The organism is Sinorhizobium sp. B11 (assembly GCA_039725955.1).
Lineage (GTDB): Bacteria > Pseudomonadota > Alphaproteobacteria > Rhizobiales > Rhizobiaceae > Rhizobium.
The window spans coordinates 57,672-114,336 of record CP091034.1 but is presented as its reverse complement, the minus strand read 5'-3'; the positions used below and the strand labels follow the sequence as shown (position 1 = coordinate 114,336).

The following is a 56,665-nucleotide window of genomic DNA, read 5'->3' as shown; positions in this document are numbered from 1 at the left end:
TCGCTAATGCGGATGTGCTTCCCGAAGCAATCGAGCGCGTAGATTCGCTTGGCGCCTTCACCTTCCATGGCGACAAATACCAACAGCAGACCTGGACCTTCACCAGCGGCAAGGGCTCCTACGGCGCACGACTATATCTCTGCTCGGCGAACAATGTCGTTTTGCGAGACCGGCTCGCGTTTCGGGACTATCTACGCTCGCACGCGGAGCGCGCGAACGCCTATGCCGCCCTTAAGATGAAACTCATGGGCGAGGCCAATGACGACTGGGATTATTATACTGGCGGCAAGCGTAACTTCGTGCTCGAGACGCTGCGGCTGGCCTCCGAAGAAGGATAGCCAGCCGCGCTCCGATTATTCGTTGTCGCCGCGGCCCGAGACGATCTCGCGTTTACCGACATGGTTTGCCGGACCGACCAGCCCTTCCTTCTCCATGCGCTCGACGAGCGAAGCTGCTCTGTTGTAGCCGATGCCGAGGCGGCGCTGGATATAGGAGGTCGAGCACTTCTTGTCGCGCAGGACGACCTTGACGGCCTGCTGGTAAAGCTCGTCGCCATCCTCGGCACCCATGGCGCTCTTGTCGAAGACGGCGCCGTCCTCTTCGTCCTCGGCTTCTTCATCCTCGCCGGCCGTGACCGTATCGAGATATTCCGGCCGACCTTGCGTCTTCAGGTGTGCCACGACCTTCTCGACTTCGGCATCGGAAACGAAGGGACCATGGACACGGGAGATGCGGCCGCCACCCTGCATATGCAGCATGTCGCCCTGGCCGAGCAGCTGTTCGGCACCCTGTTCGCCAAGGATCGTGCGGCTGTCGATCTTCGAGGTCACCTGGAAGGAGATGCGGGTCGGGAAATTCGCCTTGATCGTGCCGGTGATGACATCAACCGAAGGACGCTGCGTCGCCATGATGAGATGGATGCCGGCAGCACGCGCCATCTGCGCAAGCCGCTGGATCGCGCCTTCGATCTCCTTGCCGGCAACCATCATCAGGTCGGCCATTTCGTCGACGATGACGACGATGTAGGGCATCGGTGCAAGGTCCAGCTCCTGCTGTTCCTCGATCGGCGCACCGGTCTGCCGGTCGAAGCCGACCTGGACCATGATATGGATGGTCTCGCCCTTCTCACGGGCCAGGGAGACGCGCCCATTATAACCGTCGATATTGCGCACGCCGAGACGCGACATCTTGCGATAGCGCTCCTCCATCTCGCGCACCGCCCATTTCAATGCCATGACGGCCTTCTTCGGATCGGTGACGACGGGCGTTAGCAGATGCGGAATGCCGTCATAGACGGAGAGTTCCAGCATCTTGGGATCGACCATGATGAGGCGGCACTGTTCCGGCGTCATGCGGTAGAGCAGCGACAGGATCATCGTGTTGATGGCGACTGACTTGCCGGAGCCGGTGGTGCCGGCAACGAGCAGATGCGGCATCTTCGCGAGTTCGGCGATCACGGGTTCGCCGCCGATCGTCTTGCCGAGGCCGAGCGCCAGCTTGTAGCCGCTCTTGTCGAAATCGTCGCTCTCGATCATCTCGCGGAAATAGACGGTTTCGCGCGTCGCATTCGGCAGTTCGATGCCGATGACGTTGCGGCCGGGAACGACAGCAACACGGGCAGACAGTGCCGACATGGAGCGGGCGATATCATCGGCAAGGCCGATGACGCGGGATGATTTTACGCCGGGCGCCGGCTCGAATTCATAGAGGGTGACGACCGGACCGGGGCGGACATGGATGATCTCGCCCTTGATGCCGAAATCCTCCAGCACGCTCTCCAGGAGGCCGGCATTCTGTTCCAGCGTTTCCTGCGACATGATCTCGCCGAGCCGCTCCGGCGGCTCCTGCAACAGGGCACGCGGCGGGAATTCGTAGCCCGATGCATCAACCTTCTCGACGATCATGCGGGCAGAGCGAACCGGGGATAGTGCAGGTGCGGTGATCTCGACACGCGATGCGGGCGGTGCTTCTGCCGGTGCCTGGTTCGACTGGACCACAGGCGCCTGTATTTCCGGGGTCTGAACTATCGGACCTTGGGCGACGGGAGCTGGAGCGACCGGAGCCGGAGCAACGCGCACTGCCGGAGGACGCGCGGGGCGGGCCGGCGCTGACGTTACGGGCAGCGTTGCGCGCGGCGCCACCGGCGCCGGATTATGTCGGCCTGGGCGCCATTCCATGATGCGGAAGCGCGAGGTGATCGATTCTGGTTCAACCTGCTGCAACGCGATGACCGGAGTACGCGACGGACCGGCATCGGTCTCCTCGAAGGCCATGACCTCCCAGAAGGCGAAATCCGAGATGGAGGAAAGTTCTGTCGCTGCGCGTAGCGTCGTTTCGACGGGAACTGCTGCAACGGGCTGCAGCTGAGGTTCCGGCTGCGGCGCGACTGGTTCAGCCATTTCGGGCAGGTAAATATCGAAGGGTACGTTCACCGCGATCGGCGCGCGCATCTGCGGTGCCGCCAAGGGCTGCGGCACTGCTACGGCCTGCGGGGCAGGCACAACAATTTCCTCGCGGACAGGCTTCTCCGGCGCGTGGCGCTTGCTGATCAGCGTTTCCGGGGTGCGGGTGAAGCGGACATTCGGGGCGAGCGAGAAATTGCTCTGCCAGAGCGGCGGAATCGGCTTTTCGCCTTCATATGCCACAGTGGCTTCTTCCACGTGATGGTCAGCTTCAAGTCCCGAAGAAAACTCTTCGGCGTCCGTCAAATTGGTTCTGGGAAAACGCATGCGACAGCTACTCACTCACGTCTGGTAATTTCTGACATCCTTCCGGATAGAAAATGAAGGTTAATAAGTTCCTTCCAGCAGTCCCGTTGCGGGACGGCTAAAAAGATTAAACATCATCAATTTCATAGGCTTGATGAGAAAGGAAAAATCTTTGGCCGAATGAGACAAGCGTCCTAAAGCACGCCGCGATCTTCCAGATTCGCTTGCCGCGCTTCAAGCCTTTGTTTTCGCATGTCGTTATCGCAAAACCGCCGCGCATTTTTGCGCGGCATGCCTTAGTGCGCTTCGTCCCAATTGGTCGCGGAGCGAGCGTCGACCCGAAGCGGTACGCGCATTTCCAGCGCCGGCGAGGTGGCGTTTTCCATGACCGAAACGATGATCGGCGTCGCCTTTTCGACCTCTTCGTCTTCGACCTCGAAGATCAATTCATCGTGCACCTGCAAGAGCATGCGCACCCTATCGGCAAGGCCGGCCTCGGCGAGCGCCGGCTCGATCTTGATCATGGCGCGGCGAATGACATCGGCGGCCGAGCCCTGGATCGGCGCGTTGATGGCGGCCCGTTCGTTGAAGGCGCGGACCGAAGGATTGGACGAGCGAATCTCCGGATAGTTGATTCGGCGGCCGAAGATCGTCTCGACGTATCCCTTGTCGCGGGCCATCTGCTTGCGGCTTTCCATGTAGTCGCGGATGCCGGGAAAGCGCTCGAAATATTTCTTGATGTAGTCGCCGGCCTCCGAGCGCTCGATGGAAAGCTGGTTGGCGAGGCCGAAGGCGGAGATGCCGTAGATGATGCCGAAGTTGATGGCCTTGGCGCGGCGACGCACCTCGCTCGGCATGCCCTCGACGGGCACGCCGAACATTTCGGAGGCGGTCATGGCGTGGATGTCGATGCCGTCCTCGAAAGCGCGCACGAGCTGGGGAATTTCGGCGACATGGGCCAGCACGCGCAGCTCGATCTGGCTGTAGTCGGCCGAGATCAGCTTGTGGCCGGGCGACGAAATGAAGGCGGTGCGAATCTTGCGGCCTTCGGCGGTACGCACCGGAATGTTCTGAAGGTTCGGCTCCGAAGAGGAAAGGCGGCCTGTCGTCGTCGACGCCAGCGAATAGGAGGTGTGCACCCGCTTCGTTTCCGGATGGATGTAACCCGGAAGCGCGTCCGTGTAGGTCGATTTCAGCTTGGTGAGCTGGCGCCAGTCGACGATCTTGCGTGGCAGATCGAAGCCCGCTGCCGCAAGGTCCTCCAGCACGCTCGCCGAGGTCGACCACTGGCCGGTCTTGGTCTTGGTTCCGCCGGCAAGTCCCATCTTGCCGAACAGGATGTCGCCGAGCTGCTTGGGGGAGCCGATATTGAACCTCTCACCAGCAAGCTGATAGATTTCATCCTCGTACCTGGCTGCACCCTGAGCCAGTTCGCCCGAGAGGCGCGACAGGATCTGGCGGTCGACGGTGATCCCCCGTTCTTCCATGCGCGCAAGAACGGGTACGAGCGGACGTTCCAGGCGCTCATAGACGCGTGTCAGCTGGGTGGCGGCAAGGCGCGGCTTCAGCACCATCCACAGGCGCAACGTCACTTCGGCATCTTCGGCTGCATAGTGTGTCGCGCGCTCGATATCGACGAGGTCGAAGGTGACGTTCGACTTGCCGGAGCCAGCGACGTCCTTGTAGGCGATCGGTGTGTGACCGAGGAATTTTTCAGACAGCGGGTCCATGCCGTGCGCGCCGGTGCCGGCGTCGAGCACGTAGGATATCAGCATCGTGTCGTCGAAACTCTTGGTCTCGACGCCATAACGTTTCATCAGCAGGTAGTCGTATTTCAGATTCTGAGCGACCTTGAGGATCGATTCATCCTCCAGCAGCGCCTTCAGCCGCGACAGCGCATCGCGCATCGGGATCTGGTTGTCGGCGAGACCGCCGCCGAGAAGGTCGCCAACGCCCGTCTTGTGACCGATAGGCACATAGGCGGCGCGAATGCGTATGCCTGTCGGATCGGCGGTGTTATCGGCAATCGCCAGGGAGAAGCCAACGAGTTCGGCCTGCATGGCGTCGAGCGAAGTCGTTTCCGTATCGAAGGCAACGAGTCCGGTATCGCGCGCAGCGGCGATCCATTGGTCGAGAGTCGCGAGGTCGCGGATCGTCACATAGGAAGAATGATCGAACGGAAGGGTCGCGAACGCCTCGGCGCGCGCCTTGGCAAGATCGGCAGGCGCAAACGTGCCTTCGACCGCAGTCTTCGCCTTTGCGCGCGGTGGAACGGCCACCGCTTCGCCATTCACTTTGGGTACCGCGCCCGCGACAGGTTCCGGCTCGGCTGAATCGAGGTCCGGCCCATGCGCATCCGCACCCCATTCGACCTTTACGAAGGCCGGGTCGATCTCGCTGGCGTCGCAATTGCAGAACTCCGCAACACGGCGCGTCAGCGTGGTGAATTCCATGGTTTTCAGGAAACCGATCAGCTTGGGGCCGTTCTGCGGTTCCAGGACGAGCGCGTCGAGATCGAGCTCCAACGGTACGTCGGTGCGCAGGCGCACGAGTTCGCGGGACAGCTTCGCCTTGTCGATGTTTTCGAGAATGGTCAGGCGGCGCTTTTCCTGCTTGATCTCACGGGCACGCTCGAGAAGCGTATCGAGATCGCCATATTCGGCGAGAAGCTGGGCTGCCGTCTTCGGGCCGATGCCGGGGATGCCGGGAACATTGTCGACGGAATCGCCGGTCATCGCCTGCAGGTCGATCATCTTTTCCGGCGGCACACCCCATTTCTCGATCACATCGGGGATGCTGATCTGCTTGTCCTTCATGCTGTCGTACATGTGGACATTCGGGGTGACGAGCTGCATCAGGTCCTTGTCGGAGGAGACGATCGTCACGTCGGCGCCGACCGCTTCAGCCTGGCGGGCATAGGTCGCGATAATATCGTCGGCCTCGAAACCTTCCGTCTCGATGCAGGGCAGATTGAAGGCACGTGTCGCCTCGCGGATCAGGCCGAACTGAGGCACCAGCTCTTCGGGCGGCGCCGAACGGTTCGCCTTATAGGCGTCATAGAGATCCTTGCGGAAGGTCTTCGACGAGTAGTCGAAAATGACGGCGAGGTGGGTGGGCGTGGCAGCCACATCGGTACCGCGTGCATCCCTCAGCAGCTTCCAGAGCATGTTGCAAAAACCGGAGACAGCGCCGACCGGCAGGCCGTCGGATTTGCGCGTCAGAGGAGGCAGTGCATGAAAGGCCCGGAAGATGAAACCCGAACCGTCGATAAGGAAGAGATGATCGCCTTTTTTCATGGCAGCATGGATAGCGCGGCGGCCCTTCAAGGTCCATATAAACTTGGTTGCGCAAAAAGATTCCGCCTCACCAAACTGTTACTAATTTGTAATAGGTGGTTTTTTCTCTTTCCCTTGAAAAACCACATTCTCCATCACAAATCAAAGTCACCGGCGTTTGATCGCGCCGCGGGTCTGATAGCCGGCTTGTCCCCCGCCCGCGTCAGGCTTGGACAAAGGCCTCATCCCCCTCTCCGGGCCTTTGTCCTCACTTTCAAGCCGCCATGGCCTTCCTCCAGGCCTTGGCGGCTTTGTTTTTTGTGCAATTCGCTGCAGCACTCAAAATTTGAGAACTTCGTTCCTATTTTTTGATGGATCGTATGCGATTTGTTGCATTGTCTACCGAGCGATTTTGAGCCTAACTTACAATCATGGGATTTAATCGAATGGATTCCGGCGCCTACCTTGCCAGCCAGCTGGCGAAGGGTTTTGCCCGCTCGCTGCATCAGCGCGCGGCAGGGCTCGGTTTTTCTCCCGGACAGTTCCCTATCCTTCTGGAGCTTTGGGCCGAGGACGGGCTGACGCAGAAACAGCTTCTGGAGCGCGTCGATATCGAACAGGCGACGATGGCCAACACGCTCTCACGCATGGTGCGAGACGGGTTGATCGAGCGGCGTCCGCATCCTACCGACAAACGCGCGCAGCTAATCTTTCTGACAGAAAAAGCCAGGGCGATGGAGGCGCAAGCCATCGACACAGCGCGCGAGGCTGACCTTGCGCTGTTCAAGGGTTTTCGGGTCTTCGAACGAGAGCTGATGCTCGAATATATCCGGCGGCTGATCCAGAACGCCAAGGCGCTCTGACTTCACTCTGCCGCCGCGCGGTCGCGCTTTGCTTGCGTCACCTCTGCTTCGGTATTTGCCGAAAGGAAGTTTTCGCGAGCGGCGAGCTTGATACTCGGCTCGATATCCGGCTTCCCGAGCAAGAGCCCCTGCAACTGGGTACAGCCTTCTTCCACGACGATCTGACGTTGCATCTCTGTTTCGACGCCTTCGGTGACAACAGGCATGCCAAGACTATGCCCCAGCCCGATGATGGCGCGGACGATCGAGCGAGCGCCGGCATCATGCTCCAGTATGCCGGTGAAGCTGCGGTCGACCTTGATCTTGTCGAAGGGGAAGGAACGCAGGTTGGAGAGCGAGGAGAAGCCAGTGCCGAAATCGTCCATGACGATGCGCACACCGAGGTCGCGCAGGCGCTGAAGCGTGTTCATGACCCGGTTGCGATCGCGTATGAGCGCCACTTCGGTGATCTCCAGTTCCAGGCGTTCCGGCGCGAGGTCCGCCTCCTTGAGAATCTCAGCCACCCGCTGGCAAAGATTGGGCAACAGAAACTGAACCGGGGAGACATTGACGGCGATCGATAGCGGCTGCGGCCAGCGGGCGGCCTCCATGCAGGCTTCGCGCAGGATCCATTCGCCGAGCTGGACGATCGAGCCGCTTTCCTCGGCGATCGGAATGAAGATATCCGGCTCGCTCATGCCGTGGCCCGGCCGGTTCCAGCGCATCAAGGCTTCATAACCGTTGATCTCACCGCTGCGCGCATCGAGGATTGGCTGATAGCTTACATGGAGCTGATTGCGGGTGATGGCGTGGCGAAGCTCGTGTTCGATCTGGCGACGGGCACGTACCGACTCGTCCATTTCCGCGTCGAAGAAGCAGGCTGCGCCGCGCCCGGCATGTTTGATGCGATAAAGAGCTGTATCGGCGTTGTTGCAAAGCTCTTCGGCCGAGTCTCCATCCGCCGGATAGATCGCGATGCCGATGCTCGCGCCGACGGCCGTCGGATCGCGGGCAGTATCCATCTCGGCCGCGAATTCGTCGATGATACGTCGCGCAAGGCGATGGGCCGCGTCGGGTTGCAGCTTGCTCGGCTGGACGATGGCGAATTCGTCGCCGCCAAGTCGCGCGATCGTGTCATCCTTATCAACGCAGCGTTTGAGGATCGTGGCGACCTTGCGCAGGATGCGATCACCTTCGGCGTGACCGAAAATATCGTTGACGGCCTTGAAGCGGTCGAGATCGATACAGAAGACGGCGACCTGCGTCCGCTTGCATTCGGCGACCTGCAGAGCCTGGCGAATGCGCGTATCGAAAAGCGAACGGTTCGGCAGGTCCGTCAGAACATCATGATGGGCGAGATGCTCGATCATCTCTTCGGCGCGCTTACGTTCGGTCAGATCGCGGACGACGAGAACGTCGCAATGGCGTCCGCGATAGACGATCCGCCGCATGACAACCTCGACGGGGATTTCCCTCTCATCCTTGGCGATCAGCAGCATTTCTTCATGCTCGCTCTCCCGCTCAGCATGAATGAGAGCCAGCACGGACGAGGGAATGTTGCCCGTGAGTTCGGAGAGCTTCCAGCCTGAGAGGGCCAGGAAGCGTTCATTGGTGTCGATGATCTTGCCTTCCCGTAGAATGACCAGTCCTTCCTGCGAGACATTGGCGAGGCCGCGAAGATCAGTGAGATGGCTTTCCAGGAAGACCGCGCCGAAGGCCATGAGGATGAGACCGGTGGCGACAGCCATCACGATTACGGCAAGCACCTGGGGCTGAAGCGTCATCGCCGGCACCTCGCGCGTCGGGTCCGACACCAGTGCAATGCTGCTCATCGAGATGAAATGCAGCGTGCAGATCGCCAGCACGAAGGCGCCGGAGGATGCGGCAAAGCGCTTCATGCCTTTCAGCTTGAAGAAGGCGAGGAAGGCAATGGTTGCCAGAGCCGCGCAGGAGCAGAAAGCGACGACCGACATAAAGGCATCATAGACGACGATGGCCTGGGCCTCGATCGCCTGCATGCCAGTCATATGCATGGCCATGATGCCAAGCGCCATCAGCACACCGCCGAAAGCGAAAGAATAGCTCCGGCCCTCCGACGCGATCAGGATGGCTACCCAGGCGCCGAAAATCGACAGGAATACAGAGAGAAACGTGAGACCCAGATCGTAGCTGATCGGCATGCCGCCGTCATAGGCGAGCATGGCGATGAAATGCGTAGCCCATACGCCGACACCGCAGGCAAAGGCTGACGTGGCGATCCACAGCTTGCGCTGTCCGGCGTCGCATTCCTGGGCACGGAAGAGAAGGAGCATTGTCGTCAGGCTGCCGACGAGACAGACAATTGCGGCGGCAATGACCAGTCGCCAGTCGTGGTTGTCTCTGATGCAGGCAATAACTGAGAACATTCGCCACCTCGAAAATCCACCTCGGCGCGAGATTATTTAGAACATGCTAAATAACTGTAAATTGCATTAGCGATGCCTACTTCAGCCTTTCGGCATTTGGCGCCAACAAAAAAACTTGAAAATTTGACGCTCGAAACGGCAGCCGATTGGGTCTATCGTCCGGCCGAATTTCAGAAGGAGTCGGAAATGACCGAACTAAATCCTATCCTTGCGCGTGCGGACCAGAATCTCGATTCAAGCCTCGAAAAGCTGTTCGAGCTCTTGCGCATCAAGTCGATCTCGACCGATCCGGCCTACAAGGCTGAATGCCGCAAGGCAGCCGAATGGCTGATCGCCTATCTCAAGACGCTTGGCTTTGACGCCTCGGTTCGCGACACGCCCGGCCACCCGATGGTGGTCGCCCATCACGAGGGTGCCTCTGCCGATGCGCCCCACGTCCTGTTCTACGGTCACTATGACGTGCAACCGGTCGATCCGATCGAGCTCTGGGAAAACGACCCTTTCGATCCCGCCGTCAAAGATGCCGGCAACGGCCGCAAGATCCTGACCGGCCGCGGCACCTCCGATGACAAGGGCCAGCTGATGACCTTCGTGGAGGCCTGCCGCGCCTACAAGGAGATCAACGGCGCCCTTCCCTGCCGCGTCACCATTCTTTTCGAGGGCGAAGAAGAGTCCGGATCGCCGTCGCTGAAGCCGTTCCTCGAAGCCAATGCCGCCGAACTCAAGGCCGATTACGCCCTCGTCTGCGACACCAGCATGTGGGATCGCGATACCCCGGCAATCGCAGCTGCGCTTCGCGGCCTCGTCGGTGAAGAAATCGTGGTGACAGCCGCCGACCGCGACCTGCATTCCGGCCTGTTCGGCGGTGCCGCGGCCAATCCGATCCATATTCTTGTGGAGGCGCTTGCCGGCCTGCATGACGAAACCGGTCGTATTACACTTCAAGGTTTCTACGACGGTGTGGAGGAAACGCCTGCCAACATCAAGGCATCCTGGGAGGCGCTCGGCAAGTCGGCGGAAAACTTCCTCGGCGAAGTCGGCCTCTCCATTCCCTCAGGCGAAAAGGGCCGCTCGGTCCTGGAACTCACCTGGGCGCGACCGACGGCCGAAGTCAACGGCATCTGGGGTGGCTATACCGGTGAAGGCTTCAAGACCGTCATTGCTGCGAAGGCATCGGCAAAAGTCTCTTTCCGGCTCGTCGGCACGCAGGATCCGGCAGCGATCCGTGAGAGCTTCCGCAACTACGTTCGTTCGAAGATCCCCGCCGACTGCTCGGTCGAGTTCCACCCGCATGGCGCCTCCCCGGCCATTCATCTTTCCTATGACTCGCCTGTTCTGACCAAGGCGCGCAATGCGCTTTCCGACGAATGGCCGAAGCCCGCCATCGTCATCGGCATGGGCGGCTCTATCCCGATCGTCGGCGATTTTCAGAAAATGCTCGGCATGGAATCCCTTCTCGTGGGCTTCGGGCTTTCCGACGACCGTATCCATTCGCCGAACGAAAAGTACGATCTGGCCTCCTACCACAAGGGTATCCGTTCCTGGGTGCGCATCCTTGCCGCACTGAAGGCTTGAAACAAAAAAGGCGTGCCTGCGATCTTCGCGGCACGCCATCCGAAATCTGCAAACAAAAAGGCCGGGCAAACCGGCCTTCCGTTATCCGCCTCATCTCAGTGCCAGTACATCCGTGGTCAAAGGAGAAGCGGACAAAGCACAGCCAGACTGATCTCGAAAGGTTTACGGCCGGTAAACGGCTGATCCAACCAGATCGCGGAAATGATGCAACAGATGATGCGCACGACATTTCCGGGCTGCAATTTCTGAAACATTATATCGGAAGCCGCCTTTCACATTTCAAGGCCCATGGAAAACCTTGATTCCCGTTCAAGCTGCGTTCATTCCGCCTCTCTCATAAGCCTTTGAAAGAAAACAGAAATCCGTGCTGCGTCACCTATGCCGCAGACGCTCTATCTTTGATTTTCCGGGTAAACGTGCATCCCGATGCGGGTCGCCCGTCGTTTATTGCGAGGAGTAAAAGGTGAAGGTGAAACATATTCTTCTGAAAATCGCGGCAGGCGGTCTGTTGCTGCTGGCGCCTGCAATTGCCGAGGCCGCTCAGGGCGTTTCGACTACGCGCTACCGCGATCGCGGTCCCCATCGCCCCTGAAATAAAAAGGACCCGACGCATCTGGTGATACGCCGGGCCTGATATCGATCGGCACGTGTTGAGGGGAGACGGCCGATCTTGGCGGGACGTGAGGGGTTTGTCCCGCTCATCATACAACAGCGGGCAAGCCTATTGGTTCCCTCACCAGCCGGAAGATATGTGGCGCTGTGTCGCGAGCAGGTCGCGCATCTGCGCATAGGCGCCGAGCAGCATCTTCAGCCGGCTCTCGTCCATCCTGTCGAGACTGTGATGCTGCGCAAAAGCATGCTCCAGACTTCGCGCGGGCGTGCCTCATCCATTCTGACGGGATCAATCGTCATGTTCTGCCTGGATATTGCGCATTGCGCTTCTTCGGTGCGCGGAAGTCGCGGCGATATATGTCGGTTTTGGGGCGGTCACATGAACGGCAGCCATGGGAGGAAGTCATGGCTGGCTGACGGAGAAAATGCAGGCAGAGGGTGCACTTGTCCACATTGATGTTGTTCTTAACAGCCCGTTAATTCGCCGCATTTACAGTTCACTCGGATAAAACCGTTGCCTGGGGGCGCGGTCTTACAGCAAGGGTTCAGCCGCTCCACGATGGTAGCCAGACGTAGATCAGATGACAGGATCGAACCGTCCTTCAACGGCCGTGGCGGTCGTGAGGAAGACGACGAATTCGCGCTCGATGCCGACGATCGCATCGACGGGCGGCATGGCTCCAGACGTACGTCGAAATCGCCCGCTTCCCGGCGCGCACCGGCAAAGCGCCGTTCCGAGCCGCGCGAACGGGACGGCGGCGGGCTGTTCGCGTTCCTGCGCAGGGTCGTCTACTGGTGTATCGTGCTTGGTATCTGGGCCGGCATCGGTGTTGCCGGGCTCGTTTTCTATTACGGTTCGCGCATGCCAAGCGCCAGCACCTGGGCCATCCCGGAGCGGCCACCGAACGTCAAGATCACCGCGGTGGACGGCAGTGCGATCGCCAACCGCGGTGCGACCGGCGGCGAGGAGCTCTCCCTGGAGAACATGTCTCCCTACATTCCGGAGGCGATCATCGCGATCGAAGACCGGCGCTTCTATTCGCATTTCGGCGTCGATCCGTTCGGGCTGGCGCGCGCCTTCGTCAACAATGCGACCGGCCAGCCGATCCAGGGCGGCTCGACGCTAACGCAGCAGCTTGCCAAGAACCTGTTCCTCTCGCCCGAGCGGACGCTGGAGCGCAAGGTGCAGGAGGTGCTGCTCTCCTTCTGGCTGGAGCAGAAATACACCAAGGACCAGATCCTTGCGATGTATCTGAACCGCGTCTATTTCGGCTCGAATGCCTACGGCGTGGAAGCGGCAGCGCGGCGCTATTTCAACAAGTCGGCGCGCGATGTGAACCTCGGCGAGGCCGCCCTGCTTGCGGGCCTTGTGAAGGCGCCGTCGCGCCTCTCGCCGGCCCGTGATCCGGAGGCCGCCAATGCCCGTGCGCAGGTCGTGCTGCAGGCGATGCGCGACCAGGGCTATATCAGTGCCGACGAAATCAAGACGGCGATGTCGCAGACGCCGGCTTCTGCCCGCAGCTACTGGTCGGGCGCCGGACAATATGCCGCCGATATGGTGATGGACGAACTGCAGGGGCTGGTCGGCGACGTGAAGGAAGACGTCATCGTCGACACGACGATCGACAAGAATCTCGAAAAGAAGGCCGAACAGTCGCTGGTCGACGTGCTCGACAAGGAAGGCGGCAAGTTCGATGCATCACAGGCCGCCCTCGTCTCGATCGACGGTACGGGCGCGATCCGGGCGCTCGTCGGCGGCAGGGATTATGCGACGAGCCAGTTCAACCGCGCCGTCAAGGCCAAGCGCCAGCCGGGCTCTTCCTTCAAGCCATTTGTTTATGCGGCCGCGCTTGAAAAAGGCCTGACGCCAGACTCCGTCTTCAACGATGCGCCGATCCGTATCGGCAATTGGACGCCGGAGAATTACGAGAAGAAATACAATGGCGAAGTGACGCTCAGGACAGCACTTGCCAAGTCGCTGAATACGGTGGCGGCGCAGCTCGTGATGTATGACGGGCCGGATCAGGTGATCAAGCTTGCCCACCGTCTCGGCATCCAATCGGATCTGCAGCCCAACGCATCGATCGCGCTCGGTACTTCGGAAGTCTCTCTGATGGAGCTGACGGCCTCCTATGCCGCCTTCATGAATGGTGGCTACAAGGCAACGCCGCACGTGATCCGCCGGGTAACCACGACCGACGGCAAGGTGCTCTACGAGAACACCTACGACAATCCGCCGCGCGTGCTTTCCGAGCAGATCGTCGCGGAAATGAACATGATGATGATGGGCGTCATCAATGGCGGCACAGGCTCGAGCGCCAAGCTTCCCGGTTGGCAGGCTGCCGGCAAGACCGGCACGACGCAGAATTCGCGTGACGCGCTGTTCGTCGGTTTCACCAGCAACCTGACGACAGGCGTCTGGTTCGGCAATGACGACGGCACGCCGATGAAGAAGGTGACCGGCGGCGGGCTTCCCGCCAAGGCCTGGAAGGAATTCATGGTCGCCGCGCATAAGGGCCTTTCGCCAGCGCCGCTCTTCGGCATGGGCCAGACATTCTCTGATCCTGCCGCCGATCCCGGCAACGGCCAGCCGATGGCGCAGGCGCAGCCGGCACCCGAGCAGCCGTCGACAGTCGGCAGCATCATTTCCGGTGTTTTCGGCGGAAATGCCGATGTGAACCGCTATCCGCCGGCGCCCGGACAGCCGCAGGCAGCGATGCCCGTCAACGGCGGGCCGGTGCCGCCTGCCGATGTTGCCGGCGGAGGTTACGACGACATGGTGCCGCCCGGTGATGTGGGCGGACCGCAAGCAACGTCAGGGGCGCAGCCGCGACGCACGACCCTGCTCGATCTCATCATGGGACAGTAGGAGCCGGAGACAGTATTGCGACGGAAATGGATGCCTTGCGGGAGCACGTCCCGCGCAAGGCTCGGCGTGCAAGATTTGCACGGTTTGAAGGTGCAAAGCAGACCCTTTTCCGGCTACTGTAAAAATTGAATGCAACACATTCGTTTTGCTGGATTCCGGGCCATTTCTCGCCTTGCAGTCCAGAAAACCGCTCCTTATATACGCCGCATCACCGCAATCACGATTGCGTAATCTTAGTAGACCCATCCCGTAAGGGGCTGTCAGGGAAATGCCTTACCGGGGTTCCGACAGCTTGCTTCAAGGAGAGAATGACATGGCAAAAGTAATTGGTATCGACCTTGGAACGACAAATTCCTGCGTCGCGGTCATGGACGGCAAGGACGCAAAGGTCATCGAGAACGCGGAAGGTGCGCGTACGACCCCTTCCATGGTGGCATTTTCCGATGACGGCGAACGCCTCGTCGGCCAGCCAGCCAAGCGCCAGGCGGTCACCAACCCCACGAATACCCTCTTCGCCGTAAAGCGCCTCATCGGCCGCCGTTACGAAGATCCGACCGTCGAGAAGGACAAGCACCTCGTTCCCTTCACGATCGTCAAGGGCGACAATGGCGACGCCTGGGTCGAAGCCAACGGCAAGGGCTACTCGCCCGCACAGATTTCCGCGATGATCCTTCAGAAGATGAAGGAAACCGCCGAATCCTACCTCGGTGAAAAGGTCGAAAAGGCCGTCATCACCGTTCCCGCATATTTCAACGACGCGCAGCGCCAGGCAACCAAGGATGCCGGCAAGATCGCTGGTCTTGAAGTGCTCCGCATCATCAACGAGCCGACAGCTGCCGCTCTCGCCTATGGCCTCGACAAGAAGGACGGCAAGACGATCGCCGTTTACGACCTTGGCGGCGGCACCTTCGATATCTCGATCCTCGAGATTGGCGATGGCGTCTTCGAAGTGAAGTCCACCAACGGCGACACGTTCCTCGGCGGTGAAGACTTCGACATGCGTCTCGTCGAATATCTCGTTGCCGAGTTCAAGAAGGACAATGGCATCGACCTGAAGAACGACAAGCTTGCCCTGCAGCGCCTCAAGGAAGCTGCCGAAAAGGCAAAGATCGAGCTGTCTTCTTCGCAGCAGACCGAAATCAACCTGCCGTTCATCACGGCTGATGCTTCCGGCCCGAAGCACCTGACGCTGAAGCTGACCCGCGCCAAGCTCGAAAGCCTGGTCGACGATCTCGTTCAGCGCACGATCGCTCCGTGCAAGGCAGCCCTCAAGGATGCCGGCGTCACCGCTGCCGAAATCGACGAAGTCGTTCTCGTCGGCGGCATGAGCCGCATGCCGAAGGTACAGGAAGTCGTCAAGCAGCTGTTCGGCAAGGAACCGCACAAGGGCGTCAACCCGGATGAAGTCGTTGCTCTCGGCGCCGCCATCCAGGCCGGCGTTCTGCAGGGCGACGTCAAGGACGTTCTGCTTCTCGACGTTACCCCGCTGTCTCTCGGCATCGAAACTCTCGGTGGCGTCTTCACCCGTCTGATCGAACGCAACACGACGATCCCGACGAAGAAGAGCCAGACCTTCTCGACCGCCGACGACAATCAGCAGGCAGTCACCATCCGCGTCTCGCAGGGCGAGCGTGAAATGGCTGCCGACAACAAGCTGCTCGGCCAGTTCGACCTCGTTGGCCTGCCGCCGGCACCGCGTGGCGTTCCGCAGATCGAAGTCACTTTCGACATTGACGCGAACGGCATCGTGCAGGTTTCGGCCAAGGACAAGGGCACCGGTAAGGAACAGCAGATCCGCATCCAGGCTTCCGGCGGTCTTTCCGACGCCGACATCGAAAAGATGGTCAAGGATGCCGAATCGCATGCCGCCGAAGACAAGAAGCGCCGCGAAGGTGTGGAAGCAAAGAACCAGGCCGAAAGCCTTGTTCATTCCACGGAGAAGTCGCTCAAGGATTACGGCGACAAGGTTTCCGAAGCCGATCGCACTGCAATCTCCGATGCGATTGCCGCGCTGAAGTCCGCGACCGAAGCGACCGATGCCGACGCCGAAGACATCAAGGCCAAGACCCAGACCCTCATGGAAGTTTCCATGAAGCTCGGCCAGGCTATCTATGAAGCCCAGCAGGCTGAAGGCGGCACGGCCGACGCTTCGGCAGGTGATGACAATGTCGTCGACGCCGACTACGAAGAAGTCAAGGACGACGACCGCAAGAAGTCCGCTTAATCCGGGCTGCGGCCTACGCTAGACGATAGACATCCGGCTGCTCACCATGGCAGCCGGAAATCCATTTCCGGGGCTTAAATTGGCAAAAGCGGACTTTTACGAAACTCTGGGTGTAGCCAAGACGGCGGATGAGAAAGAGCTGAAAAGCGCCTTCCGCAAGCTGGCAATGAAATACCATCCGGACAAGAACCCGGATGACAAAGACGCCGAACGCAAGTTCAAGGAAATCAACGAAGCCTATGAAACGCTGAAGGACCCGCAGAAGCGCGCGGCCTACGATCGTTACGGCCATGCGGCCTTCGAGCACGGCGGTATGGGCGGTCCCGGTGGCTTCGGTGGCGGCGCCGGATTTGCCGGTGGCGGCTTCTCCGATATCTTCGAGGACATTTTCGGCGAGATGATGGGCGGCGGCCGCGGACGGCAGCGCTCTTCGGGTGGTCGCGAACGCGGCGCCGACCTTCGCTACAACATGGAAATTTCGCTGGAAGAGGCATTCTCCGGCAAGACGGCGCAGATTCGCGTTCCGACCTCGATAACCTGTGACGTCTGCTCCGGTTCCGGCGCCAAGCCAGGTACACAGCCGAAGACCTGCGGCACCTGCCAGGGCTCGGGCCGCGTACGCGCAGCGCAGGGCTTCTTCTCGGTGGAACGCACCTGTCCGACCTGTCACGGCCGCGGCCAGATCATTCCCGATCCGTGCCCGAAATGCCACGGCCAGGGCCGGGTGACCGAAGAACGCTCGCTCTCGGTCAACATTCCCTCGGGTATCGAGGATGGCACCCGCATTCGCCTGCAGGGCGAGGGCGAGGCTGGCATGCGCGGTGGTCCGGCAGGCGATCTCTATATCTTCCTGTCGGTGAAGCCGCATGAGTTCTACCAGCGCGACGGGGCCGATCTCTATTGCGCCGTGCCGATCTCCATGACGACGGCAGCGCTCGGCGGCACCTTCGATGTGGCCACGCTCGACGGCACCAAGTCGCGCGTCACCGTTCCCGAGGGCACGCAGGCCGGCAAACAGTTCCGCCTGAAGGGCAAGGGCATGCCGGTGCTGCGTTCCAGCCAGACGGGCGATCTCTACATCCAGATCCAGATCGAGACGCCGCAGAAGCTTTCCAAGCGCCAGCGCGAGCTTCTGCAGGAATTCGAGCAGCTCTCCTCCAAGGAGAACAATCCGGAGTCGACCGGCTTCTTTGCCCGGATGAAGGAATTCTTCGAGGGCTAAGCTCGATATCCCCCAAGGTTACAAAAGCCGGAGGTTCCGCCTCCGGCTTTTTTCATGCGCGCTCCAATTCAAAACACCTGTTTCAAGTCGGGACGCGCGTCTGTGCGCAGATGTCTTGCGTTAACGCACAGATCCGATCGCGCTTGCAAGTTCCTGAAATCCATACTGTCTTTGGCCCCGCAGTCCGGGACTAACAGAGGGTATTTCCATGTCGGCAATGAACTTTTCAACCTGCCTGTCCGAAGATGTCGATGCACTGGCAGGCGCGCTCTATTCGTGGTGCGCCGAACGCAACATCAAACTTCGCAGCCAGCAAGGCCTTTCGATCGCCAGCATCGCGATCGACCTTTATCATGCCGGCCATCAGACGCAGGACGCCCTGCTCGTCGCGCTGCACGAGCGCGAGCTTCACTGAATTTCCCTCAAATTCAAGGATAGGCGCTGGAGCCGTCAAGCGGCGTTTTCGGCTGCCTGACCGCATATAAGGTTGAGGATCGTCTTGAGCGCCTGCTTGCCCGCAGTCGAGCTCAACCTGTCATAGCTGATCGCCAGTTCATAGGCTTCGGGGCTCAGTTCAACGCGGTTGGCAAACTGGGAAATTCCCGTACCCTCGAAAAGCTCGGAAATATCAACACCAAGAAAGACCGCTATCTGATGCAGCTTGCTGGCGGAGACGCGGTTGGTCCCCTTTTCGTATTTCTGGATCTGCTGGAATGTAAGGCCAAGCGCTTCGCCCAGTTCCAGTTGGGAAACACGTCGGCGGGCGCGAAGCTGTCTCACGTTGCGGCCGACAATGATATCAATCGGATCTGGCACTGCTGCACTCTTTCCCGGTAAACCCTTCATTTACCATATAGCGTCAGCTGAATATCTCAACCCGGAAGTTGCAAATTTCAACCGACTTTTTTTGGGCATTAGGCCACGAAACAACTATCTCTTCCGCCGATTCTACAACTTCTACTTCTCATTTGATGACTTAACGGCGATGTCGCGAAAAGTTGAACACCCTGTAGTTGACTTCATTGCATGGGACGATAGTTAGTCGCGCCGGGACCCTTATGTACGAGTCAGACAAGAGGCTTCGAGTACTGCATGACATCCGCTCCCACCGGGAAATCTGATGCCGACAGTATCGTCATCGATATGCGCCGCCAGAAACTGACGATGATCCTCGATTCATTGAAATCGCTCCGCGGCTCGATCGAAGATCGGCCGGATCTCGTTTATTGGATCGAAAGGGCAATCGCAGAGGCCGAAGCACAGCTCGAAGAGCCGGCCCCGCGCAGCCATTGACGGCTGGGACAGCTCTCAGCCTTGATATCCCTGGCGCTTCGGCTTAGAGCCTTGCCTTGTCAGATTGAATCATTCTGACGAGGAAAGGCTCCAACTGTCAGCCTTGATGATTCCGGATATTCGATGCCGCACAAGGTTGCCCTTTCCCGTTTGAAGCTGACCGACTTTCGCAATTATTCGTCGGCCTCGCTTGCGCTCGACGCTCGGCATGTCGTGTTGACCGGCGACAACGGTGCGGGCAAGACCAACCTGATGGAGGCGGTCTCGTTCCTGTCACCGGGGCGCGGTCTGCGCCGAGCCGCCTATGGCGATATCACCCGCGTTGGCGCTACGGGCGGATTTTCGATCTTTGCAGAGCTCGATGGCATGGAGGGTAACGTCGAGATCGGTACCGGAATTGATGCCAGCGACGAGACGACGGCGCGACGGCTGCGCATCAACGGAACGACGGCAAAAACAGTCGACGAGCTGACCGATCATTTGCGCGTGCTCTGGCTGACACCGGCGATGGACGGGCTCTTTACCGGCGGCTCGTCCGACCGCAGGCGGTTCCTCGACAGGCTGGTACTGTCGCTCGATCCCGAGCATGGCAGGCGGGCGAGCGACTTCGAGCGCGCCATGCGCAGCCGCAACAAGCTGCTGGACGAAGGCCGTTTCGATCCATCCTGGCTTTCCGGTATTGAGGAGCAGATGGCCAGCCTCGGCATAGCCATGGCGCTCGCCCGGCAGGAAATGCTCGGCCTGCTGACGCGACTCGTCGAGGAAAGCCGGGAAATCTCGCCCTTCCCATCGGCATCGCTGCAGCTTTCGGGCTTCATGGACGGTCAATTCTCCCGGCCCTCGGTCGATCTGGAAGATGAGTATGCGGCAACGCTCGCCGCGAACCGGTACCGCGATGCCGGCGCTGGTCGCACGCTGGAGGGGCCGCATCGCGCCGATCTCATCGTGCATCATCGGGAGAAGCAGATGGAAGCGGCACGCTGTTCCACCGGCGAGCAGAAAGCCCTGCTGGTGGGCCTTGTGCTTGCCCATGCACGGCTCGTCGGCAACCTTACCGGCCATGCGCCGGTTCTGCTCCTGGATGAGATCGCCGCCCATCTCGACGAGGGACGCCGTGCCGCGCTGTTCGATCTCATAGACGGGCTTGGCGGCCAGGCCTTCATGACGGGAACGGACCGTCAGATGTTTGCAGCACTTGGCGAGCGGGCACAGTTTTTCACGGTTGCGGATGGAAGGGTTTTCGAATGAGCGATAGCGCTTCTCCCGGCGGTTCGCGGCGTGATAACATCACGCCCATGGAACCTCTCAGCCCCGACGAAATCGCACGCTATCATCGCCATATCCTGCTGCCGGAAATCGGAGGCGCGGGCCAGCAGAAGCTGAAGGCCGCACGGGTGCTTGTCATCGGTGCGGGAGGGCTCGGGGCACCGATCCTGCAATATCTGGCCGCTGCAGGCGTCGGCACGCTCGGCATTGCCGATGACGACCGTGTTTCGCTTTCCAACCTGCAGCGACAGGTGATCCACGATTCCGGCACGATCGGCGAAATGAAGACGGAAAGCGCTGCCATCGCGATCGCGCGGCTAAACCCGCATATCAAAGTCGTCCGTTTCACCGAGCGCCTTTCCGCCGAAACGGCGCGCCTGCACCTTTCCGGCTTCGATCTCCTGATCGACGGCTCTGATAATTTCGATACGCGCTATATGGCGGCCGATGCAGCGGAAAACGCGCGAATCCCGCTTGTGACAGGTGCGGTTGGCCGATTCGACGGATCGCTGACGGTGCTGAAACCCTATGAGGCGGCCGAAGGCGGCACCCAGAACCCTGGATATCGTGATCTCTTTCCCGAAGCACCGCCGGCCGGATTGATCCCCGCCTGTGCGGAGGCCGGTATCATTGGCGCACTGACGGGCGTGATCGGCACGCTGATGGCCATGGAGGCGATCAAGCTGATTACGGGCGCAGGCGAACCGTTAGTCGGTCGCCTGCTGCTCTACGACGCGTTGTCTGCCCGTTTCGATACGATCCGCTACAAACGTCGGCGCGCGAGGCAGAACAGGACCGCATGACGCCGTTTCGTGTCGATGAGAGCTTTGTGCGCTGGAACGAGTTGCTCGATCTCATTCTCGCGTCCTTCGCCTATATGGAGGGCCGCATCGATCCGCCCTCCTCCGCAAGCCGCCTGACGGTGGAATCCCTGGTGGAAAAGGCAAGGGCAGAAATCGCTTATGCCGTGGAGCAGGCCGGGCAACTCGTCGGCTGCATTTTCCTGCGGCCCGAGGCAGATTGCCTCTATGTCGGAAAACTCGCGGTCCTGCCATCCGCGCAAGGCAAGGGCATCGGACGGCGCCTGCTCGATACAGCCGAAGGGACGGCACTCGATCTGGGCCTTCCGGCATTGAGGCTCGAGACTCGGATAGAGCTCGTCGGCAATCACACGACCTTCGCTGCCTGGGGCTTTGAAAAGACCGCAGAGAAATCTCATCCGGGTTTTACACGGGTGACGTTTATCGAAATGAAGAAAGCGCTCGCCGGCTGACTAGCCGGCCAGGGATGCGAGCGCTCCGGCCGTCATCGGCCCGGCAGCACCCGATTCGGCGGACGATGGCCATCGATGAAGGCGCGAATGTTGATGATGACCTTGTCGCCCATCTCCGCACGTCCCTCGATCGTTGCCGAGCTCATATGCGGCAGCAATACGACCTTGCCCTCATTGGCAAGCTTCACCAGCTTCGGGTTGACCATGGGCTCGTTCTCGAAGACATCGAGCCCGGCGCCGGCGATCTTCCCCTCCCGCAGGCATTTGATGAGCGCCGCCTCGTCGACCACGTCACCGCGGGCTGTATTGACGAGATAGGCGGTCGGCTGCAGCAGCGCCAGGCGGCGAGCCGACAGGAGATGGAAGGTCGCGGGGGTCGAGGGGCAGTTCACCGAGACGATGTCGACGCGGGCGAGCATCTGGTCGAGGCTTTCCCAATAGGTCGCTTCCAATTCGTCTTCAGTCGCAGGATTGACGCGCTTGCGGTTGTGATAGTGGATCGACAGGCCGAAAGCCTTGGCGCGGCGCGCAACGGCCGTGCCTATACGGCCCATGCCGACGATGCCGATACGCTTTCCGTGAATACGCCGGCCGAGCATCCAGGTGGGGGACCAGCCAGCCCATTCACCGGGCCGGTCCGTCAGCACGCGCGCACCCTCGCCGATCCGCCGCGGCACGGCGAGGATCAGCGCCATTGTCATGTCGGCAGTGTCTTCGGTCAGCACATTCGGCGTGTTGGTGACGGTGATGCCACGGCGCGCGGCCGCTTCGATGTCGATGTGATCGGTGCCGTTCGAAAAGCTGGCGATCAGCTTCATCTGCGGCCCGGCCTGATCGATGAGGGCTGCGTCGATCCGATCCGTCACGGTCGGCACGAGCACGTCGCAGGTTTTGACGGCTTCGACGAGTTCGGGAACGGATCGCGGCGTATCGTCGATATTCAACTCGGCATCGAAAAGCTCGCGCATGCGGGTTTCGACGACATCAGGCAGCTTGCGGGTTATGTAGACCTTCGGTTTTTTCTTCGTCGTCATGGCGGCTTGCTGTGCCTTGTTCAGAGGTCTTTAACCAAGTTGGGCGATCATTTCCCCGTTCCGGGCATTTTCTACCAGACCCGCACGCGAAGACAAACAAAACTCGCGAGGCGACCGGGGAATCCCGGAAGACGAGCAGGCAGGGCCTGATTCGAATTCGAGCCAACGGAAGCTTCCATGCGTCGCACAGTTATGAAGTCCTGCCTCGCCCTGGCGGTTGCCTTTGCCGTATCGGCAGGCACCATCGAATTTGCGCAAGCCCAGGCGGCCAAGGGGCCGAGCGGCCTGCCGCTGCCGCGCTTCGTGACGCTGAAGTCCAAGCGCGTCAACCTGCGGATCGGCCCGGGAACGGACTACGCCGTTTCGTGGCTCTATCTGAAATCGGGGCTGCCCGTCGAAATCGTCCAGGAGTATGACAACTGGCGCCGTATCCGCGATGCCGACGGTACCGAGGGCTGGGTCAATCAGTCGCTGCTGTCAGGCCAGCGCGCCGCTATTGCCGCGCCGTGGATGAAGGGCAAGGGCAAAGGCGTCTATGTCAATCTCCGCCGTGAAGCACAGCCGTCTTCCAGCATCGTCGCCAAGCTGGAGCCCGGCGTGATGATCACGATCGGCGAGTGCAGCGGAGAGTGGTGTTTCGCAAAGACCGACGGCGCCGAAGGTTGGGTGGCGCAGTCGGAAATCTGGGGCGCCTATCCGGGCGAGGCCTTTAAATAAGGCCCGCCTCCTTTGCGGCTTCGGACAGGGACTTCATCGGCCGCGGGCCGATCTGCTGAATGACGATGCCGGCGGCAAGGCAGCCGAGCTTGCCGCAATCTTCGAGCGAACGGCCCTGCGTGTAACCGTAGAGAAAACCTGACGCGAAGAGATCGCCCGCACCCGTCGTATCCACTACTTCATTGATCTTGATCGCGTCGACGTAGTGGCGCTCGTTGCCCTTCAGGATCACGGCGCCGTTCTCGCTCATGGTGACGGCGGCAATCTTGCAGTCCTTGGCGATCTTGTTCAGCGCTTCCTCGAAATCGTCAGTCTCGTAGAGCGAAAGGGCCTCCTGGCGGTTCGAGAAGACGATATCGACCTTGCCCGAACGCATCAGATCCAGAAATTCGGCGCGGTAACGATCGACGCAGAAGCTGTCCGAGAGTGTCATCGACATTTCGCGGCCATTCTCGTGGGCGATGCGGGCGCAATCGAGGATCGCCTCCTTGGCGCGCGGCGGGTCCCAGAGATAACCTTCGAAATAGGTCACCTTGGCTTGAGCCACCACATCTGCTTCGACATCCTCAGGCCCAAGCTCGACGCAGGCGCCGAGATAGGTGTTCATCGAACGCTCGCCATCATCGGTAACGAAAATCATCGAGCGTGCGGTCGGCGGAAACATGCCCTTGGCCCGGGTCTGATAATGAACGCCCTGCGCTCGGATATCATGCGCAAAGATCTCGCCGAGCTGGTCTTCCGCAACCTTGCCAAAATAGGCGGCCTTGCCGCCGAGGCTCGCGACGCCTGCAGCCGTATTGCCTGCGCTACCGCCGGAGGCTTCGAGCGCCGGGCCCATGCGGGAATAAAGCAGTTCGGCACGATCGGCATCGATGAGGTTCATCGCCGCCTTGGTGATCTTGTTGTCAATGAGGAACTGGTCGTCGCAACGGGCGATAATATCGACGATTGCGTTGCCGACTGTCAGAACATCGAATTTGGTCATGAAATGGGAAGTCCCGGATTTGTGATAGCCGGTAATCGGTCTTAGCGAAATTTGCCGGTATTGAAAGGCTAAACAGCACATCACCTTCCAAAGACTTCGCAAAACTGCCGTTTATTCGTCACGCCGCTGTCACCTTGCCTGCCTAAAACTGCATCAGGAAGACCGGCATGCAGGTATCTCGTGTGGCCGGCTAGAGGAGGGATGATCCCTCCAGTCTTACCGGGACGACGCTGACCACGGATGAACTGGCAGCATCGCGACCGGCTATCCGGCAGGACCGGATGCGGAAAAGCGGGCCGAGCCCGCTTTTTTTGTTGCGCCGCGAAAGATATTGCATCCATGGCATTTGTCATGGCCGGCGATTTGCTGTCTTTTGTTTTCGTATGTCGCTATCGCAAAACCGCTGTACACCTTTGCGCGACATGCTTTAGACCTCGTCTATCCCCGCGCAGAGCAGCAGTTTATGTCAGCCATCATCTTCGACGTTCTTCCGATCTTCCTTCTCATTCTCATCGGCTGGCTGATCGTCCGCGTCGGAATACTCACCGCAAGTGTCGGGGATGCTCTCAGCGAATTCGTCTTCAAGATCGCTGTGCCCCTGCTGCTTTTCCGCACCATCGCCGAGGCCGACTTCCACGGCGCGTCGCCGTTCCGGCTCTGGCTCGTCTATTTCTCCGGCGTCGCGGTGACATGGGCGGCCGGACACATCGTCGCTACGCGTTTGTTCGGGCGTGATGAGCGGATCGGCGTGCTTGCCGGCGTGTCCTCCGCTTTTGCCAACAATATCTTCATCGGCCTGCCGCTGGTCGAGCGCACCGTGGGTAGCGAAGGGCTTGTCGCCCTTTCCATCCTGCTTGCCGTGCATCTGCCGATCATGATGGTTGCCGGCACAATCATGATGGAGCATGCCGAACGCAAGATTTCCGGCAAGAGCGACCGCAGCATGACCCTGGTCCTGAAGCAGATCGGCCTGAACCTGCTGCACAATCCGCTGGTCATCGGCATCGTGGCAGGCGCCATCTTTCACGTCTCGGGCCTGACCATGCCGGCAACGATCCGTTCCGTCGTCGGGCAGATCGCCGGCACGGCCGGTCCGGCGGCTCTGATTTCGCTCGGCATGGCGCTGCAGAAATACGGAGTCTCCGGCAATGTCGGGATCGCCAGCGCAACCTCAGCCTTCAAGCTGCTGCTGTTGCCCGGCTGCGTGTGGGCAGCAAGCCATGTTTTCGGTCTCAGCAACGAATGGGCAGCGGCGCTGGTGCTGACCTCATCGGTGCCGACAGGGGTGAATGCCTGGCTGATCGCCAACCGCTTCGGCGTCGGCCACAGCCTCGCCGCGTCGACGATCACGGTGACGACAGCGCTCGGCGCCATCACGGTTTCCTTCTGGGCCTATATTCTCGGCGCTTAAGCCTGTCGCGATCCTTCAGATTCGCTGACCGCGCTTGAAGTCTTTGTTTTCAGCATGTCGTTATCGCAAACTCGCTGCACTTTTGCTCGACATGCTTTAAGGTAACAAAAAAGCCCGGCTTTTGACCGGGCTTCTTCTCGAAAAAATCGTCGCTGCTTACTGCGTTGCGGTCGGAGCATTCGGATCCGGCAGCGGAGCCGGTGAATCTGCCAGCGTGTGCAGATAGAGAATGACGTTGGCGCGGTCCTGATCCTTCGGCAGACCGGCAAAGCCCATGGCGGTGCCCGGAACATCCTTCTTCGGTGCCAGCAGGAACTTGTTGAGGTTTTCGAAGGTCCAATGTTCGCTGCTGCCCTTGGAGAAATCCTTCATGGCGGAGGAATATGCAAAGCCTTCATGCGAGGCGATCGGACGATCTACGACACCAAAGAGATTCGGGCCGACCTTGTTCGGTCCGCCTTTGGTGCCGTCATGACAGGCCTGACACTTCTTGAATACGGTCTCACCGGCCTTGGCGTCGGCACTGGCAAGAAGCTGGGCAATCGGAACAGCAACGGCAGCAGGTGCGCCTTCACCGCCGGCGGCGGGTGCCTCTTCGGCGACGATGGCAAAACCTTCCTTTTCCGGCGCCTCGGAATGGAAGATCCCCTCGGACGCGATGGAGACAGACATCAGAACGAAGATCGTTCCCAGCAGCGCCCCCACGGCCGTATTGACGTATGAATTCATCTGCAATGCTCCCCTTGCAGCCGGCAGACCAGAAACCGGACCATCTTGAAATTGCGCGGAACCTATGTCTTTTGGCTATTCGTTGCAACTGTCTAAATGGTCTTGTGCGTGAGACTTTTTGCCACTTTTCAGCCCGGATTAGAAGGCCCGAACAATGACGGATTCAAAATTACATGACGTGCTGGTGCTGATCCCCGCGCGGATGACTTCCACCCGCCTTCCCGGCAAGCCGCTGGCCGATATTTGCGGTTTGCCGATGATCGTGCAGGTCGCGAAACGGGCCGCTGAAGCTGCAATTGGCCGGGTCATCATTGCCGTCGACGACCAACAGGTTTTCGATACCGTCGCGGCTGCGGGCTTTGAGGTGGTCATGACCCGCCAGGACCATCAGTCCGGTTCCGACCGCATCTTTGAAGCGCTTACCAAGGTCGATCCTGATGGCAAGGCAAAAATCATCGTCAATGTCCAGGGCGACCTGCCGACGATCGATCCGGAGACGGTGCGCGCAGCACTGCGTCCCCTTGAAAACGAGGCGGTCGACATCGCCACGCTGACGACCGAGATCGACAATGACGAGGACAAGACCGCGCCGCATATCGTCAAAGTCGTTGGCTCGCCGGTATCTGCCAGTCGCCTGCACGCGCTCTATTTTACCCGAACGACCGCGCCCTATGGCAACGGGCCGCTCTATCATCATATCGGGCTCTATGCCTATCGACGCGCAGCGCTCGAACGTTTCGTCTCGCTCGGCCCTTCTACGCTCGAAAAGCGCGAATCACTGGAGCAGCTCAGAGCGCTCGAAGCGGGCATGCGCATCGATGTCGAGATCGTTGACACGGTTCCTCTCGGTGTCGATACTCCCGGCGACCTCGAAAAGGCGCGGCGCATTCTCTCCGCGAAGGCCAACTGACGGATTTTCCTCATGAACATCAAGACCAACAGGATCGCCTTCCAGGGCGAGTTCGGCGCCAATTCCGACATGGCGAGCCGCGACATGTTTCCGACGATGGAGCCTCTGCCCTGTCAGACCTTCGAGGATGCCTTCACGGCGGTCGACAATGGGGATGCCGACATCGGCATGATCCCGATCGAAAACACGATCGCGGGACGCGTCGCCGACATCCACCACCTGTTGCCGGAATCGCGCTTGCACATCATCGGCGAATATTTCATGCCGATCCGCTTTCAGCTCATGGTGCTGCCGGGTGTGACGAAGGATGAAATCCGCACTGTGCACAGCCATATCCATGCGCTCGGCCAGTGCCGCAAGATCGTGCGCGCCAACGGTTGGAAGCCTGTGATCGCCGGCGATACGGCAGGGGCCGCAAAGCTCGTCAAGGAAACCGGCGACCGCTCCATGGCGGCGCTCGCGCCGCGCCTTGCAGCCGATCTTTACGGTCTCGATATCATCGCGGAGAATGTCGAGGACACGGAAAACAACGTCACGCGCTTTGTTGTGCTGTCGCGCGATGAAGAATGGGCGGAACGCTCGGCCAACGACGAGAAGATCGTCACCACCTTCGTCTTCAACGTCCGCAATATTCCGGCCGCCCTCTACAAGGCACTCGGTGGCTTTGCGACGAATAACATCAACATGACGAAGCTCGAAAGCTACCAGCTCGGCGGCAAGTTCGTGGCGACCCAGTTCTATGCCGATATCGAGGGCCACCCGAACGACGCGCATGTGCGCCGGGCACTGGAGGAACTGCGTTTCTTCTCCGAGAAGGTCCGCATCCTTGGCGTCTATAAGGGCCATCCGATGCGCGGGCTTCTCTAAGCATGCAAAAAGCCTCTCTGTCGGGTCGTCAGAGAGGCTTAAATTGCATCTATTTATCCGGCTCACAAACACGCAAGCGATGGCCATCCGGGTCCAGCACGACGAAAGTCGGGCCGAAGTCGAGTTCGGTCAATTCCTGGGCGACCGGCAGGCCACGGCTGCGCCAGTCTTCGTAATGCCTGGCGACAGCATTCTCACCGTCAACCATGAAGGCGACCTCGCCACGATTGCCGATGGCAGAGGGTTGCGGCTCGACCTTGCTCCGGCGCCAGAGGCCGAGAGTGAAGCCGCCGTCGAGCGGGAAGGCGACGAAGTTGGGGGCCTCCACCGCCGGCTCCCGGCTCAGGATATTGCGATAGAAAGCTGCGCTTTCAGCGGGGTCCTTGACATAGAGGATAATAAGATTGGGGCTGGCCATTTCAGTTCTCCACAGGGTTGAACAGTGCCCGGCCGAAAGCTGCTGCCATAAAATGGCAGCAGCTTTCCGAATGCAGCGCTATAGACAGCGCCGCTTCGTCACCGGGAGGAAATTCGATGAAGCCGACGTGCGACCTTAACGGAAGAGGTCGTCGCCGACGCGCCAGTCCTGTCCGTCCGCAAAGCCGAGATCGCGCTTGCGCCATTGCGGCAACATCTCGAGATCAAGGCGGGGACGGCGTGACGATGCTACGGTGAACCTGTCGGCGAACAGGCTCACGAGGCGTGAACGGAGGGTTTTTCCGGCTTCGACGGAAGTACGACGGCCGGCATATTGAACGACTTGAGGCATTCCCATGATCAGTACTCCTTCCTGCTGGACTGGTACTGATAATAGCGCTGCCTGCTGACAGTTTATGGCAGTAGCGTTAGTGCTCGATGGGAGTATCCTGCGTATCCCGCCACTCTTTCAGGAGAACGGTGCGGCGACGCGGATAACGCGTGTCGTGGATCGTCATATCGATGATGCGATCGGTGCGGAAATGACGGAAATCGTTGCGCAGTTCGCACCATGCCATGATGATGCGCACATGCTCGAAGTAGCCGAGCGCGAACGGCCAGACACGGCGACGGGAGACACGACCCTGTTCGTCGCCATAATGCAGTTCAAGAATACGCTCCAGGCGGATCGCCTTGCGGATGGCCGAAACATCCGCCTTGTCCTCATCCTGCCGTTTGCGGCCGACAAAAAGTGTGGCCGAATCGACCATATCGCGCATGTCGGGCGGCAGCACGGCGGCGATCTTTGCAAGCGCATCGGCGCCGGCATTGGCCAGGCGCGGCTCGGCTGCGCGCGCCACCCAGCGGGAGCCGAGCACCAGGGCTTCCAGCTCCTCTTCGGAAAACATCATCGGCGGCAGCATGAAGCCGGGCTTCAGCACGTAACCTATGCCGGCCTCGCCCTCGATCATGGCGCCCTGCGCCTGAAGGCTCGCAATATCGCGGTAGAGCGTGCGCAGGCTGACGCCCGTTTCCTCTGCCAACACGATGCCGGTAACCGGCCGCCGATAGCGCCGGAGCGTCTGAAGCAGGGTCAGCAGCCGTTCGGAGCGGGCGACCATGATTATATCCTCATGCAGAGGTGACGATCATCCGTGCGCACCGCCGCTACTCACCGTTTCCACTCGACCCAATCGCGCATAAGTCGATGGGCAATCGCGCCCTTCGGCGGCGACGCCTTGCCGTTGACGCCAGGACGCTCCAGCATTTCGATGGTTTCCTCGCGAGTGAACCACCGGCAATCCTCGAGTTCGGTCTCATCGCGATGGATATCACGCGACTTTGCCTCGGCATAACAGCCGATCATCAGCGAATGTGGCATCGGCCACGGCTGAGAGGCATGATACCGGATGCGGCCGGTCCTGATGCCGGATTCTTCCAGTGTCTCGCGGCGGACGGCATTTTCGATCGTCTCGCCGGGCTCCAGGAAGCCCGCCAGACAGGAATACATGCCCGGCGCAAAATGCGGGCTGCGACCGAGGAGGCAGAGATCGCGCTCTTCATCGATCGTGAGCATGATGACGACGGGATCGGTCCGCGGGAAGATCATGTGCTCGCAGGCGGTGCAGACCCGCTTGTAGCCGCCGATACGGATTTCCATGACCGAGCCGCAACGACCGCAAAACTGGTTGTCGCCATTCCAGCGAATGAGGCTTGCTGCCTGGGAGAACTCGCCGAGCAGCATCTCGTCGACAAGCTCGTCACGGAAGAGCGAGCGTCCGTCGACCGGCTTGTACTGGCTCGCCATATCCTCGACATCAATGCCGACGGGCACTGCAAGGCGTGGCTCGCCGGTTTTGCGATAGCCGAGCAGTACGATTTCATCCCAATTCGGTTTGAGCTCCTGCAACTCATAGCGGGCAAAGAGCGGATCGAGCACCTGGCCATCGTGCTTGAGAACCAGCTTGTCCTTGGCGAAGGCGAAAATATGCGTGCCATCGCGGGCAAGCGCCTTTTCGACCGAGCCTTCATCGCGATGTTCGCTGTCACGGTTCAGGTCGTTGGCGGCAAAGGCGGTGAGATTGCTGGGTTCCGGATGCGGCACATCCGAATCGAAAAGCGAATGACTCATGATGAAAGGGCTTCCCGCAGCTTTGCTATGAATTCGTCTCTTGTCGCATCCTCGTAGGGTTCGGCCTTACCGAAACCCCAGACGGGACCCGGCCAATTCGCATCACCTTCGGAACGCGCAATAACATGAACATGAAGCTGGCGGACGATATTGCCAAGAGCCCCGACATTGATTTTCGTGGCACCCGTAACCTTTTTGAGTGCTGCGGAGACGAGTTCGATCTCGAAGGTCAGCAGCACCTGATCAAGCGGCGTCAGTTCGAAGATCTCTGTAATATCCGCCCGGCGCGGCACCAGGATCAGCCAGGGCCAGCGAGCGTCCTTCGATAACCTGATGTCGCACAGGCCAGCCACCATGATGCTGGTGCTGTCGTTTTCGAGCCTGGGGTCGAGCGCGAAATCGCTCAAAGGCATTCTCCTCATGTTTTCCAATGGACTAGCAGTTTTTTTGGAGCTTGGCTTGCTTTTGATGAGGATTTTGCCGATATGTGCATCCGGGAGGTTGGTGGTGGACGAGCCACTCGCCAACCGGGTCAGGTCCGGAAGGAAGCAGCCCTAACGAGCCCCGGCACGGGTCATCGTGCCAGCCTCCCACCTTCTCTTCCAAGAAGCCCGGCTTTCCGGGCACAAGCAGGGCGATGAGCGACACCGAGCGACAATCACAAGATGCCGCCTCGACGGGCACCGGATACCGGGTGCTGGCACGCAAATACCGCCCCAAGGATTTCACGGACCTGATGGTCGGCCAGGAGCCGATGGTCCGCACGCTCACCAACGCCTTTGAAACAGGCCGCATCGCGCAGGCCTACATGCTGACCGGTGTTCGCGGGGTGGGCAAGACGACGACAGCGCGCATTCTGGCCCGCGCTCTGAACTACAAGACGGCCGACATCGACAAGCCGACGATCGACCTTCGCGTGCCCGGCGAACATTGCCAGGCGATCATGGAAGGTCGCCATGTCGACGTGATCGAGATGGACGCCGCCTCGCATACCGGCATCGACGACATCCGAGAGATCATCGAGCAGGTGCGCTACCGGCCGGTCTCGGCCCGCTTCAAGGTCTATATCATCGACGAAGTGCACATGCTCTCGACGGCAGCCTTCAACGGATTGTTGAAGACGCTCGAAGAGCCGCCGGAGCATGTGAAATTCATCTTCGCGACGACGGAAATCCGCAAGGTTCCGATCACCGTTCTCTCGCGCTGCCAGCGCTTCGACCTGCGCCGCATCAGCGCTTCCGATCTCGTCGGCCTGTTTTCGACGATCGCTGCCAAGGAAGGCATCGAGGCGGAACCGGATGCGCTGGCGATGATCGCACGCGCCGCGGAAGGCTCTGCCCGCGACGGCCTGTCGCTGATGGACCAGGCAATTGCCCATGGCGGCGGCGTTGTGCAGGCGGAAGCCGTGCGCGGCATGCTCGGCCTTGCGGACCGCGCCCGCATCGTCGATCTCTTCCAGCATATCGTGCGCGGCGACGTCGCAAACGCGCTCAATGAATTCCAGAGCCAGTACGAGGCCGGCGCGAACCCGGTCGTGGTGCTGACGGATCTCGCCGATTTCACGCATCTGGTCACGCGGCTGAAATATGTGCCTGATGCCGCAAACGACCCCTCGCTCAGCGAAGTCGAGCGCACCAAGGCGGCGGAATTCGCCCAGGGTGTGGCGGTTACCACGCTTTCGCGCATCTGGCAGATGCTGCTGAAGGGCATTCCGGAGGCGGAAAACTCGTCGCGCACGGCGGGTGCTGCCGAGATGGTGCTTATCCGGCTTGCGCATGCAGCGCATCTGCCCGCCCCCGAAGATGCAGCACGCCGGCTCGCCGAATTTTCCACTGAAAATGGTGCGCCACGTCCGTCCTCACCTGCGCCTTCGGGCAATGGCGGCGGCACGCGCGTTCCCTACCAGACGAACGTAACGGCACGGGCTCCGGAGCCTGCGCCGCGGCCTCAGCCCTCGGGGCCGACCGCCATGCTGCGGGCCGTGCCTAATCCCGAACCGCAGAGCGTCGGCCGCGTCGAGACGAAGCCGGCAGAAGCGCCGAAGCCGGTCGTGCGGGTCAATTCGATCAGCGACATCGTCGATCTCGCTGCCGAAAGGCGCGACGTCAAACTGAAGGCGCTGGTGCGCAACTTCGTACGGCCAGTGCGGATCGAGCCCGGCCGGCTGGATGTGAACCTCACCGAGGGAGCTCCAGGCACGTTGCTCAACGAGCTTGCCGTCAAGCTCAAGGAATGGACCGGCATCCATTGGATCGTCAGCACCAGCCGCGAAGAAGGCGGACCGACGATGGTGGAGGCGGAAACCAAGGCGCAGGAGCAGCGCGTCAGCGATGCCCGCCAGGATCCAGACGTAGCAGCGATCCTGGCCCAGTTTCCAGGCGCCAAGATCATCGACGTACGCGTGCGGGCGCCGACGCCGGAGGAAGAGGCGGAGGAGGTCAAACCACCTGCCGCAGCCGAATCCGAAGAGGGCGATATCCTGCCCGGCGACGACATAGAATTCTAGTTTCAAGAAGGAGAAGACGATGCGCGACATCATGGGCATGATGGGCAAAGTCAAGGAAATGCAGGCCAAGATGGAGCAGATGCAGGCTGAGATCGCCGAGCTGACTGCCGAAGGCAAGGCCGGCGGCGGGCTCGTCACCGTCATCATCTCCGGCAAGGGCGAGCTCAAGAGCCTGAAGATCGACCCTTCCCTCTTCAAGGAAGACGATGTCGAAATCCTCGAAGACCTGATCGTTGCCGCCCACAAGGACGCCAAGGACAAGGCGGAAGCCATCGCCGCCGAAAAGACCAAGGCGCTGACGGCCGGCCTGCCGATCCCGCCCGGTTTCAAGCTGCCGTTCTGATTTCGTCGACTGGTCCGGTAGTAACTGGCCCCGGAAGAGGAGACGGAAGATGATGACCTTGACGACGCTGCTGGTTTTCGCCGGCGCTCTTTTCATTGCCGCCGGCACACCCGGACCGAGCGTTGCGGCGCTCGTTGCCCGGGTCATTTCGAAAGGCGCGCGCGATGTGCTGCCTTTCCTGTTCGGCATGTGGGCCGGGGATGCGATCTGGCTGACCTGTGCCATCGCCGGCCTTTCGGCGATCGCCGAAAGCTTCTACCACGTCTTCGTCGTCATCAAATGGCTCGGCGTGCTCTATCTTCTTTATCTCGCCTGGCGGATGTGGTTTGCCAAAGCTGATGTCGAGGAAGAAGAATTGCCGCAGGAACGTTCGCGCGGCCGGATGTTTTTCACCGGCCTGGCGATTGCGCTCGGCAACCCGAAGATCATGATGTTCTACGTGGCCCTTCTGCCGTCGATCATCGACATTCCCTCGGTATCGCTTGCCGGCTGGGTCGAACTCGTCGTCACGCTGTTCGTCGTTCTGGCTATCGTCGATTTCAGCTGGATGTTCCTTGCCGCAAAGGCGCGCGGTTTCCTGAAGAGCCGACGTGCCGTGCGGATCGCCAACCGGGTGAGTGCGGGAACGATGGCAGGGGCTGCGGTCACCATCGCTATGCGCTGAACTATTGCTGCGCTTCCAGCGCGGCTCGCAGCTTGTAATGAACGGGCGCTGCCAGATAGCGCTCGCGGTCTGCGGCTGAAAGCCGGCGTCCGAAGGTTTCCATCATTTCCGGCATCGTGACTGGGGCGCCCGGAAATGGCTTGTACTCGACCTGCATTCCGGCTTCCACGATCCCATTTGATATGACGCGGCAATAGATGCCGGGACGTGCCGCCTTGGTATAGCGCTTGACGAATTTCGGATCGTTCATCCTTGCTGCGAAAGTAGCGCAGGGAATGCGGCAGGACGTCACTTCAAGGATCAGTTCACTGACAATAAAGCGGTCGCCGACCGTGACGTCACGGTTATCCAGTCCTTCGATGACGAGGTTTTCGCCGAAAGTGCCAGGTTCGACGGGATAGCCGAGTTCGTTCGCCCACCAGTCGAGACTCAGAGAACCTTCCAGATAGACAGCCTGATCGACGCCGCCATGATGTTTTCTGTTGCAGATGGCATCGCCAACGAGACCTTCGGCATCGATCATGATGCCGCCGCTGACGGCATGTTTGAAAATACCGGTCTTGTAACTCTTGCCGGGCAAGCGTTCAGCTGCGCCCTTGCAGACTGCGAGGATTTTCATCGGTCAGCTAATCCTTCGGCGATTCCGTTTTCGTTCCATATCAGCTAAGAACGGCGCATGGCAAAGCGAGTCACTGGTCCCGAAATTGAAAAACTGATCCAGCTTCTGGCGAAAGTGCCGGGCCTCGGGCCGCGCTCGGCGCGGCGAGCGGCACTCCATCTCATCAAGAAGAAGGACCAGCTTCTCGGTCCTCTCTCGCATGCGATGGGCGAAGCCTATGACAAGGTGAAGATCTGCTCGCGCTGCGGCAATGTCGATACCGTCGATCCTTGCACGGTCTGCACCGATGCACAGCGCGACCAGTCCGTCATCATCGTCGTCGAGGATGTTTCAGACCTCTGGGCGCTGGAGCGCGCCGGCGCGCTGAATGCCGCCTATCATGTGCTCGGTGGCACGCTCTCGCCACTCGACGGTGTCGGGCCTGACGATCTCAATATACGCGGACTGATCAATCGCGTCGGAGAAGGCGGCATCAAGGAAATCATCATCGCCGTCAATGCGACCGTCGAGGGGCAGACGACGGCGCATTACATCACCGATCAGCTTGCGGATCTCAACGTGAAGATCACGCGGCTGGCGCATGGCGTACCCGTGGGAGGTGAACTCGATTATCTCGACGAGGGCACGCTTTCGGCGGCGCTTCGAGCGCGCACGGCAATTTAGGGGGATATGCGAATATGCGTTTCTTTGGCCGGCTTGTTTTGACCGGCGCCGCATTGCTGGCGCTTTCAGTCTCCACCAATGCCGCGCCTTCGAAAGCCGATGTCGAAGCGCAATTTGATAAATGGGTGCAGGCCGATCTCTGGCCTGACGCAAAGAAGAACGGCATATCGGAAAAGACTTTCCGCGCCGCCTTTTCCGGTGTCGAGCTGGATTGGACCCTGACCGATCTTGCGCCTCCCGGCTTTCCGCCGCCGAAGGAACAGAAGCAAACCCAGGCCGAGTTTTCCTCTCCCGGCCCCTATTTCAATGAGGACCGGCTGAAACGGCTTGCGGTGACCGGACGCAGCTTTGCCTCGCAATATGCCTCTACGCTCAGCCGCATTGAAAAGACCTATGGCGTGCCGGGTTCGATCGTGCTGGCAATCTGGGGACGCGAAACCGGCTTCGGTGCGGCGAAGATCCCGAATTCCGCCGTCGAGGTACTGGCGACCAAGGCCTTCATGTCGACCCGCAAGGACATGTTCCGCATGGAACTGATCGCGGCGCTGCATATTCTCGACGGCGGCGATGTTACCCCTGCAGATTTCAAGGGTTCGTCGGCGGGCGCACTCGGGCAACCGCAGTTCATGCCGACGAGCTACCTTAAATATGCCGTCGATTTCGACGGCGATGGGCATCGCAATATCTGGACCTCGGTCCCAGATACGCTCGCCTCGATTGCCAATTTCCTCGTGAAGAAGGGCTGGCAGCGCGATCGCGACTGGGGGTTCGAAGTGACAATCCCCCAAGCCATCTCCTGCGCGCAGGAAGGGCCCGATCTTGCCAAGCCGCTCTCCCATTGGGCGTCGCTCGGCATCGACCGCATTTCCGGCAAGGGCTTTCCATCCGGCGAGTTGAAAGCGCAGGGTATGATGCTGGTGCCGGCCGGGCGCGACGGGCCGGAATTCATCGTCACGCCGAATTTCTACATCATCAAGGAGTATAATAACTCCGACCTCTATGCGCTCTATATCGGCAATCTGGCCGACCGCATCGCCTTCGGCTCCGGTGCCTTCCAGGGACAATGGGGCGACGTTGGCAAGATGCTGCGCTCGGACGTTGCCGCCATGCAGCGCGCGCTGGAGCGGCAGGGCTACGATGTCGGCGGCTCCGATGGCCTGCCCGGCTACAAGACACGCCGCTCGATCGGTCAGTGGCAGGAAAAGAACGGCATGAAGCCGACCTGCTTTCCGGAGGCATCGATGAAGGGCAAGCTGAAGTAACAGCTGAGGCTCATGCCCTGTCAGAGGTTGCGCTTCAGTCCTTCATGGCTCGCAACAAAGCCGAGCTTTTCATAGAAACGGATCGACTCTAGCCGTGCCTTGTCGGATGTGAGCTGCACGAGACCGCACCCGCGCTCGCTGCAGCGCGCGATCGCCCATTCGATGAATTGCGAACCGAGCCCGGAGCCGCGATGACCCCTGGCGATGCGCACGCTTTCGATCTGGCCCCGCCACATGCCCGTTCGTGAAAGGCCGGGAAGAAAGCTCAGCTGCAGACAGCCGACAACGGAGCCGGTCTCGTCGGTCGCGACGGCAAGCAATTGGTTGGGATCAGCCTCTATCGCGTCGAAGGCCGCGAGATAGCGCATATCGACAGGATCCGAGACGACCTCACGCGTGCTGCCGAGATCGTCATCGGCAAGTAGCCTGACGATGACGGCAAGATCGGATTGTCGTGCGCTTCGGAAGACCGGCATGCTGACCTCAGTGATGCAGGTCGATCGGCGCCTTGTGAAAGACGTCATCGACAGGTGGGATGGCCTGGCGTTCGATCATGCGCTGAACTTGCGGCAGGCCCTCGCCCCGATGAAGCGCACGAAGCCGGTCGGTATTTTCGGCATCGGCCTGCGTGCGGCGCTGATTATGCCTGATATATTCGACCCATGTCGGCGTGTGATAGGTTTCCGTCCAGCGACCGGGGTTTTCAAGGTCGCGCATAAGCGCCCAGTTACGAGCGCCGTCGCGAATGCGGATGCGGCGGCGCTCTCCCATCAGTGTCATGAACTCGGCCAGGTCTTCGTCGGCGATCTGGTAGCCGACCTGGATGACGATCGGGCCGCTGCGCGGCGTGATATCCAGCCCGAGAGCGGGCTCGGTGAAGCGGTTGAGCGGATCGAGATTGAGCGAAGCGAAAGCCGGCATGGAAAAGCGCAAGCCAATAACGACGCCAAGCAGCAGGACGGCAGCCGACATCAGCAGGGCATTCGAAAGACCATACTGGTCGGCAACAATGCCCCAGAGCCAGCTGCCGCCGGCAATACCGCCGAAGGTGACGGTCTGGTACAGCGACAAGGAACGGCCAACCACCCAGCGCGGCGTCGATAGCTGAACGATGGTGTTGAAGAGGGAAAGGGCCGAAACCCAGCAGGCGCCGGCGATCAGAAGTCCGGCAGAGGTGAGTGCGGCGCTTGAGCTGAGCGCTGCGATCACGGCACTGAGCGCAAAGCCTGAAAACGCCAGGCGGATAATCGTCTCGCTGGAGAACATTACGCGCAGCCTGGGGCTGAGCACCGCGCCGCCAATCGCGCCGATGCCGAATGCGCCGAGCATGAAACCGTAGGTCAGTGGTCCGCCAGAAACGAGATCGAGCGCAACGACCGGCAGCAGCGCCTGAATGGAGCTTGCGCCAATGCCGAATACCAGTCCTCTCAGGAGGATCTTTTCGAGATTGGGCGACATTGAGACGTAACGCATGCCGGCAAAGATGGCGCTACCGAGGGTCTCGCGCGGCAGTGTCGAGGCAGGCGTACTCGGCCGCCACCGAAGCAATGCATAGATGAGAGCAATATAGCTCAGCGCGTTCACCGCAAAAGCCGCAGCGGCACCGGCAGCCGCCACGATGGCACCACCGATCGCCGGACCGACGCTGCGGGTAATGTTGAAGCCCATGCTGTTCAGCGTGACCGCGTCTGGCAAATCGGCACGCGGCACCATGTCGCCGACCGAAGCCTGCCAGGATGGATTGTTGAGCGCCGTGCCGCAACCGATGAGAAACGTGAAGAAGAGAAGCAGTCGAGGCGTAATCCAGCCGAGAAGGGCGCATGCCGTCAGCAGGGTCGAAACCACGAGCATCATGGATTGAGCCGTGAGCATGATCCGGCGCCGATCATAATTGTCGGCGAGAGCCCCAGAGAACAGTGAGAACAACATGATCGGCAGCGCCGTCGAGGTCTGCACCAGCGCAACCATATCCTCCGACGAGGTGATGACCGTCATCATCCAGGCGGCACCGACGGCCTGGACCAGGCCGCCGAAATTCGAGGCGAGGCTCGCAAACCAGATAGTGCGGTAGGTTTCATGCCGCAAAGGCGCAAATGTCGAAGACGTATAGGCCACGTTTCCCCCGCTTTTATCGTAATGCCGCAACAGCAATATATGCGGAAGATGAGCACTCGCCATAGGTTAGCGCATGCTCAAGGGGCCAAGGAGGCGGAATCCGCGCCGACCTTGCAATTTCTGAAAAACGGGACTATATGGCACTCAAATTCTTGATCGTACGATGAAGAGTGGGCCGCAAGGACCCGCTCTTTTTTATTAGCGCGATCACCCCGAATGCCAGAAATCGCAGGGAGCGCACCGCTTGTCGGATCTGACAAACGCAGACAATCAACATGAGCCGCGGCTGATCACCGAGACCGGGCTTGACCAGCGTCTTGCCGACATTATCGAACCCGTGATCGTCGACATCGGCTTCCGTCTCATTCGTGTACGGATGCTCAATCAGAACGGCATGACGATGCAGGTCATGGCCGAGAAGAACGATGGCACGATGACCGTCGAGGATTGCGAGCAGGTCTCGATGGCGATTTCTCCAGTGCTCGATGTGGAAGATCCGGTCGATAAAGAGTATCATCTCGAAGTGTCTTCGCCGGGCATCGACCGCCCTCTGGTGCGGAAGTCGGATTTCGTTCGCTGGCAGGGCCACCTCGTAAAGTGCGAAACGTCGATCATGATCGGCAATCGCAAACGCTTCCGCGGCAAGATCGTCGAAGCGGACGCCGACGGGTTCACGATCGAACGTGATCAGATTGCCTATGGCGAGGAGCAGAAGGTCGTCATTCCCTTCACCGCGCTCAGCGATGCCAAACTCATTCTGACCGACGATCTGATCCGCGATGCACTGCGCGCCGACAAGCTGGCAAAGGCGCAGGCTGCGAACCAGAACGAAGCGGACGACGAAGAATAACCGATCAACGCAAGCTCCAGGGACGGGAACCCGGGTAGTCAAGGACGGAGAAACATAACAATGGCAGTCAGTGCAAACCGGCTCGAACTTCTGCAGATCGCAGATGCAGTGGCGCGCGAAAAGGTCATCGACCGCGAAATCGTGCTTGCCGCGATGGCCGATGCCATCCAGAAGGCAGCGCGTTCCCGTTACGGTACCGAATCCAACATCCGCGCCGACATCAACCCGAAGACCGGTGAAATCCGTCTGCAGCGCCTGCTCGAAGTCGTCGAGAAGGCCGAGGATTATTCGACGCAGATCCCGCTGGAGCTGGCCCGCGACCGCAACCCCGACGCCGCCATCGGCGACTTCATTGCCGATCCGCTGCCGCCGATGGATTTCGGCCGTATCGCCGCACAGTCGGCCAAGCAGGTCATCGTGCAGAAGGTGCGCGAAGCCGAGCGTGACCGCCAGTTCGACGAATTCAAGGATCGTACCGGCGAAATCGTCAACGGTACGGTCAAGCGCGTCGAATACGGCAACGTCATCGTCGACCTCGGCCGTGGCGAAGGCATCATCCGCCGCGACGAAATGATCCCGCGCGAGAACGTTCGCTATGGCGATCGCGTCCGCGCATACGTATATGATGTCCGTCGCGAACAGCGCGGCCCGCAGATCTTCCTGTCGCGCACGCATCCGCAGTTCATGGTGAAGCTCTTCACCATGGAAGTGCCTGAGATCTACGACGGCATCATTCAGGTGAAGTCGGTTGCCCGCGATCCGGGCTCACGCGCCAAGATCGCCGTGATCTCGAACGATAGTTCGATCGATCCAGTCGGTGCCTGCGTCGGTATGCGCGGTTCGCGCGTTCAGGCCGTCGTCGGCGAGCTTCAGGGCGAGAAGATCGACATCATTCCCTGGTCGCAGGACCCGGCGACCTTCGTCGTCAACGCCCTGCAGCCGGCTGAAGTCGCCAAGGTCGTTCTCGACGAAGATGCAGAGCGCATCGAAGTGGTCGTGCCGGACGAGCAGCTCTCGCTCGCCATCGGCCGCCGCGGGCAGAACGTCCGTCTCGCCTCGCAGCTGACGGGCTGGGACATCGACATCATGACGGAAGCGGAAGAATCCGAGCGCCGTCAGAAGGAATTCAACGAGCGTACCAACCTCTTCATGGATGCGCTCGACGTCGACGAGATGGTCGGTCAGGTCCTGGCTTCGGAAGGCTTCGCCGCCGTCGAGGAACTGGCTTATGTCGATCTCGACGAAATCTCTTCGATCGACGGCTTTGACGAAGACACCGCGCAGGAAATCCAGACTCGCGCTCGCGAGTTCCTCGAGAAGCTCGAGGCGGAGATGGACGAGAAGCGCAAAGCACTCGGTGTTTCCGACGAGTTGCGCCAGATCGCCGGCATGACCGCACAGATGATGGTCGCGCTCGGCGAGGACGGCATCAAGACGATCGAGGACTTCGCAGGCTGCGCGGCCGACGATCTCGTCGGCTGGACCGAACGCAAGAACGGCGAGACGAAGAAGTTCGAGGGCCTGTTCTCGAAGTTCGACATTTCCCGCGTCGAAGCAGAACAGATGGTTGTGCAGGCTCGCCTGCTCGCCGGCTGGATCACCGAGGAAGACCTGGCGAAGGACGCTGAGGCTGTCGAAACCGACGCAGCCGAGCAGGAAGCGTAATGACGGCGAAGCCGGACACATCTCCTGAGGACGACGATCTTGCAGGTTACGACGTGAACGGCCGCATGTGCATCGTGACACGCGAAAGCGGATCGCCGGAAGAGCTGATCCGCTTCGTGGCCGCCCCTGACGGGACGGTGGTGCCGGATCTCAAGCGCGAGCTGCCCGGACGCGGCTGCTGGGTGAAGGTGGACCGGTCGTTGGTCGAGAAGGCGGTGGCGAAGAAGCTCTTCGCCCGCGCACTCAAGGCCGATGTGAAGGCAGCCGAGGATCTCGGCGAGCGCGTGGAGCGGCTGTTTCTGCAGCAGCTCCTGCAGATGATGAACATGGCGCGCAAGGCGGGCCAGCTCGTCACGGGCTCAGCCAAGGTGGATGCCGCAATTCGCAGCGGAGCTGCGCTTGCGGTGTTTCATTCGACGGATGCCGCCGCCGACGGCGTGAGAAAGATAGACCAGGCCCGCAAGGCCTGGCACCTCGGAATGGAAACCGAGGAGGAAATACCTTCCTTCCGTCTCTTCTCGGAGGGCGAAATGGAAGGGGTGATGGGCCAGAATGCTTTTATCCATGCTGCAGTGCTTGCAGGGCAGGCGGGTGAAGGTGTAGTGAAGCGCGCAAAGATGCTCGAACAGTACCGTAACGGCGGTCAGTCCCGGGCACCGGGCGGCGCTGGCCAGCAAAAACAATGATGCGGTCACCGGCGGAAGCCGGCCGCAATATCATTGATCGATTGTATGTGATTGACAGGGTCTGATGGCTTCATCGTTCCCTGTCCGAAGGAACGGGAACGAATGACCGACAGCAACGACGACAAGACACTCAGCGTAGCGGGGAAGAAGACCCTCACCTTGAAACCATCAGGGATGAGCCAGGGTACCGTTCGCCAGGATATGGGTCGCGGTCGCACCAAGGCGGTCGTCGTGGAGACCCGCAAGCGGCGCCCGATGCGCCCTGAAGATGAAAAGCCGATAACGCCTGCTCCGGCAGCTCCGGTGCGTGCGCCCGAACCGGCGCCGGCGCCCGTGCAGGCACGCCCGCAGCAGCCGGCTCCGGCTCAGGCTCCGCGCCTTCAACAGCCCGGCGGCCAGAACAATCAGCGCTCACAGCAGGCCAACCAGCGTCCGCAGCAATCCTACCAGCCGCAGCGCCAGCAGGATCGCCCACGTCCCGTGGTTCTGAACCATCTTTCGCCCGAGGAAATGGATGCCCGCCGCCGCGCGCTTGCCGATGCGCAGGCCCGTGACGCACAGGACGCCGTCCGTCGTGCCGAGGAAGAAAAGCGCCGTGCCGTCGAAGAGGCGGCACGTCAGGCTGCCGCAGCGGAAGAAGCCAAGCTGCGCGCTGCCGAAGAGGCTGCACGCCAGGCCGAGGCTGCGGCAGCAGCTCTGGCCGAACCACCCGCCGCTCCTGTAGCGGAAGCACGTGTTGAAACTCCGCGTCCGCAGCAGCCGGCACCGGCATCCGCGCCGGCCGCTCGCCGTACGGAACCCGCGACGTCGCCCTCAACCGCCCGGCCGGCACCTGGTGCACCGGCTGGCGTCCGTGGTCGCCGTAGCGAAGGCGAAGAGGAAGATCGCGGCGCTTCGCGCGGCGGTCCGGTCCGCGGCCGCCCGGTTCGTCCGGAGCCCGCAAAGCCCGTGACAACCCGTCCGAAGAGTGAGGAAGACCGCCGCCGCGGCAAGCTGACCGTCACGACTGCAAACGTCGATGAGGACGGCAACGCACGCGGGCGTTCGCTTTCGGCAATGCGCCGCCGGCAGGAAAAATTCCGCCGCAGCCAGATGCAGGAAACGCGCGAGAAGATCACCCGCGAAGTCGTTCTGCCTGAGACCATCACCATTCAGGAACTATCGCAGCGCATGTCTGAACGTGCCGTTGACGTCATCAAGTACCTGATGAAGGAAGGTCAGATGATGAAGCCGGGCGACGTCATCGACGCCGACCTCGCAGAACTCATTGCCGGTGAATTCGGCCATACGGTCAGACGCGTCTCTGAATCCGACGTCGAACTCGGTATCTTCAACGTGTCAGACGACCAGGGCGAGCTGGTTTCGCGCCCGCCTGTCGTCACCATCATGGGCCACGTCGACCACGGCAAGACCTCGCTGCTCGACGCCATCCGCCATGCCAACGTGGTCTCCGGCGAAGCCGGTGGCATCACGCAGCATATCGGCGCCTATCAGGTAGAGCAGAACGGCCAGAAGATCACCTTCATTGATACTCCCGGCCACGCAGCCTTCACGGCGATGCGCGCCCGCGGCGCGCAGGCTACTGACATCGCGATCCTGGTGGTCGCGGCTGACGACAGCGTGATGCCGCAGACGATCGAATCGATCAACCATGCCAAGGCGGCCGGTGTTCCGATCATCGTGGCGATCAACAAGGTCGACAAGCACGAAGCCGATCCGCAGAAGGTTCGTAACCAGCTTCTGCAGCACGAAGTCTTCGTGGAATCCATGGGCGGTGAAGTGCTCGACGTCGAAGTTTCGGCCAAGACCGGCAAGAACCTCGACAAGCTGCTCGAGGCGATCCTGCTGCAGGCTGAAATTCTCGACCTCAAGGCCAATCCGAACCGAACGGCGGAAGGCACGGTTATCGAAGCCCAGCTCGACCGCGGTCGCGGTGCGGTTGCGACGGTACTTGTCCAGAAGGGCACTCTGCGTCCGGGTCAGATCATCGTTGCCGGCGACGTCTGGGGCCGCGTACGCGCCCTGGTGACGGACAAGGGCGACCATGTGAAGGAAGCCAGCCCGGCGACCCCGGTCGAGGTTCTCGGTCTTTCCGGCACGCCGCAGGCAGGCGACAAGTTTGCCGTCGTCGAGAGTGAAAGCCGCGCCCGCGAAATCTCGGAATATCGTCAGCGTCTTGCCCGCGACAAGGCGGCTGCCCGCCTGTCGGGACAGCGCGGTTCGCTGGAACAGATGATGACGCAGCTCCAGGCCACGGGCGTCAAGGAATTCCCGCTGGTGATCAAGGGCGACGTGCAAGGCTCGATCGAAGCCATTGCCGGCGCGCTGGAAAAGCTCGGCACCGACGAGGTTCGTGCCCGCATCGTTCATTCGGGCGCAGGCGGCATCACCGAATCCGACATCTCGCTTGCAGAAGCATCGAACGCTGCCATCATCGGCTTCAACGTTCGTGCGAATGCGCAGGCACGCCAGTTCGCCGAGCGCGAGGGGATCGAGATCCGCTACTACAACATCATCTACGACCTCGTTGATGACGTGAAGGCAGCGATGTCGGGTCTGCTTTCGCCGGAGCGTCGCGAGACCTTCATCGGCAATGCTGAGATCCTGGAAGTGTTCAACATTACCAAGGTCGGCAAGGTCGCAGGTTGCCGCGTCGTCGAAGGCAAGGTCGAGCGTGGCGCGGGCGTGCGCCTCATCCGCGACAACGTCGTCGTGCACGAAGGCAAGCTCAAGACCCTCAAGCGCTTCAAGGACGAAGTCTCCGAAGTGCCGATGGGCCAGGAGTGCGGCATGGCCTTCGAGAACTACGAAGACATGCGTAAGGGCGACGTCATCGAGTGCTTCCGCGTCGAGCACATCACGCGCACGCTCTGATCGGGCGACGATTGAAATCTTGAACGGGCGCCGGATGATCCAGTCCGGCGCCCGATCCATTTGGGATAAAGAACAATGGCAACAAGACCCACAACATCGGCACCCTCGCAGCGCATGCTGCGCGTCGGCGAGCAGGTTCGCGCAGCGATCACCCAGGTGCTGCAGCGCGGCGAAGTGCGCGACGACATCATCGAAGCGACCGTAATCTCGATTTCCGAAGTGCGGATGTCGCCCGACCTGAAGATCGCGACGGCCTATGTCACGCCGCTCGGCGTTTCCAACCACAGTGTCGTCATCGAGGCGCTGAACCGCAATGCGAAGTTCATCCGCGGCCGGCTTGGACCGCAGCTGAGACAGATGAAGTACATGCCGGAGGTGCGTTTCCGCGATGATACCAGCTTCGACAATTACAAGAAGATCGACGACCTGCTGCGCTCACCCGAGGTGAGCCGCGATCTCGACAATGACGAAGAATAACAGAAGAGACTGATGTCCAAACCACGTAAACCCAAGGGCCGCCCGATTTCCGGCTGGCTGATCCTCGACAAGCCGGTGGATTTCGGCTCGACGGAAGCCGTTTCCAAGATCAAGTGGCTCTTCAAGGCGCAGAAATGCGGCCATGCCGGCACGCTCGATCCGCTCGCGTCCGGTATGCTGCCGATCGCGCTCGGCGACGCCACCAAGACCGTTCCCTATGTGATGGACGGCCGCAAGATCTACGAATTCACGGTCAGTTGGGGCGAAGAGCGGGCGACCGACGACCTCGAGGGTGAGGTGACGCAGAGTTCCGACAAGCGCCCGAGCGAGCAGCAGATCCGCGATATCCTGCCGAAATATATCGGTACGATCAGCCAGGTGCCGCCGCAGTTTTCCGCGATCAAAATCGCCGGCGAACGCGCCTACGATCTGGCGCGTGACGGCGAAGCCGTCGAGATTCCCTCGCGCGAGGTCGAGGTTCACCGCCTTACACTTCTCGCCTGCCCGGATGCCAATACCGCGCATTTCGAGGTGGAATGCGGCAAGGGCACGTATGTGCGTGCACTTGCCCGCGATTTCGGCCGCGAGCTCGGCTGCTACGGCCACATTTCAGGCCTGCGCCGTACCTTCGTAGCACCCTTCGCCGAAGAGACGATGGTGCCGCTCGAAAAGCTCACAGCGCTCGAAGAGATCGAAGACATGGATGAGCGTCTTGCCGCGCTCGATGCACTCTTGATTGACACCTGCGAGGCACTGTCGGCCCTGCCGCACCTTATTATCAGCGATGATCAGGCGCACCGCCTGAAGATGGGCAATCCGATCCTGGTACGCGGCCGCGATGCGCCTGTGGCCGAAAGCGAAGCTTATGCGACGGCCCGCGGCAGGCTGATCGCGATCGGCGAGATCGGACAGGGAGAGTTCCGGCCGAAGCGCGTTTTCGCCTGACGGTTACAACCAGCGGCAATTGTCAGAAGACAGTGATGCGATATGTTTCCCGACGGGCCATGACGGCCCGTCGAAGGGGAAGAATATGCGCAAAATCGCTTTGGGAATGCTGACGTTCTTTTCGCTGTTTCTTTCGGTTACGATCGCTCAATCCGACGATCGCTGGGCCGAACTGCCAGCCTTTCCTCCCATGCCGGAGCCGAAGGCGAGCGGCATGGCTGAAGTCAACGATATCAAGATGTATTACGCCGAATACGGCGAGGGCGACCCGATCCTGTTCATCCATGGAGGACTCGGAAATGCAGATGTCTGGGGCCATCAGGTAGCCGATTTCGCGAAGGATCATCGCGTCATCGTTGCCGACAGCCGCGGACATGGGCGCTCGACACGCAGCCAGCAGCCCTTCGGCTACGATCTGATGACATCGGACTATGTTGCCCTTCTCGACTATCTGAAGATCGGCAAAGTAACCCTGGTCGGATGGTCGGACGGCGGCATCATCGGCATCGACATGGCGATGAAACATTCGGAGAAGCTTACGCGCGTCGTCGCCCAGGCGGCCAATGTGACGACCGACGGCGTCAAGTCCGACGTCATGAGCAACAAGACCTTCGCCGACTATATCAATGTCGCCGGCGAATATTACCAGAAGCTGTCGCCGACGCCGAAGGAATACGATGCCTTCGTCAAACAGATCTCGGAAATGTGGGCGACACAGCCTACCTGGACGGCTGCGGATCTCGGAAAGATCACCGTGCCGGTCACGCTCGCCATCGGCGACCATGACGAGGCTGTAAAGCTCGACCATACAGAAATGATGGCCAAGGAAATTCCAGGCGCAAAACTCGTCGTCCTGAAGGATGCCAGCCATTTCGCCATGCTGCAGGATCCCGAGGGATATGATGCGATGATCCGGGACGCCATGGCGGGGCGCTGAAAAACCGCTGCGGGGATCCCTCTTTCCATTGCCGCTTATTTGGTTTATAGGCAGCGCCAGCATTGGGGTATCCCCGATTGCATTCGCGGCCAAGGCTGGACGACATCCCGGCTTTTGGCGACTCTAACTCCTCTCATAGAAAGGATTGTCCGATGTCGATCACTGCTGAGCGCAAGGCTGCGCTGATCAAGGAATACGCGACCGTCGAAGGCGATACCGGTTCCCCGGAAGTCCAGGTTGCGATCCTCACCGAGCGCATCAACAACCTGACCGAACACTTCAAGGACCACAAGAAGGATAACCATTCCCGCCGTGGTCTGCTGACGCTCGTTTCCAGCCGCCGCTCGCTTCTTGACTACCTCAAGAAGAAGGACGAAGGCCGTTACACCAAGCTGATCACCGGCCTGGGTATCCGCCGCTAATGATTTTTCGGCGGGCGAAGCACTTCGCCCGCCGAATGTTTTTTCGGGAGTACCTCTCCCGGTGACATTTTCCAGGTGCGCGCTATCTGCGTGACTGGAAAGACGGCAGGCCCGGATGGGCCGGTTCTGCCAGACCAACCGTTGACCTGTCATGGGGCAGGATTGCCGGATGCTTTCGGCCAGAGTTTCGCAAGAGCTTTGGCCCGATTTCCCAAGGGGAATCGTCCACTCGAAGCTTCCCGTTGTCTTGCCCGTGATACGTCACACTGATTGCGGTCGACCCTGCGCTGCTCCTGACGGAGAAGGCGCGCTGGCTGCATTGAAGGACAAGACATGTTCGATACACATAAAGTAGAAATCGAGTGGGCAGGCCGCCCGCTCAAGCTCGAGACCGGCAAGATCGCCCGTCAGGCTGACGGCGCCGTTCTCGCTACCTATGGCGAAACCGTCGTTCTCGCGACCGTCGTTTCCGCCAAGGCTCCGAAGCCCGGCCAGGACTTCTTCCCGCTGACGGTCAACTATCAAGAAAAGACCTACGCAGCCGGCAAGATCCCCGGCGGCTATTTCAAGCGCGAAGGTCGCCCGAGCGAAAACGAAACCCTCGTTTCCCGCCTGATCGACCGCCCGATCCGCCCGCTCTTCCCGGAAGGCTACAAGAACGACACGCAGGTCGTCGTCACCGTCATCCAGCACGACCTCGAAAACAATCCCGATATCCTGTCCATGGTCGCGACCTCGGCTGCCCTGACACTGTCGGGTGTTCCCTTCATGGGTCCGGTCGGCGCCGCACGCGTCGGCTACATCAATGGCGAATACGTTCTCAACCCGCATCTCGACGAGATGGATGAATCGAGCCTCGACCTCGTCGTTGCCGGCACCTACGATGCCGTCCTGATGGTCGAATCCGAAGCCAAGGAGCTTCCGGAAGACGTCATGCTCGGCGCCGTCATGTTCGGCCACAAGGGCTTCCAGCCGGTTCTCGACGCGATCATCAAGCTCGCCGAAGTTGCCGCCAAGGAACCGCGTGACTTCCAGCCGGAAGACTATTCCGCTCTCGAAACCGAAATGCTCGGCCTTGCCGAAGGTGAACTTCGCGAAGCCTACAAGATCACCCAGAAGGCCGACCGTTACGCCGCCGTCGACGCCGTCAAGGCGAAGGTGAAGGCACACTTCCTCCCGGAAGAGGCCGAAGCCCGCTACACGGCCGAAGAGGTCGGCGCGATCTTCAAGCATCTTCAGGCCAAGATCGTCCGCTGGAACATTCTCGACACCAAGAGCCGCATCGACGGTCGCGACCTCGAAACCGTTCGTCCGATCGTATCGGAAGTCGGCCTCCTGCCGCGCACGCATGGTTCGGCGCTCTTCACCCGCGGTGAAACGCAGGCGATCGTGGTTGCCACCCTCGGCACCGGCGAAGACGAACAGTATGTCGATTCCCTGACGGGCATGTACAAGGAGCGCTTCCTGCTCCATTACAACTTCCCTCCCTACTCGGTTGGCGAAACCGGCCGCATGGGCTCCCCGGGCCGTCGTGAAATCGGTCATGGCAAGCTCGCATGGCGCGCAATTCGCCCGATGCTGCCGTCGGCCGAACAGTTCCCCTACACGCTGCGCGTCGTCTCCGAGATCACCGAGTCCAACGGCTCGTCCTCGATGGCCACCGTCTGCGGCACCTCGCTCGCTCTGATGGATGCTGGTGTACCGCTTGCCAAGCCGGTTGCCGGTATCGCCATGGGCCTGATCCTTGAAGGCGATCGCTTCGCCGTCCTCTCCGACATTCTCGGTGACGAAGATCATCTCGGCGACATGGACTTCAAGGTGGCAGGTACTGCCGACGGCATTACCTCGCTGCAGATGGACATCAAGATCGCCGGTATTACCGAAGAGATCATGAAGGTCGCTCTTGGCCAGGCCCAGGGTGGTCGCGCCCACATTCTCGGCGAAATGGCGAAGGCCATCACCGAAAGCCGCGGCCAGCTCGGCGAATTCGCTCCGCGCATCGAAGTCATGAACATTCCGGTCGACAAGATCCGCGAAGTCATCGGCTCCGGCGGCAAGGTCATTCGCGAAATCGTCGAAAAGACCGGCGCCAAGATCAACATCGAGGACGACGGCACCGTCAAGATCGCCTCCTCCTCGGGCAAGGAAATCGAAGCGGCCCGCAAGTGGATCCACTCGATCGTCGCCGAGCCGGAAATTGGCCAGATCTACGAAGGCACTGTTGTCAAGACCGCCGACTTTGGTGCCTTCGTCAACTTCTTCGGCGCCCGTGACGGCCTCGTCCATATCTCGCAGCTTGCTTCCGAGCGTGTCGCGAAGACCCAGGACGTCGTCAAGGAAGGCGACAAGGTCTGGGTCAAGCTGCTCGGCTTCGACGAGCGCGGCAAGGTTCGCCTCTCCATGAAGGTTGTCGACCAGGCCACCGGCCAGGAAATCCCGGCGGCCGAAAAGGGCGACAAGAAGAAGGACGAAGCAGCCGAATAAGCTGCGTCTTCCACGCTGATATCCGGGCGCGGAATTGTTTCCGCGCCCTTTTTGTATTCGACCTTCGCACAGCTACGAACGGCTGTGCATTTTCCCTGGAATTGCTCCAGATGACGGGACCAGACCATGAGCCGCGAGACGCTGAAGACCCTCTTCCATCCCTTTGCCAGTGAAACCGTCACGCCACCAGGCGAAGGCCAGCGTGTGCTCTTCCTCGGTGCCGAGGCGGGCTTTGCGCTTCCTGAGGGTTTTGCCGCCGCTCTGGATGCCGTACAGGGCTTCAAGCCGCTCTACAGGCAGCTCCTGGCCCAGCGCATCGAGGCGAAGCCAGAGATCGAAGGTGAGGGCTACGATGCGGGCCTGGTGCTCTGCACCAAGCACAAGGGCGAGAACGAGGCCAATATCGCCGCTGCCCTTTCGCGTGTGAAGGCCGGCGGCCTGATCGTCATTGCCGGTGGCAAGGAAGACGGCATCCAGCCGCTGCGCAAGCGGATGGAAGGCTTCGGCCTCGATATCGAACACATGCCGAAATATCATGGCGTCGCCTTCTGGTTCGGCCGGCCGGCCAATGTCAGCGAGATCGTTTCGAAGTTCGGCAAGTCGCCGGTGCGGGTCGAAGGCCGCTTCATCGCCTCGCCCGGCATGTTCTCGCATGATAGGCTCGACGCCGGTTCACAGCTCCTCGCCTCGCGCCTTCCGACCGATTTCACCGGTGACGTGGCCGATTTCGGCGCCGGCTGGGGTTATCTCTCCGTCGAACTGGCAGAGAAATCCCCCAATATTGCCCGCCTTGACCTCTACGAGGCCAACTACGAGGCTCTGGAGGCTGCGAAGGCCAATCTGGCGGAGAACTGCCCGGACGCGCCTGTGCGCTTCTTCTGGCACGATCTGGCGGGCGAGCAGGTGCGCGACAAGTACGATCTCGTCATCATGAACCCGCCCTTCCATGAGGGCCACGCTGCCGAACCTTCGCTCGGCCAGGCGATGATCAAGACCGCAGCCTCTTCGCTACGCGGCGGCGGTCGGCTGATGCTGGTCGCCAATCGCGGCCTGCCCTATGAGCCGGTTCTGGCGGAGCACTTCAAGGATAGCGGCGAAACCTGCCGCAACGCCCGCTTCAAGGTGCTGTGGGCCCGGAAATAGGCGAACAATAAAATCAACGGGCAACAAAAAAGGCGGCCATAGGCCGCCTTTTTCTTTTGAAGTGTTCGTCGCTTATTCGACGTCTGCGTTGCGCAACGTTTCCAGCGCCGGCATCGACGTAATGTTAAAGCCGGCATCGACGAAGTGGATTTCGCCGGTCACGCCGGTCGAAAGGTCCGACAGCAGGTAGAGCGCGGAGCTGCCGACCTGATCGATGGTCACCGTTTTGCGTAGCGGCGCATTGCGCTGGTTCCACGAGAGGATCGCGCGGGCATCCGAAATACCCGCACCGGCGAGCGTGCGGATCGGGCCGGCCGAGATCGCGTTGACGCGAATGCCGCGCGGGCCGTAGTCGGCCGCGAGATAGCGTACAGAGGCTTCCAGAGCAGCCTTGGCAACACCCATGACATTGTAGTTCGGGATGACGCGCGTGGAGCCGTTATAAGTCAGCGTCAGCATGGTGCCGCCGTCTTCCATCAGCGACGCACAGCGCTTGGCAATTTCCGTGAAGGAGAAACAGGAGATGACCATGGTGCGGCTGAAGTTTTCACGCGTCGTATCAGCGTAAAGGCCCTTCAGCTCGTTCTTGTCCGAAAAGCCGATGGCATGGACGACGAAATCGAGCTTGCCCCAGCGCTCCTTGATCGCGTCGATGACCGTATCGACCGAAGCGATATCCTCGACATCGCAGGGGAGCAGGAAGTCGGAGCCGACTTCTGCCGCCAGCGGCTTGACGCGCTTGCCGAGTGCATCGCCCTGGAAGGTGAAAGCCAGCTCTGCGCCCTGTGCAGCAAGCGCCTTCGAAATCCCCCAGGCGATCGAATGGTTGTTTGCGACGCCCATGATGAGGCCGCGCTTACCCTGCATGATTCCCGTCATGTTATTGTCCGTTATAGCGCTGGAATACGAGCGTGGCGTTGGTACCGCCGAAGCCGAAGGAATTGGAGAGAGCAATGTCGATCTTGGCATTGTCGATACGCTTGCGGACGATCGGCACGCCTTCGAATTCCGGATCGAGTTCCTTGATATGCGCGCTTTCGCCAATGAAGCCTTCCTGCATCATCAGCAGGGAATAGATTGATTCCTGCACGCCGGCGGCGCCGAGCGAATGGCCCGTCAAAGACTTGGTGGACTGGATATGCGGCATCTTTTCGCCGAAGACTTCGCGGATGGCGCCGATTTCCTTGCTGTCGCCCACCGGGGTCGACGTGCCGTGCGTGTTGATGTAGTCGACGTCGCCCTTCACGGTCGCCAGCGCCTGACGCATGCAGCGAATAGCACCCTCGCCCGAGGGGGCGACCATGTCATAGCCGTCGGACGTCGCGCCGTAGCCGATGATTTCGGCATAGATCTTGGCGCCGCGCGCCTTGGCGTGCTCCAATTCCTCGAGGACGAGCACACCGGCGCCGCCGGCGATGACGAAGCCGTCACGGCTGACGTCGTAGGCGCGCGAAGCTGTATCCGGCGTATCGTTATACTTGGAGGACATCGCGCCCATGGCGTCGAAGAGGTTCGACATGGTCCAGTCGAGGTCTTCATGGCCGCCGGCAAACATCATGTCCTGCTTCCCCCACTGGATCATTTCCACGGCATTGCCGATGCAGTGCGCGGACGTGGAGCAGGCAGACGAGATCGAATAGTTGACCCCGTGGATCTTGAACCAAGTAGCGAGCGTTGCCGATGCGGTAGACGACATGGCCTTGGGCACGGCGAAGGGGCCGATGCGCTTCGGGCTGTTGTTCTTGACGGTGATCTCGGCGGCTTCGATGAGCGTGCGCGTGGACGGGCCACCCGAGCCCATGATGATGCCGACGCGTTCGTTTTCGCTGTATTCCTTGTCTTCGAGGCCGGAATCGGCGATCGCCTGCTTCATGGCGACGTGGTTCCAGGCGCCGCCCTGCGACAGGAAGCGCATCGCGCGGCGATCCACCAGTTCGGCGAGCTTGTCTGCGCCGAGCTTGGGGCTGCCCCAGACCTGGCACTTGAAACCGTGTTCAGCGAAATCGCTGGAGAAGGAAATACCGGACTTTGCCTGGCGCAGGGATTCGGTGACTTCGGCCGCGTCGTTTCCGATCGAAGACACGACACCTAGACCCGTGACAACTACCCGTCTCATCTGATCAAACCCTTGTTGTTTTCGTGAGCCGCTCGAAATGCGGTTTTCAGGCCGTCTTATCTTTCGAGAGACCGACGCGAAGATCGGTCGCTTGATAAATGGTTTCGCCGTCCGCCTTCAGCCAGCCGTCAGCGGTGCCGAGCACCAGACGGCCACGCATGACGCGCTTGAAGTCGATGCCGTATTCAATCAGCTTCGTGTGCGGGCGAACCATGCCCTTGAACTTCACTTCGCCGGTCGAGAGCGCCATGCCGCGGCCCTGTTCACCGAGCCAACCCAGATAGAAACCGGTCAACTGCCACATGCCGTCGAGGCCGAGGCAGCCCGGCATGATGGGGTTGCCTTCGAAATGGCAGGGGAAATACCAGTCGTCGGGACGAACATCGTATTCGGCCCGTAGATAGCCCTTTTCGAAGGCGCCGCCCGTTTCGGAAATGTCCGTGATGCGATGAACCATGAGCATGGGTGGCAACGGCAGCTGCGCATTGCCAGGCCCGAACAGTTCACCATGTGCGCAGGCGATAAGTTCTTCGTAGGAGTAGCTGGACTGTCTGGTCGTCATAAATCTCTGTTTCCCCCCGCGTTCTTGGCGATGGATGTGTGTCTTTAGTCCAAGTTCCTCAGAAAATGAAGCGCAAGCATGGCAGCTTCATTTTTTGGTTCTGGACCGGGTATAAGCCACTATTTGGTGGTCGCATACAGGAAGGCCAAGGCCGCGACCAGAGCTATTTGCGTCAAAAGCCCGTTTTTGCGGCCTTTCGAAGGCTCTTGTCCCCATTGAACTATTGAAAGGCTTTTGCGCAAAAGTTATATCGCTTGAACAAACATGATTGCTTTTCGCCAGAATAACCGGAGTTGGTGTTAATGACGGGTGAGACCCCGATCGCCATTGAGGTCAGGCTGCGCAGCGCAGGCCTGCGTCCCACCCGCCAGCGCGTTGCGCTTGGCGATCTCCTGTTTGCCAAGGGCGACCGGCATTTGACCGTCGAGGAACTGCACGAGGAGGCGGTTGGCGCCGGTGTGCCGGTGTCGCTTGCGACCGTCTACAATACGCTGCACCAGTTCACCGAAGCCGGCATGATCCGCGTTCTCGCCGTCGAGAGCGCCAAGACCTATTTCGACACCAATGTCTCCGACCACCATCACTTTTTTGTCGAAGGCGAAAACGAGGTGCTCGATATTCCGATCAGCAATCTGACCATCGACAATCTGCCGCAGCCACCCGAAGGCATGGAAATTGCCCATGTCGACGTGGTGATCCGCCTGCGCCAGAAGCGGGGCTGATCTTACATCACATCGTCGGGATGCCGGCCTGGCATGTGTTTGTAGGTCGGGAATGTCCAGCCGAACCACAACGCTCCAGCGCGCACTGCGAAGGCCGCCGCGACGCCGCAGGCCGATGCGACGTAGAGCTCGGCGCCAAGCGCATTGACGCCGGTAAAGACGCCCGATCCGACCAGCGCCGCCGTCACGTAGATTTCGGGCCGCAACAGCACCGAAGGCTCGTTTGCGAGAAGATCGCGCAGAATGCCGCCGAAGGTCGCCGTCAGGGCGCCGGTGACGATGGCAATCGTCGGCGAACCAGTAGCGGCCAGTCCCTTGGCGGCGCCAAGCACGCAATAGGCGGCAAGACCGACCGCATCAAGCCAGATCAGCAGGCGATAGCGCGATTCCAGCAGATGGGCGGTAAAGAAGACGACGACTCCCACAATACAGCAGATGACGATGTAGAATGGATTCAACACCCAGAAGACCGGTACGCGGCCGAGAATGATATCGCGCACAGTGCCACCGCCTGTTCCCGTCACGATCGCAAAGAACAGGAAGCCGATCAGGTCCAGCTGCTTTCGCGAGGCGGCGAGCGCGCCCGTCGCGGCAAACAGGGCGATGCCGGCATAATCGAGATAGACGAGCAATGACATCGAGGCCTCCAGACCGGCAGAACGGGGCACACTGAATCATTGCGGCAAGGGCGGCGCAAGGCGGCGCATGGAGAATGGAAGGCCAGAGAAGCCTTTATCCATAAGAGGAAAGCCGTGAAGACGCTGCTGCCCGTACTCCTGAACGTCATTTTGCTGCTGGTGATGCCAGTCGCAGCCGTCGCACAGCAATCGCTGATCTCCGACCCGGAGATCTACGAAAAGAAGCATTTCCAGGAGCAGTGCACGGACGCATCCTTCGGTGACGGCTTTCTTATTCGTCAGGATATCAACAATGACGGGCTGATGGACGCCGTCGTCAACGAGGGTCAACTTACCTGCGACGGCCAGAAGGGTCCGCAATGCAACGAAGACGGCTGCACCTATAATTTTTATCTTCAGGTGGCGGAAGGCGGCTACTTCATGATCGCCACCGCGCAGATCTACGGCTACGACTTCGTCCAGCGTTTCGGCAACATGGTGCTCGCCATGAAGATGAACCCGCGCTTCTGCGACCGCACCGGCGGCGATCCTTGCATCGTCACCACCCGCGTGCGGGGTACGAAATTCGTCACCATCTCCAAGAAATAGGATCGGCGCGGAAAGAGCGCTGAGGTACGGCCGACGGAGCTGTATCCTTCGCGAAGGGCGGCGGCCCCCCTCAACTCCGCGACGCTCAGGCTCGCCTGCTGTGCACCTGATGCGTTTGGGAAGCGATCTTCTGATTGAACCGACGCTGCAGCGGGCGGGGAATAAACAGAGCCACAATCGCCAGCGCCATGGCAAAAATGGAGACCAGCCACAGCGCCTGTGCGCCCACAAGACGCGTCATGAGGGCTCCGCTGATGGCCCCGAGCACCATGCCACCCCACGGCACGATCTGGATCACCCAGTCGAGGCGACGGTCGCCGATAATCCAGCGGCCAATGCCGCGACCAAAACGCGACAGCGCACCGGTCACATAGGTCAGACCGATCGGCAGCCCTTCTATATGCTCGACCGCCGCATTCACCATGCCCATTGCGAGAACGATCATATAGAACCGCGCCATTAGCAGATCCTGTAGCGTCATCATCGAGGCCAGCGCCAGCATGAGGCTGACACAGCAGAGCACGACGAAGATGCGCCTTTCGGCCCGATGCGCGACGACAATGCCGGCGGCATTGCCGAGCACGAAGACGATGATGGCCGACACAAGCACGGCAGCATG

At 60.4% G+C, this 56,665-nt stretch carries 52 protein-coding genes and 1 other RNA gene (2 of these 53 only partly in view); 33 read left to right on the top strand and 20 right to left on the bottom strand.

Annotated elements, in window-relative coordinates; translation table 11 throughout:
* Positions 1 to 338, top strand: the 3' portion of a protein-coding gene (locus tag LVY75_10280) for a GrpB family protein (GenBank protein XAZ23634.1). 169 nt of this gene lie to the left of the window's left edge; 338 of the gene's 507 nt are visible here — the last part of the coding sequence; its start codon lies off the left edge, out of view; the stop codon is at positions 336 to 338.
* A 15-nt stretch (positions 339 to 353) separates the two neighbouring features.
* Here the strand turns inward: LVY75_10280 and LVY75_10275 are convergent, their stop codons facing one another.
* On the bottom strand, positions 354 to 2,729 hold the full coding sequence (locus tag LVY75_10275) for a DNA translocase FtsK (GenBank protein ID XAZ23633.1): 2,376 nt from the start codon (positions 2,727 to 2,729) through the stop codon (positions 354 to 356).
* Between the two features lie 275 nt (positions 2,730 to 3,004).
* Complete coding sequence (gene polA / locus LVY75_10270; protein ID XAZ23632.1) at positions 3,005 to 6,004, bottom strand: DNA polymerase I; 3,000 nt, start codon at positions 6,002 to 6,004, stop codon at positions 3,005 to 3,007.
* 425 nt (positions 6,005 to 6,429) lie between these two features.
* On the opposite strand from polA, the gene LVY75_10265 reads away from it, so the two are divergent.
* Positions 6,430 to 6,846, top strand: coding sequence for a MarR family transcriptional regulator (locus tag LVY75_10265; GenBank protein ID XAZ23631.1), 417 nt, complete (start codon positions 6,430 to 6,432; stop codon positions 6,844 to 6,846).
* Positions 6,847 to 6,848: 2 nt separating this feature from the next.
* On the opposite strand, the gene LVY75_10260 is transcribed toward LVY75_10265, so the two are convergent.
* Positions 6,849 to 9,230 (bottom strand): EAL domain-containing protein, encoded by a 2,382-nt coding sequence (locus tag LVY75_10260; GenBank protein XAZ23630.1) that lies wholly within the window; start codon positions 9,228 to 9,230, stop codon positions 6,849 to 6,851.
* A 186-nt stretch (positions 9,231 to 9,416) separates the two neighbouring features.
* Here LVY75_10260 and LVY75_10255 point away from each other — a divergent pair, with 186 nt between their 5' ends.
* The 5 genes from LVY75_10255 to LVY75_10235 all read left to right on the top strand — a co-directional run bounded on the left by LVY75_10255 (position 9,417) and on the right by LVY75_10235 (position 18,147).
* Positions 9,417 to 10,805: a dipeptidase gene (locus tag LVY75_10255; GenBank protein ID XAZ23629.1), complete on the top strand. Its 1,389-nt coding sequence runs from the start codon at positions 9,417 to 9,419 to the stop codon at positions 10,803 to 10,805.
* Between the two features lie 1,171 nt (positions 10,806 to 11,976).
* A complete protein-coding gene (locus LVY75_10250) occupies positions 11,977 to 14,286 on the top strand; it encodes a penicillin-binding protein (protein ID XAZ23628.1) in 2,310 nt (769 codons plus the stop codon).
* A gap of 313 nt (positions 14,287 to 14,599) precedes the next feature.
* Positions 14,600 to 16,510 (top strand): molecular chaperone DnaK, encoded by a 1,911-nt coding sequence (gene dnaK / locus LVY75_10245; protein XAZ23627.1) that lies wholly within the window; start codon positions 14,600 to 14,602, stop codon positions 16,508 to 16,510.
* 79 nt (positions 16,511 to 16,589) lie between these two features.
* Positions 16,590 to 17,732: a molecular chaperone DnaJ gene (gene dnaJ / locus LVY75_10240; GenBank protein ID XAZ23626.1), complete on the top strand. Its 1,143-nt coding sequence runs from the start codon at positions 16,590 to 16,592 to the stop codon at positions 17,730 to 17,732.
* Positions 17,733 to 17,940: 208 nt separating this feature from the next.
* Complete coding sequence (locus LVY75_10235; protein XAZ23625.1) at positions 17,941 to 18,147, top strand: hypothetical protein; 207 nt, start codon at positions 17,941 to 17,943, stop codon at positions 18,145 to 18,147.
* A gap of 35 nt (positions 18,148 to 18,182) precedes the next feature.
* Here LVY75_10235 and LVY75_10230 read toward each other — a convergent pair whose 3' ends face one another.
* Positions 18,183 to 18,548, bottom strand: a complete 366-nt coding sequence (locus tag LVY75_10230; GenBank protein XAZ23624.1) for a helix-turn-helix domain-containing protein — start codon at positions 18,546 to 18,548, stop codon at positions 18,183 to 18,185.
* A 276-nt stretch (positions 18,549 to 18,824) separates the two neighbouring features.
* Between LVY75_10230 and LVY75_10225 the strand changes: the two genes are divergently transcribed.
* From LVY75_10225 to LVY75_10210, 4 genes are all read left to right on the top strand, one after another.
* Positions 18,825 to 19,025 (top strand): hypothetical protein, encoded by a 201-nt coding sequence (locus LVY75_10225; GenBank protein ID XAZ23623.1) that lies wholly within the window; start codon positions 18,825 to 18,827, stop codon positions 19,023 to 19,025.
* Between the two features lie 123 nt (positions 19,026 to 19,148).
* On the top strand, positions 19,149 to 20,273 hold the full coding sequence (gene recF, locus LVY75_10220; GenBank protein ID XAZ23622.1) for a DNA replication/repair protein RecF: 1,125 nt from the start codon (positions 19,149 to 19,151) through the stop codon (positions 20,271 to 20,273).
* Complete coding sequence (locus tag LVY75_10215; GenBank protein XAZ23621.1) at positions 20,270 to 21,094, top strand: molybdopterin-synthase adenylyltransferase MoeB; 825 nt, start codon at positions 20,270 to 20,272, stop codon at positions 21,092 to 21,094. Before recF ends, LVY75_10215 begins: the two co-directional genes overlap by 4 nt.
* Entirely contained in the window at positions 21,091 to 21,564 is a 474-nt protein-coding gene (locus tag LVY75_10210) for a GNAT family N-acetyltransferase (GenBank protein XAZ23620.1), read from the top strand. The genes LVY75_10215 and LVY75_10210 overlap by 4 nt, the downstream gene beginning before the upstream one ends.
* 32 nt (positions 21,565 to 21,596) lie before the next feature.
* Here the strand turns inward: LVY75_10210 and LVY75_10205 are convergent, their stop codons facing one another.
* Positions 21,597 to 22,598 carry a D-glycerate dehydrogenase gene (locus tag LVY75_10205; GenBank protein ID XAZ23619.1) on the bottom strand — a complete coding sequence of 334 codons (1,002 nt, stop codon included), beginning with the start codon at positions 22,596 to 22,598 and terminating at the stop codon, positions 21,597 to 21,599.
* A gap of 177 nt (positions 22,599 to 22,775) precedes the next feature.
* On the opposite strand from LVY75_10205, the gene LVY75_10200 reads away from it, so the two are divergent.
* Positions 22,776 to 23,315 (top strand): SH3 domain-containing protein, encoded by a 540-nt coding sequence (locus LVY75_10200; protein ID XAZ23618.1) that lies wholly within the window; start codon positions 22,776 to 22,778, stop codon positions 23,313 to 23,315.
* Here the strand turns inward: LVY75_10200 and LVY75_10195 are convergent.
* Entirely contained in the window at positions 23,308 to 24,300 is a 993-nt protein-coding gene (locus LVY75_10195) for an adenosine kinase (protein ID XAZ23617.1), read from the bottom strand. The genes LVY75_10200 and LVY75_10195 overlap by 8 nt on opposite strands.
* Positions 24,301 to 24,763: 463 nt before the next feature.
* On the opposite strand from LVY75_10195, the gene LVY75_10190 reads away from it, so the two are divergent.
* A complete protein-coding gene (locus tag LVY75_10190; protein ID XAZ23616.1) occupies positions 24,764 to 25,711 on the top strand; it encodes an AEC family transporter in 948 nt (315 codons plus the stop codon).
* Between the two features lie 156 nt (positions 25,712 to 25,867).
* On the opposite strand, the gene LVY75_10185 is transcribed toward LVY75_10190, so the two are convergent.
* On the bottom strand, positions 25,868 to 26,440 hold the full coding sequence (locus tag LVY75_10185) for a cytochrome c family protein (GenBank protein ID XAZ23615.1): 573 nt from the start codon (positions 26,438 to 26,440) through the stop codon (positions 25,868 to 25,870).
* A gap of 154 nt (positions 26,441 to 26,594) precedes the next feature.
* Here LVY75_10185 and LVY75_10180 point away from each other — a divergent pair, with 154 nt between their 5' ends.
* Together LVY75_10180 and LVY75_10175 are read left to right on the top strand one after the other, a co-directional pair.
* Positions 26,595 to 27,350 carry a 3-deoxy-manno-octulosonate cytidylyltransferase gene (locus LVY75_10180; protein ID XAZ23614.1) on the top strand — a complete coding sequence of 252 codons (756 nt, stop codon included), beginning with the start codon at positions 26,595 to 26,597 and terminating at the stop codon, positions 27,348 to 27,350.
* Between the two features lie 12 nt (positions 27,351 to 27,362).
* Positions 27,363 to 28,217 (top strand): prephenate dehydratase, encoded by an 855-nt coding sequence (locus LVY75_10175; protein ID XAZ23613.1) that lies wholly within the window; start codon positions 27,363 to 27,365, stop codon positions 28,215 to 28,217.
* A 49-nt stretch (positions 28,218 to 28,266) separates the two neighbouring features.
* Here the strand turns inward: LVY75_10175 and LVY75_10170 are convergent, their stop codons facing one another.
* From LVY75_10170 to LVY75_10150, 5 genes are all read right to left on the bottom strand, one after another.
* Complete coding sequence (locus LVY75_10170) at positions 28,267 to 28,635, bottom strand: VOC family protein (protein ID XAZ23612.1); 369 nt, start codon at positions 28,633 to 28,635, stop codon at positions 28,267 to 28,269.
* A gap of 135 nt (positions 28,636 to 28,770) precedes the next feature.
* Positions 28,771 to 28,992 carry a hypothetical protein gene (locus LVY75_10165; GenBank protein XAZ23611.1) on the bottom strand — a complete coding sequence of 74 codons (222 nt, stop codon included), beginning with the start codon at positions 28,990 to 28,992 and terminating at the stop codon, positions 28,771 to 28,773.
* A gap of 70 nt (positions 28,993 to 29,062) precedes the next feature.
* Complete coding sequence (locus tag LVY75_10160) at positions 29,063 to 29,758, bottom strand: YafY family transcriptional regulator (protein XAZ25680.1); 696 nt, start codon at positions 29,756 to 29,758, stop codon at positions 29,063 to 29,065.
* Between the two features lie 47 nt (positions 29,759 to 29,805).
* Entirely contained in the window at positions 29,806 to 30,765 is a 960-nt protein-coding gene (gene nudC, locus LVY75_10155; protein ID XAZ23610.1) for an NAD(+) diphosphatase, read from the bottom strand.
* Positions 30,762 to 31,172, bottom strand: a complete 411-nt coding sequence (locus LVY75_10150; protein ID XAZ23609.1) for an HIT family protein — start codon at positions 31,170 to 31,172, stop codon at positions 30,762 to 30,764. The genes nudC and LVY75_10150 overlap by 4 nt, the downstream gene beginning before the upstream one ends.
* An 89-nt stretch (positions 31,173 to 31,261) precedes the next feature.
* Between LVY75_10150 and ffs the strand changes: the two genes are divergently transcribed.
* From ffs to LVY75_10130, 4 genes are all read left to right on the top strand, one after another.
* Positions 31,262 to 31,359: signal recognition particle sRNA small type (gene ffs, locus LVY75_10145), an RNA gene on the top strand.
* Positions 31,360 to 31,402: 43 nt separating this feature from the next.
* Positions 31,403 to 33,271: a DNA polymerase III subunit gamma/tau gene (locus LVY75_10140; protein ID XAZ23608.1), complete on the top strand. Its 1,869-nt coding sequence runs from the start codon at positions 31,403 to 31,405 to the stop codon at positions 33,269 to 33,271.
* Between the two features lie 19 nt (positions 33,272 to 33,290).
* The gene (locus LVY75_10135; protein ID XAZ23607.1) at positions 33,291 to 33,614 is read left to right on the top strand and encodes a YbaB/EbfC family nucleoid-associated protein; all 324 of its coding nucleotides are present in this window, start codon (positions 33,291 to 33,293) and stop codon (positions 33,612 to 33,614) included.
* A 52-nt stretch (positions 33,615 to 33,666) separates the two neighbouring features.
* On the top strand, positions 33,667 to 34,278 hold the full coding sequence (locus LVY75_10130) for a LysE family translocator (protein XAZ25885.1): 612 nt from the start codon (positions 33,667 to 33,669) through the stop codon (positions 34,276 to 34,278).
* 1 nt (position 34,279) lies between these two features.
* Here the strand turns inward: LVY75_10130 and LVY75_10125 are convergent, their stop codons facing one another.
* On the bottom strand, positions 34,280 to 34,897 hold the full coding sequence (locus tag LVY75_10125; GenBank protein XAZ23606.1) for an MOSC domain-containing protein: 618 nt from the start codon (positions 34,895 to 34,897) through the stop codon (positions 34,280 to 34,282).
* Between the two features lie 57 nt (positions 34,898 to 34,954).
* On the opposite strand from LVY75_10125, the gene recR reads away from it, so the two are divergent.
* Positions 34,955 to 35,560, top strand: a complete 606-nt coding sequence (recR, locus tag LVY75_10120; GenBank protein XAZ23605.1) for a recombination mediator RecR — start codon at positions 34,955 to 34,957, stop codon at positions 35,558 to 35,560.
* A gap of 14 nt (positions 35,561 to 35,574) precedes the next feature.
* Positions 35,575 to 36,822 carry a lytic murein transglycosylase gene (locus tag LVY75_10115; GenBank protein ID XAZ23604.1) on the top strand — a complete coding sequence of 416 codons (1,248 nt, stop codon included), beginning with the start codon at positions 35,575 to 35,577 and terminating at the stop codon, positions 36,820 to 36,822.
* A 20-nt stretch (positions 36,823 to 36,842) separates the two neighbouring features.
* Here LVY75_10115 and LVY75_10110 read toward each other — a convergent pair whose 3' ends face one another.
* Together LVY75_10110 and LVY75_10105 are read right to left on the bottom strand one after the other, a co-directional pair.
* Positions 36,843 to 37,298, bottom strand: coding sequence for a GNAT family N-acetyltransferase (locus tag LVY75_10110; protein ID XAZ23603.1), 456 nt, complete (start codon positions 37,296 to 37,298; stop codon positions 36,843 to 36,845).
* 7 nt (positions 37,299 to 37,305) lie between these two features.
* Positions 37,306 to 38,937: an MFS transporter gene (locus tag LVY75_10105; protein XAZ23602.1), complete on the bottom strand. Its 1,632-nt coding sequence runs from the start codon at positions 38,935 to 38,937 to the stop codon at positions 37,306 to 37,308.
* Between the two features lie 244 nt (positions 38,938 to 39,181).
* Between LVY75_10105 and rimP the strand changes: the two genes are divergently transcribed.
* The 10 genes from rimP (at position 39,182) to LVY75_10055 (ending at position 51,420) form a co-directional block, all read left to right on the top strand.
* Positions 39,182 to 39,787, top strand: a complete 606-nt coding sequence (rimP, locus tag LVY75_10100) for a ribosome maturation factor RimP (protein ID XAZ23601.1) — start codon at positions 39,182 to 39,184, stop codon at positions 39,785 to 39,787.
* 60 nt (positions 39,788 to 39,847) lie between these two features.
* Positions 39,848 to 41,452 (top strand): transcription termination factor NusA, encoded by a 1,605-nt coding sequence (gene nusA, locus LVY75_10095; GenBank protein ID XAZ23600.1) that lies wholly within the window; start codon positions 39,848 to 39,850, stop codon positions 41,450 to 41,452.
* Entirely contained in the window at positions 41,452 to 42,138 is a 687-nt protein-coding gene (locus tag LVY75_10090; protein XAZ23599.1) for an RNA-binding protein, read from the top strand. The genes nusA and LVY75_10090 overlap by 1 nt, the downstream gene beginning before the upstream one ends.
* A gap of 102 nt (positions 42,139 to 42,240) precedes the next feature.
* Complete coding sequence (gene infB / locus LVY75_10085) at positions 42,241 to 45,012, top strand: translation initiation factor IF-2 (protein ID XAZ23598.1); 2,772 nt, start codon at positions 42,241 to 42,243, stop codon at positions 45,010 to 45,012.
* A 75-nt stretch (positions 45,013 to 45,087) separates the two neighbouring features.
* Entirely contained in the window at positions 45,088 to 45,489 is a 402-nt protein-coding gene (rbfA, locus tag LVY75_10080) for a 30S ribosome-binding factor RbfA (GenBank protein ID XAZ23597.1), read from the top strand.
* 12 nt (positions 45,490 to 45,501) lie between these two features.
* Positions 45,502 to 46,434, top strand: coding sequence for a tRNA pseudouridine(55) synthase TruB (truB, locus tag LVY75_10075; GenBank protein XAZ23596.1), 933 nt, complete (start codon positions 45,502 to 45,504; stop codon positions 46,432 to 46,434).
* An 85-nt stretch (positions 46,435 to 46,519) separates the two neighbouring features.
* Entirely contained in the window at positions 46,520 to 47,371 is an 852-nt protein-coding gene (locus LVY75_10070) for an alpha/beta hydrolase (GenBank protein XAZ23595.1), read from the top strand.
* A 152-nt stretch (positions 47,372 to 47,523) separates the two neighbouring features.
* Entirely contained in the window at positions 47,524 to 47,793 is a 270-nt protein-coding gene (gene rpsO, locus LVY75_10065) for a 30S ribosomal protein S15 (protein ID XAZ23594.1), read from the top strand.
* Between the two features lie 333 nt (positions 47,794 to 48,126).
* Complete coding sequence (pnp, locus tag LVY75_10060; protein XAZ23593.1) at positions 48,127 to 50,277, top strand: polyribonucleotide nucleotidyltransferase; 2,151 nt, start codon at positions 48,127 to 48,129, stop codon at positions 50,275 to 50,277.
* A 126-nt stretch (positions 50,278 to 50,403) separates the two neighbouring features.
* Positions 50,404 to 51,420 (top strand): class I SAM-dependent methyltransferase, encoded by a 1,017-nt coding sequence (locus tag LVY75_10055; protein ID XAZ23592.1) that lies wholly within the window; start codon positions 50,404 to 50,406, stop codon positions 51,418 to 51,420.
* A 72-nt stretch (positions 51,421 to 51,492) separates the two neighbouring features.
* Here LVY75_10055 and fabI read toward each other — a convergent pair whose 3' ends face one another.
* The 3 genes from fabI to fabA are packed head-to-tail and all read right to left on the bottom strand — an operon-like array spanning position 51,493 to position 54,098.
* Positions 51,493 to 52,299 carry an enoyl-ACP reductase FabI gene (gene fabI / locus LVY75_10050; protein ID XAZ23591.1) on the bottom strand — a complete coding sequence of 269 codons (807 nt, stop codon included), beginning with the start codon at positions 52,297 to 52,299 and terminating at the stop codon, positions 51,493 to 51,495.
* Position 52,300: 1 nt separating this feature from the next.
* Positions 52,301 to 53,536, bottom strand: coding sequence for a beta-ketoacyl-ACP synthase I (fabB, locus tag LVY75_10045; protein ID XAZ23590.1), 1,236 nt, complete (start codon positions 53,534 to 53,536; stop codon positions 52,301 to 52,303).
* 46 nt (positions 53,537 to 53,582) lie between these two features.
* Entirely contained in the window at positions 53,583 to 54,098 is a 516-nt protein-coding gene (gene fabA, locus LVY75_10040) for a 3-hydroxyacyl-[acyl-carrier-protein] dehydratase FabA (GenBank protein XAZ23589.1), read from the bottom strand.
* A 302-nt stretch (positions 54,099 to 54,400) separates the two neighbouring features.
* Here fabA and LVY75_10035 point away from each other — a divergent pair, with 302 nt between their 5' ends.
* Positions 54,401 to 54,820, top strand: a complete 420-nt coding sequence (locus tag LVY75_10035; protein ID XAZ23588.1) for a transcriptional repressor — start codon at positions 54,401 to 54,403, stop codon at positions 54,818 to 54,820.
* A 2-nt stretch (positions 54,821 to 54,822) separates the two neighbouring features.
* Here LVY75_10035 and LVY75_10030 read toward each other — a convergent pair whose 3' ends face one another.
* Positions 54,823 to 55,458 carry a trimeric intracellular cation channel family protein gene (locus LVY75_10030; GenBank protein ID XAZ23587.1) on the bottom strand — a complete coding sequence of 212 codons (636 nt, stop codon included), beginning with the start codon at positions 55,456 to 55,458 and terminating at the stop codon, positions 54,823 to 54,825.
* Between the two features lie 114 nt (positions 55,459 to 55,572).
* Between LVY75_10030 and LVY75_10025 the strand changes: the two genes are divergently transcribed.
* Complete coding sequence (locus tag LVY75_10025) at positions 55,573 to 56,046, top strand: hypothetical protein (GenBank protein XAZ23586.1); 474 nt, start codon at positions 55,573 to 55,575, stop codon at positions 56,044 to 56,046.
* A gap of 85 nt (positions 56,047 to 56,131) precedes the next feature.
* Here the strand turns inward: LVY75_10025 and LVY75_10020 are convergent, their stop codons facing one another.
* On the bottom strand, positions 56,132 to 56,665 hold the 3' portion of the coding sequence (locus LVY75_10020) for a DUF1275 domain-containing protein (GenBank protein XAZ23585.1). It continues 192 nt past the right edge of the window; only the last 534 of its 726 coding nucleotides appear in the window; the start codon falls outside the window, past its right edge; it ends in the stop codon at positions 56,132 to 56,134.

What these genes read in the sequence shown, in the direction of transcription:
- LVY75_10275 (XAZ23633.1), bottom strand. Translation starts at nt 2,729, where the DNA reads ATGCGTTTTCCCAGAACCAATTTGACGGACGCCGAAGAGTTTTCTTCG.
- polA (XAZ23632.1), bottom strand. Translation starts at nt 6,004, where the DNA reads ATGAAAAAAGGCGATCATCTCTTCCTTATCGACGGTTCGGGTTTCATC.
- LVY75_10265 (XAZ23631.1), top strand. Translation starts at nt 6,430, where the DNA reads ATGGATTCCGGCGCCTACCTTGCCAGCCAGCTGGCGAAGGGTTTTGCC.
- LVY75_10260 (XAZ23630.1), bottom strand. Translation starts at nt 9,230, where the DNA reads ATGTTCTCAGTTATTGCCTGCATCAGAGACAACCACGACTGGCGACTG.
- LVY75_10255 (XAZ23629.1), top strand. Translation starts at nt 9,417, where the DNA reads ATGACCGAACTAAATCCTATCCTTGCGCGTGCGGACCAGAATCTCGAT.
- LVY75_10250 (XAZ23628.1), top strand. Translation starts at nt 11,977, where the DNA reads ATGGTAGCCAGACGTAGATCAGATGACAGGATCGAACCGTCCTTCAAC.
- dnaK (XAZ23627.1), top strand. Translation starts at nt 14,600, where the DNA reads ATGGCAAAAGTAATTGGTATCGACCTTGGAACGACAAATTCCTGCGTC.
- LVY75_10235 (XAZ23625.1), top strand. Translation starts at nt 17,941, where the DNA reads ATGTCGGCAATGAACTTTTCAACCTGCCTGTCCGAAGATGTCGATGCA.
- LVY75_10225 (XAZ23623.1), top strand. Translation starts at nt 18,825, where the DNA reads ATGACATCCGCTCCCACCGGGAAATCTGATGCCGACAGTATCGTCATC.
- recF (XAZ23622.1), top strand. Translation starts at nt 19,149, where the DNA reads ATGCCGCACAAGGTTGCCCTTTCCCGTTTGAAGCTGACCGACTTTCGC.
- LVY75_10215 (XAZ23621.1), top strand. Translation starts at nt 20,270, where the DNA reads ATGAGCGATAGCGCTTCTCCCGGCGGTTCGCGGCGTGATAACATCACG.
- LVY75_10210 (XAZ23620.1), top strand. Translation starts at nt 21,091, where the DNA reads ATGACGCCGTTTCGTGTCGATGAGAGCTTTGTGCGCTGGAACGAGTTG.
- LVY75_10205 (XAZ23619.1), bottom strand. Translation starts at nt 22,598, where the DNA reads ATGACGACGAAGAAAAAACCGAAGGTCTACATAACCCGCAAGCTGCCT.
- LVY75_10200 (XAZ23618.1), top strand. Translation starts at nt 22,776, where the DNA reads ATGCGTCGCACAGTTATGAAGTCCTGCCTCGCCCTGGCGGTTGCCTTT.
- LVY75_10195 (XAZ23617.1), bottom strand. Translation starts at nt 24,300, where the DNA reads ATGACCAAATTCGATGTTCTGACAGTCGGCAACGCAATCGTCGATATT.
- LVY75_10190 (XAZ23616.1), top strand. Translation starts at nt 24,764, where the DNA reads ATGTCAGCCATCATCTTCGACGTTCTTCCGATCTTCCTTCTCATTCTC.
- LVY75_10185 (XAZ23615.1), bottom strand. Translation starts at nt 26,440, where the DNA reads ATGAATTCATACGTCAATACGGCCGTGGGGGCGCTGCTGGGAACGATC.
- LVY75_10180 (XAZ23614.1), top strand. Translation starts at nt 26,595, where the DNA reads ATGACGGATTCAAAATTACATGACGTGCTGGTGCTGATCCCCGCGCGG.
- LVY75_10175 (XAZ23613.1), top strand. Translation starts at nt 27,363, where the DNA reads ATGAACATCAAGACCAACAGGATCGCCTTCCAGGGCGAGTTCGGCGCC.
- LVY75_10170 (XAZ23612.1), bottom strand. Translation starts at nt 28,635, where the DNA reads ATGGCCAGCCCCAATCTTATTATCCTCTATGTCAAGGACCCCGCTGAA.
- LVY75_10165 (XAZ23611.1), bottom strand. Translation starts at nt 28,992, where the DNA reads ATGGGAATGCCTCAAGTCGTTCAATATGCCGGCCGTCGTACTTCCGTC.
- nudC (XAZ23610.1), bottom strand. Translation starts at nt 30,765, where the DNA reads ATGAGTCATTCGCTTTTCGATTCGGATGTGCCGCATCCGGAACCCAGC.
- LVY75_10140 (XAZ23608.1), top strand. Translation starts at nt 31,403, where the DNA reads ATGAGCGACACCGAGCGACAATCACAAGATGCCGCCTCGACGGGCACC.
- LVY75_10135 (XAZ23607.1), top strand. Translation starts at nt 33,291, where the DNA reads ATGCGCGACATCATGGGCATGATGGGCAAAGTCAAGGAAATGCAGGCC.
- LVY75_10130 (XAZ25885.1), top strand. Translation starts at nt 33,667, where the DNA reads ATGACCTTGACGACGCTGCTGGTTTTCGCCGGCGCTCTTTTCATTGCC.
- LVY75_10125 (XAZ23606.1), bottom strand. Translation starts at nt 34,897, where the DNA reads ATGAAAATCCTCGCAGTCTGCAAGGGCGCAGCTGAACGCTTGCCCGGC.
- recR (XAZ23605.1), top strand. Translation starts at nt 34,955, where the DNA reads ATGGCAAAGCGAGTCACTGGTCCCGAAATTGAAAAACTGATCCAGCTT.
- LVY75_10115 (XAZ23604.1), top strand. Translation starts at nt 35,575, where the DNA reads ATGCGTTTCTTTGGCCGGCTTGTTTTGACCGGCGCCGCATTGCTGGCG.
- LVY75_10110 (XAZ23603.1), bottom strand. Translation starts at nt 37,298, where the DNA reads ATGCCGGTCTTCCGAAGCGCACGACAATCCGATCTTGCCGTCATCGTC.
- nusA (XAZ23600.1), top strand. Translation starts at nt 39,848, where the DNA reads ATGGCAGTCAGTGCAAACCGGCTCGAACTTCTGCAGATCGCAGATGCA.
- LVY75_10090 (XAZ23599.1), top strand. Translation starts at nt 41,452, where the DNA reads ATGACGGCGAAGCCGGACACATCTCCTGAGGACGACGATCTTGCAGGT.
- infB (XAZ23598.1), top strand. Translation starts at nt 42,241, where the DNA reads ATGACCGACAGCAACGACGACAAGACACTCAGCGTAGCGGGGAAGAAG.
- rbfA (XAZ23597.1), top strand. Translation starts at nt 45,088, where the DNA reads ATGGCAACAAGACCCACAACATCGGCACCCTCGCAGCGCATGCTGCGC.
- truB (XAZ23596.1), top strand. Translation starts at nt 45,502, where the DNA reads ATGTCCAAACCACGTAAACCCAAGGGCCGCCCGATTTCCGGCTGGCTG.
- LVY75_10070 (XAZ23595.1), top strand. Translation starts at nt 46,520, where the DNA reads ATGCGCAAAATCGCTTTGGGAATGCTGACGTTCTTTTCGCTGTTTCTT.
- rpsO (XAZ23594.1), top strand. Translation starts at nt 47,524, where the DNA reads ATGTCGATCACTGCTGAGCGCAAGGCTGCGCTGATCAAGGAATACGCG.
- pnp (XAZ23593.1), top strand. Translation starts at nt 48,127, where the DNA reads ATGTTCGATACACATAAAGTAGAAATCGAGTGGGCAGGCCGCCCGCTC.
- LVY75_10055 (XAZ23592.1), top strand. Translation starts at nt 50,404, where the DNA reads ATGAGCCGCGAGACGCTGAAGACCCTCTTCCATCCCTTTGCCAGTGAA.
- fabI (XAZ23591.1), bottom strand. Translation starts at nt 52,299, where the DNA reads ATGACGGGAATCATGCAGGGTAAGCGCGGCCTCATCATGGGCGTCGCA.
- fabB (XAZ23590.1), bottom strand. Translation starts at nt 53,536, where the DNA reads ATGAGACGGGTAGTTGTCACGGGTCTAGGTGTCGTGTCTTCGATCGGA.
- fabA (XAZ23589.1), bottom strand. Translation starts at nt 54,098, where the DNA reads ATGACGACCAGACAGTCCAGCTACTCCTACGAAGAACTTATCGCCTGC.
- LVY75_10035 (XAZ23588.1), top strand. Translation starts at nt 54,401, where the DNA reads ATGACGGGTGAGACCCCGATCGCCATTGAGGTCAGGCTGCGCAGCGCA.
- LVY75_10030 (XAZ23587.1), bottom strand. Translation starts at nt 55,458, where the DNA reads ATGTCATTGCTCGTCTATCTCGATTATGCCGGCATCGCCCTGTTTGCC.